This window comes from Pseudomonas fluorescens (assembly GCF_002837185.1).
GTDB classification, from domain to species: Bacteria; Pseudomonadota; Gammaproteobacteria; order Pseudomonadales; family Pseudomonadaceae; genus Aquipseudomonas; species Aquipseudomonas fluorescens_AM.
In genome coordinates, this window is sequence record NZ_KZ478018.1 from 1 (window position 1) to 54,157 (window position 54,157).

Consider the following 54,157-nt stretch of genomic DNA (forward strand, 5'->3'; position numbering starts at 1 on the left):
TTTTGGTTACTTTTGGGGCTCTTTTCCAAAAGTGACCCGCTGTAAAAGCGGAACCCATAGTGGCCGTGACCGCAGAAACGGATATGTACTCAATCTGATCCAGCATCCTGGTCGGCCCGGAAGCCGCCATCGGGGGCAAGCCCCCTCCCACATTGGGCCGACGCGTGTCAGTTGGGTAGCTGTCGGCTGGGCGGCCGCCATCGGGGGGCAAGCCCCCTCCCACATTTGGCTATGGATCTGTATCCCGATGCAACGAATTGCCCCCGCCGTCGCTCCTATGCTTACGAATCACCTTCAACGACCACAGGTATCAGGCTTATGACGGCGGCGGACAACGATCATGTGAATTGGCTGGTGCAACAGTCCATGCTGAACGCGGCGCGCCAGCGCGCCAAGCTCTATTCGGGGCAGGGACGGATGTGGCAGCAACCCTTCGCACACACCCGCCCGCGTGACGCTTCAGCCTTGTCATCGGTATGGTTCACGGCGTATCCGGCGTCGATCGTGACCCGCGAAGACGGCACGGTGCTGGAGGCGCTGGGCGACGAAAGCCTATGGCATGCATTGTCGAAAATCGGCATCCAGGGCATTCACAACGGGCCGCTGAAAAAGTCCGGCGGTTTGTCCGGCACTCAACATACGCCGACCATCGACGGCAACTTCGACCGCATCAGCTTCGACATCGACCCGCAACTGGGCACCGAGGCGCAGTTGCAGGCGCTGACACGCATGGCCGCCGCGCACAATGCGGTGATCATCGACGACGTGATCCCGTCCCACACCGGCAAGGGTGCGGATTTTCGTCTGGCGGAAATGGCCTATGAAGACTATCCGGGCCTGTACCACATGGTCGAAATCCGTGAAGAAGACTGGTCGCTGCTGCCGGACGTCGCTGAGGGCCGCGATGCGCAGAACCTCAGCCCGCCGCAGGTGGATGCACTGCGCGACAAGCACTACATCGTCGGCCAATTGCAACGGGTGATTTTCTTCGAGCCCGGCGTCAAGGAAACCGACTGGAGCGCCACGCCCGTGGTGATGGGGGTCGACGGCAAGCCGCGACGCTGGGTGTACCTGCATTACTTCAAGGAAGGGCAGCCGTCGCTGAACTGGCTCGATCCGTCATTCGCCGCCCAGCAGATGATCATCGGCGACGCGCTGCACGCCATCGATGTAATGGGCGCCAAGATCCTGCGCCTGGACGCCAATGGCTTTCTCGGCGTGGAACGCAAGCTCGACGGCAGCGCCTGGTCGGAAAGCCATCCGCTGTCGATCACCGGCAACCAGCTGCTGGGCGGCGCGATTCGCAAGGCCGGTGGTTTCAGCTTCCAGGAACTCAACCTGACCGTCGACGATATCGCCTCAATGTCCCACGGCGGCGCCGACCTGTCCTATGACTTCATCACCCGGCCGGCCTACCAGCATGCGTTGCTGATGGGCGACGCCGAATTCCTGCGCCTGATGCTGCGCCAGATGCACAGCCTCGGCATCGACCCTGGTTCGCTGATCCACGCGCTGCAAAACCACGATGAACTGACCCTGGAACTGGTGCACTTCTGGACCCTGCATGCCCATGACACCTTTCTGTTCCAGGGCCAGACCTTTCCCGGCAATATCCTGCGCGAGCATATCCGCGAGCAGATGTACGAACGCCTGACCGGCGAGCACGCGCCGTATAACCTCAAGTTCGTCACCAATGGCGTGTCCTGCACCACCGCCAGCATCATCACCGCAGCCCTCGGCATTCGCGACCTGGACGCGATCACCGCGGCCGACGTGCAGCAGATTCGCCAGATCCATTTGCTGCTGGTGATGTACAACGCCATGCAGCCAGGGGTGTTTGCGCTGTCCGGTTGGGACCTGGTGGGCGCCTTGCCATTGGCGGCCGAAGAGGTCGGGCATTTGATGGCCGATGGCGACACGCGCTGGATTCATCGCGGCGCCTACGACTTGGTCGACCTCAACCCCGACGCCGAATTGTCGGCCGGGCAGATGCCGCGCTCCAGAAGCCTGTACGGCAGCTTGAACAGCCAATTGCAGGACCCGGATTCATTCGCCTCACAGTTGCAGAAGATCCTCGGCGTGCGCCGCGCCTACGACATTGCTGCCAGTCGCCAGATCCTGATTCCGGATGTCGAGCACCCGGGCCTGCTGGTCATGGTGCACGAATTGCCGGCAGGCAAGGGCACGCAGATCACTGCGCTGAACTTCGGCGCCACGCCGATCACCGAATCCCTGCACTTGCCCAACATCGCACCGGGGCCGGTGGTGGACATCATCAATGAGCGTGTGGAAGGGGATCTGACGGAGGAGGGCACGTTCACCATTACGCTGGATGCCTATGAAGGACTGGCCTTGCGGGTGGTGAGCAGTACGCCGATGTAACGGGAGTGACAGTCTCTTACACGCCGGGTTGAAGGACCTTTCAAGGTCGTTCAACCCGGCGTGTGTGCTGTCGGGACAGCGTCAGAGGATCAGCGGTGCTTGTTCTTGTGCTTATGCTTGTTGCCTTTGTGTTTCCCGCCGTCATCCCCCAGGTTGTTGCCCACCGCGCCACCGGCGGCACCGCCCAAGCCTGCGCCGATGGCCGAACCGGTGCTGCCGCCCAGGTGATTGCCGATCACTGAACCACCCGCAGCGCCAACTCCGCCGCCCAGTGCCGCTTCCGCTCGATTGCCTTTGCGCGCGCCCACCGCGCCGCCGGTCGCACCCCCTACGCCAGCGCCGATGGCCGCACCGGTGGAGCCACCGAGCTGCCCACCCACGACATTGCCCAGTACGCCGCCGACCCCGCCGCCCAGAGCAGCGGTGCCATCTCCGGCGGCCGAGGCGCCTTGGGAGATCAGGATGCCCAATGCCAGGGCTGCTAAAGTCATTTTCATTTTTCTTGTACCTCAAGGGCTGTCTCAGGCGCTCACGGGGTAAAGCACGCCTGTGTTGAGATTAGAGCACAAGCGCGAGCCCCGCCGTTCCTGCGATAGCGATATCAGCCAAGAAAATTTTTTTTCGCCCCCTTGAAATCCCTTTGAGCGTCCATAAATTTTTGATCACGCGATGCCGAATGCGGGTCGCGTCCTAAATCACTTGGAGAAACTCAGGAGATTTTAAAATGGCTACTACCCTTTCGTTGGCCCCACTGTTCCGTCAATCGGTGGGCTTTGATCGCTTCAACGACCTGTTCGAGTCGGCGCTGCGCAGCGAGGCTCCGAATTCCTATCCACCTCACAACGTGGAAAAGCACGGTGATGACGCCTACCGGATTGTCATCGCAGTGGCTGGCCTGACCGAGGAGGATCTGGATATCCAGGTCGAAAGAGGCGTATTGACGGTTTCCGGCGGCAAACGCGAAACCGACGAGAAGGTCGCTTACCTGCACCAGGGCATCGCCCAGCGCGCTTTCCGGTTGTCGTTCCGCCTGGCGGACCACATCGAAGTGCGCGGCGCGGCCTTGAACAACGGGCTGCTGAGCATCGACCTGCTGCGCGAGGTGCCTGAAGAGGCCAAACCCAAGCGCATCATGATCGGTGGCGAGGCCAAGCCCGAGCTGCGTCAGGTCAGTGTGCAGTAAGGCAATCGGCGGTAGAAAGGCGCTCTTCGGAGCGCCTTTTTTGTGTGCGCGCAGCGTCGCAGCCACAAGGTCGCGGCCTGCGCGACCATTCATTTTGAACTGCCCGCACCGCAGCGTGCCGAAACTCTACAACCTGGAGGAATCAGCCATGACCGAAGAAAAGCGCAAGCAACCCGAAGAGCAAACGCCGGCGCACTCCACCGAAGAGGAGCGTGAGCGACTCAAGGATTTCAACAAGGACGGTATCCCGCCGGGCGCGTGCTGAAAGGCACTCGCACGTTCTGTCTGAACAGCCCACTCAGCCCTGTGCGCAACCGCGCGCTACTGCAATAGAGGTGATTTATGGTCGATGACAATAACGGTCCCGCAGCGCCCTATCCCGGACCGCAAAAGCAAGTGCCCGACCTGGGCGAAGGTCACGCGTCAGGCCTGGACCAGGCTGAGTCCGAGCCCAAGCAAGGCACAGGCGAGAAGCCGGAAGATTGGAACCCACCGCCTGGCAATCCCGGATCGGATCAGGACGCCCAGACCGACCGTAACAATGGCGGTGCGAAGTAGTTCGTCGCACAGCATGAACTGACAAAACCCGGCCAAGCGCCGGGTTTTTCGTTTGCAGGCAGCAAGGATGTCTGCTCCCTGAGTAGGAAATGGTGTTCATGAAGAATTATTTAGGTTGCGCCCGCAGGTGATTCCTACTCGATATCCCCCTCGGCTCAGCCGGTTTTCGTGACTGCAGATTAATGCCAAATAATCAGCACGTTAGAAAATATGCAGGCAGTTAACCGGACTTCAGTGCCGTGATTTTTATTAGCTTCCTATCTTTATTTTCAAGTTGGCTATTCCAAAAAGGTCTTTTGTGGAGAAATCCAAGCCATGTTTTATTGCTGACGGATGTAACAAATTGTTTCAATTTTCTGCCGTTTTTCGGTACCGACAAGGGGGCTTTCTGTCGGCGAACAGGTGAGTTCCGTTCGTTGCGACGCTGTGGGTTGAGCCTGGGACATTGATGATTTTGCGTGTGTCTGTCCGGCGCACTGCAAACAAGGGATTTGACAATTATCGAGGCTTGAACCCATGAATCATGTGATCAACTCCATACTGGAAAATGCATCAACTCGCCCCTCAATCGGCCATACCAACCCCGCGTTGCTGCACGACGTTCTATGGCGAGCACTGGAGCACGCACTCAAGGCCAACACGGATGATGCCTCCCAAACCCCGCACACCCGCGCCTGCCTGAGGATCTACGCTGAAATCGATACGCTGGCGTATCTGGACAAGGCAGATTCGAAATTGGCCGCTGCCCTGGGCAAGGCGTTCTTTGAATCGCGCTCCAGCAAAGACGTCGAGGCGTTCTGGAAGTTGTTGCTGATCAAGCAACTGCTGTTCGAAGTGTCGGTCAGGAGTGTGGCGACCCAGATTGCTTCACAAGCCAGCCTGCCTCGTCAGTTGCTCACGCTCGATCCGCAGTTGATCGCAGCGCCGTCGGGGGTAAATATCAGCCTGGGCGTGCTGTGCAAAGAGACCGACCAGCTCAAGCATTCCGTTGTGCTGGTCTTGCAGAAACTGGCACAGCACATCGAGGACCGTGGCCTCAAAAAGCCTCAAGTTACTTCGCAGATCCTGCTGGAGCTGTACAACGCCGTGTGGTCGGGCAGCAATGGCACCGATATCGAGTCACAGCTTTTTTACGCCGACAGTGTGTATGACGCGTTGCCCGACGTGCATCACGCCCTGGGCCTGGCGCCGCAGGCAAAATGGCTGACGTTGTTCACCTGGTTATACGGCGACAAGGATGGCCGCCCCTATGACACCAACCAGCACACCGAAACCCTGGTGCTGGCGCTGGAAACGGCGCTGCGCAATCGCTACATCGCTGATATCGACGGCCTGATCAAGGACGGCGGTGCACGGCATCGCCTTGAAGAGATTCGTGCACGCCTTGGCGCGGATCATCCCGAGCATTTCGAGCAACCGGCCGAACTGATCGATGCACTGAGCAGCATCCGTTTTACCCAGCCGGCCGCCATCGACCGTCTGCTGCTGCGGGTGCATGCGTTTGGCTTTCACTATCTGGATATCGAGTTTCGTGAAAACGCCGAGATGTTCAGCAGCGTGGTCGATGAGATTCTGTCCAGCCAGTGGCTGGAAACCATTGGCCTGGGTCAGGGCCGGCACTATCACGAACTGGATGAGCGTGCGCGTCAGGCCGCGCTTGAGGTCGCACTGGACGGCGGAACGGCCCAGACGCCCGCTGCCTTGTGGCAAGCGTATCTGCAACGCACCACGCCGCTTTACACCCGCAAAATCGAGCAATACGCCGGCCAGGATTACATTGCGCTGATGGAGCAGGACCCGAGCTATATCCGCATGCACGATGCGCGCAACGCGGTGGAGCGGTTTGAAATGATCGACCGTTATCGCGACCGCATGAAAATCCACGGGATCGCCGAGTACACCTCGGCCCTCAGCGCGCTGGAGGTGCTGTTCCTGATGAAAGCGGCCCAGGTGCGGGACGGGATCGACATCGCCCTGCAACCCGAAGACCTGGCAGGCGCCGAGCGCACGCTGGCCACGGTGCATGAGGTGTACGAAAACCCGGTGTACCGCCAGCACCTGGCAACGCGCGGCAACCGCCAATACATCACGTTCGGCCCCAGTGACACCGGCAAGCAGGGCGGCAAGGCCATGCACAAGCTGAACATGGCGATTGCCAACCAGCACAAGCTGATTGCGGCCCGCTACGGCATCGAGGTGGTCGTCCACGTCATCATGGGCGGGGAACACGCACGCTGTAACGGGGTGATCGCCGAGACCTTGCAGGAGTTCGGCGCGCTGGAGGGCCCGGAAACCCGGTTCATGCTGGCCGGCTGCGCGGAGATGCGCGCGCATCTGCTGAGCCGCAACCAGTCCGTCAACTTTCTCAGCCAGTTGTACCGGATGCACGCCGAGCCCCTGCCGCAACCGTCCGAGGCGGTCATTGCCGGCAGGATTCAACGGTGGGGGGAGGTGGTGCGACGCTACCAGGCGACATTCTTCGAACACCCGGCGCTGCCTTCCCTGCTGCGCGACCTGGCGCGATTCGATGTGGTCAGGGCCACCGCCAAGGGCACCCGGCCGCCTTCTCGGATCTTCAACATCAAGGTGTTCGAGTCGCGTCCCGATGCCATTCGTGCGATTCCCTGGACCCGCGCCTTGCTGGCCGGTGGGTTGCACAGCGAACTGATCGGCGTCGGGCAGTTCGCGCAGGAGCCGGCAACGCAGCTGTCGAAGGCTTTCAACGAGGATGAGAGCTTTCACACCTACGTCAAAGGCATGGCCTACGCCATTGCACGAACCGACCTCAAATGCGCCTGGCTGACCCTGACCGGCAGCATCCCGGAAAAGGCCCACATCCAGGCGCTGGCGCACGCCCTTAAGACCGAAGCCGTCGGCACCGCCGAACAGTTGCTGGCCAGCCTGCACCTGGAAGTGATTGAAGGTAAGCGCTTCGTGTACAAAGCCACCACCGGCACCGAGCCGGCGGACCCGTGGAAAATCAAGGAAGGCAGCCTGCTCAACCTGTGGCCCAGCCTCAAGGCCGAGGTCTACCGCAAGGAAAAGAACCTGCGAATCTACCGGTTGTTTCTGATCTACGCCAAAAGCAATCCCGCGTTCATCCAGTCGTCATCGCTGAATGATTTCTACAGCGGGTTCCTCGCGGCCGTGAGTACCGACGCAGGCCTGGTCGATCCTACAAGTGCCCACCATTTCACCTGGTGATCAACCCCGATGGTTAACCCCGATGCCTGGGGCAACCCGGGTATCGGCAGGCGCTACCCTCCCAAGAGGATCCACTGTATGGCATTGACCACCCTGATACTGGATGCCCCCGGGCCGCCGTTACTGTTTGAGGAAGTCGATCGCTTTCTCGAACTGGGCCTGGCCGTCACCCTCAACCTGCACTATTTCGCCGACAAAGAGCACATTCAGCAGCACTACGGCACGCGCATTGACTATGCCGAGATCAACTGCCATGACGAGCCGGCCTTTATTGCCGCCGTAAGTCGGGCAGGGGGCTACAGCGTGTTCAAGACGCGCCTGAACATCCCCTTGGGCGCCGGCCTGATCCGCGCCGCCGCCTCGTCCGCTCTGGCCACCCCACTGCGCGCCATTGCCCAGGCCGGCACGGGGGTCAATCATATTGATCGGTTGGCGTGCGAGCAGTGGGACGTGGCGATACTCAATACGCCGGGTTCCAACGCGGTCGCTGTTGCCGAATACGTCGTCGCCCAGGCGCTGTTTCTGTCGCGCGACCTGGATGACTACAACGCCGCAACGCACAACGGCCACTGGGCAAAAGGCACCTTGGCACCGGCCCCCGAATACGCCGAACTGACGCTTGGTCTGGTAGGCACCGGCAGCATCGCCCGGCAGGTGGCGCACAAGGCAGCGGCACTGGGCATCAAGGTGATCGCCACCGGGTCCGAGCGTTTTACCGAACCGGTGGCGCGCAGCCTTGGGCTTGAACGACGGGCAGGGCTTGAACAGTTACTGGCCGAGGCGGACATCGTCTCGCTCCACGTACCGCTCACCCCGCAGACCCGAGGCTTGTTCGGCACTGCCCAGTTCCGCCAGATGCGCCAGGGATCCATCCTCATCAATACCGCGCGCGGCGGGATCGTCGACGAGCAGCAGTTGGCCGCCTTCATGCGCCAGTTTCCCAGGCATATCAAAGCGGTGGCCATCGATACCTTTGCTCTGGAGAAAGACCGCTTCGACTCGCCATTGACCACAATTGCCAATGCGCAATTGACGCCGCATATCGCCGGCAATACCACCACGGCAATCCGGACAGCATCACGCCAGATCGTCGACAAGATCCACGCATTCAGTGTCGCCACCACCGCGCGTTAACCCACAGGACACAAGGAAGGCCTCATCATGCAAACCTCTATTTTTACCCGCCTCGACGCCCTGAGCTGTACCGACCTCAGCGATGCGATGGACCGCCTCGGCATCGTTTGCCAATGCACCGACATCATGCCCCTGGACCGCACGTTCAAGCTCACGGGCAAAGCCTGGACCCTGCGCTACGGCCCTATTGGCCAGGACGGCGGCTCGGTCGGCGATTACATTGATGACCTCGAAGCCGGCCAGGTGGTGGTGATCGACAACCAGGGGCGGCAGGACACCACCGTGTGGGGAGATTTGCTGACCTCTACCGCCTCGCGCAAACACCTGGCGGGCACGGTGATTGACGGCATCTGCCGCGATGTTGACCGTGCGTTGGAACTCGACTACCCGATCTTCTCCCGAGGCAACTGGATGCGCACCGGCAAGGACCGCGTGCGTGTCGAAGCCATCCAGGCGCCCGTGACGCTGGGCGGCGTCAGGGTACAACCGGATGACTGGTTGCGCGGCGATGGTGATGGCCTGGTGGTGATTCCCGCCGGTTCACTGAGCCAGGTGCTGGCCGTGGCCGAAGAAATCCACCAGGCCGAAGAGCATATTCGTGCGGCTATCGAAGCGGGCGTACCGCTACGCCAAGCCCGTGCCGATTACGGCTACCACGCCTTGCAGACGCCGCGCCGCTGATTGAGCACCAACAGAAGCCGCAGTGGGTGCGGCTTCTGTGTTCACAGAGGGGCCGCAGTACTTGGTTGACATCCAACAACCCGGTCGAGAACTTGATCCGGCCGTGAGCGCTTGGGCGGTCGAACGGGTTGTTTGCTGGGTCGCTGCGCAGCGGCAGACGGGCGGCGGCGATCATGAGCTTGATCCAGTCTGCGCGGATCAGTTGTTGTGTCTGCGCCTATCAGGCTTGGCAACTAATTCAACAGGAATTCGTTCTGTTGCGTCATTTGCAAAGCAGTCTTCTCCAAACGCAGTAAAAATTCTTTCCGTGGCTGGCCTCCGCCATATCCGGCGAGTGCACCATTTGTCGCTATGACACGGTGACAGGGCACAACAATAGATAAGCGATTGTGTCCATTTGCATTGCCCACCGCTTGGCTTGCACCTGGCTTACCGACGGCCCTGGCGATGGCACCGTAGGTTGAAACGGTTCCATAGTCGATTTTCAGAAGCTCTGCCCACACACGTCTGTCAAACGAGCTGCCTGGCATATGGAGCGGTACTGAAAACCTTTTCAGCTTTCCATCAAAATAAAGTTTTAGTTGAACTTCGATCTGCTTGATGTAGGGATGCTCGCCAGGCGCAATTGAATACCCATGACGCCCACGCAGTTCTTTTAATTCAGCGGTCAGGGCCGGGCGGTCAAGAAATTCGAGGAGTACCAAACCTCGTTCCTCTGCCATGGCAATCATTGGGCCCAACGGTGTCGTCAGATGGCGATAAAGCAGGAGCGACGTTTCAGCTGCCTTGCCGGGGGGCATTTGAAATGTTTTTTTGAAAGCATCTCTAAAACCACTCAATGACTCGTATCCTGAGTCAAATGCTGTGTTATCCAGCGTTTCGCCCGAGGAAATCCGACCTAGGGCGACACCGAGCCTTCTAGAACGCATCCATGCATGAAAAGTCATGCCAAAATTTTGTTTGAACCACCTGCGTAAGCGTAACGGATCGATACCACGCGTCGTTAGTTCGGCATCACTCCAGCGAGCGTCAGGTGATGCGGATACAGAGGCCAGTAGCCCCTTGACCCAATCTGGCGCGCAAGCCGCGAGGTCCAATGGCTTGCATCGTAAGCAAGGCCGATAACCTGCTGCCATCGCTTCGTTTGCCTGCGAAAAAAACTCTACATTCTCGGGCTTTGGCTTACGCGCACCACACGTAGGGCGGCAAAAAATACCTGTAGTTTTGACAGCAGTGAAAAAAACGCCCTCATAGGCGGTGTCGCTGCATAGCATCGCATTCACCATCTCGCTTCTGGGCGGGAGAGCGTGATTGTAAGATCTCATAGACCGTAGCCTCGTCCTCGAATGGGTGTGAAAATCGCTTTAGCGGTGCGCGCAACTGCGGCGATTTTCATGCGGATCACAGATTAATAGAGCGAAGATTACTTTTCGCTGAGGTGTTTTTTTGCGGTCATAAGGCTATTCAGGTCGCTGTAGGTATATGCGTCCAATGGATACTCGAAAAGCTTTCCCGTTCGCAAGAAGCTCTTGGCTATCGCCTTGTTGGCGCCGTATAAGAATTCAGCAATGCTGGAACCGGCGCTCAGCCGTTTGACGCCTAGACTCGTCAATTCATCCATGCCAGGTTGCCCGTTCCAGGCAAGGAGGTTGACGGGTAGCCGCGTTGCCTCGCACAGTGTAGCAATGGCGTTTTCCTCAACCATTCCAGCTGCAAAAATGCCGTCTGCACCTGCTTGCTCAAACAGTGATGCACGCAAGAGGGTCTCTGCCAATTGTCGCGCGGGTTCTACCAAACATCTCAGATAAACGTCAGTTCGTACGTTCACGAACAGGTCGACTCCATGCTTGTTGGCTACGTTCTTTGCCACTTCGATTTTTCGCAAAATCAGATCGGTGCTGCCTGTTCCGTCCTCAATGTTGATTCCAACGGCTCCAGCCCTGACGACGCAGTCAATAACTTTAGCAACCGACTCAAGGTCGTCGGAATAGCCCCCTTCGACATCGACCGTGAGGGGGACTGTGAGCACTCGAACCATTGACTCAACTGTAGTAGTCAGCAGTTTCAGGGGAAGTTGATTGCCATCCTGGTATCCATGCGCCCAAGCAACGGCGGCGCTGCTGGTCGCGACTGCCTTACTTCCTACGCTCTCGACAATACGTGCGCTGCCGGCATCGCTCACGTTGGCGAGTACCAACACATTATCTTGGTGAAGGTTGCGGAAAACCGCACTTAGTGGCGTCATTCAGTGGTACCCCGGTGAGAGAAGACAGATGCAGATCGCGCTATCGTAAGCTGACTAAATCGACGTCTCCACCGAGAAATCGACAGTGATTTAGAGCTGGCGAATAGAGTTTTTGCGGGCTAGGGAGGGCTGCTTCTCGGGGCCGCTTTCATCTACCCACTCAAACCCGTTGTCGATAGGCGTGATTGCCCGATGTGGCCAGATCGCCCGGAAGAAGGGTTGTGGGCGACGTTCTCCACGCGCGCGTTGATCGGGGCGGCGCGGTCCTTGGCCCAGTGCGTTCGCCATCCCGGCGAACCGGGTCGGCGCGGAGCAGCTCGCCTTGCAGGTGCACAATTGCAAAGCGGTCGTCGGCGCAACGTTGTAACGCGCTATCGCGCTCCTCGCTCACGGCGTTCGCCAGAGCATGTGCCAAGCAGAAGGGGGAGATCGTCGGCAAGGAGGCTGCGCTGCTTCAGGATTGCTGGGTCTTCGGCCGGCTGCACAAAGCGCTCACTCCGGCGCACTGGCGCGCGTTAGTGGCTAAGTACTCCACTCATGAAGAGCGCAAGCACGGCGCCATTATGGAACTTCTGAATTCGGTGAAGACACCAGCGCCGAAGCGCTTTAGGGAATGCGCCGTGCTGACCTGGGCCATTCCTCAGGTTGCCGGCGCCGATGGCAAGCGTTCCGCCGCGGTGCTGCCAGCGGCATGGTACGACATCACCAATTGGGACAATGACGGCAAGCCAGAATCGACCCGGTACCGGTGGCGCTCAACTATCCGCAAGGCGCTCGACGACCGGGTGAACGAGGCGCTAACTGCCGCTCAGGAACTACTTGATGCGCAAGGTTTAATCGAAAGTTGTGCCGCTTAGCGAAAAGCCTTTGCAACGAATGAGAAAATGAGAGATTATTTATTCATCCTGTCGATCTTGCGCGTTAGGAATCTATACTTAAAGCCCGGCACACACGCTGGGCTTTTTTGTGGGTGCCAAGTTGATGTATAGATGAGACTCAGTTTCCAGCCGGATGGAGTCTCTAATGCAAGAATCTCAAGATCAGACCAAAACTGTCGTAGAGGAATTGGATTTACTCAACGATAAAGCTTTCACAAAAACACAATGGGAAGGGCGCCAGACTGATTGGCTATTGCAGTGGCTCGTAAGAAGCTCTAATCAAGCATCATTAAGCATTGGCGTCACTTTATCAGTTGGTGGATCAGTAATATCGGGCAAACTGATCCCCCACGCAGTGTATTTTGAGAGGCTTGCCGAAAGCTTTTCGGCTCCCTTCCGGGAAAAAGGTGATCACAATGCAGATGCCATCCAAGACATAATTCTTGGTTTCAATGTGACCCCCGAATCTGAGTCTTCAGAGGAGGACGCACCCTTCCAGTTCCTTCATCTTGAAAATGCTAGAACTTACTTGGGTACATCGTCACCAATTCCTGGCGAGCCAGGTGCGCTTTGGCGCGGGAAAATTTCGTCAGTAGACGGATTTACGCTTGGAACGATTAGTAATAACGATTAAGCCGTACTGATATGAGTGACGGTACTTAAGTATTTTTGCTTAATTTCGCGCAGCTTAACTGCGCAATATTAAAGGCCCCGTCATCGTGCGGGCCTTTTCGTTTTCGGCTCCACCACACCCATTGCTCCGAGCTGGGAGTGCTGTATGAGCCGATTCAATTCCCAAACATGCCCCACGGAGTCGAGCGCATGGAGTATCTAGAACGCCTGCTCGACAAGATCGACAGGTTCGAATTGTTGATTGCGGGCCTGATTGGGGCTGTTGTTGCCAATGGGTGGCACAAGGATGACTTGTCCGACTGGTGCGCCTGGATGGTGTTCTTGATCACGGGGGTGGCCTGCTCGCTGTACCTGACGAGCATGGTCAGCGCCTACCTGAATGTCACTGAGACCAAGATCGTCGCGGGGATTGGTTTCCTCCTGGGCACGTTCGGCGGTTCTCTCCTGGCAGCAATCAACCGAGCCATCAAAGCCGCTGACCTCTGGGCGCTCATCCGCCAGCGGTTCGGGGGAGGCAACCCATGAATCTTGAACTGATCAACTCCATCACCTGCGGCCTTATCGCGCTGTGGGCCACCTGGTGCGTACTGAGCGGTAAGGTGAGGGACGGCATTCTTGGGAAGCTGATCTACACCACGATCGCCATCACTGGTTTCGTTGTGTCGGTGCGCAGTCAGAATATCTTCTTCGGCCCGACCACTGCGGGTCTGACGTTGTATGTCTCCCTGGCCCTGGCCGGCGCCCGCCACATCTTCATGGTCACGTACTGGCAGCGTGTGGAGGTCTGGCTGTGCCGGACGCTGAACTCCGAGCAGTGTATGAGGTGCCCGAAGGCGCCTGAAGGTATCGACCGGCGGAAGCAGTAATTCGCGCCACGTTTTCGAATGCGCCAAATCGTGGCGCGAGGTTCTCAGATGAGCAACGTAACCCGCTCGCGACAAGCGCTGTCGTTGAGCCGGGACATCAACAACATCCTGGCCGAACTGGATAGCTCCATCGCCAAGACAATCGACGCGGCCAGGTCTGCCGTGCTGCCTCAAGGGCTGATCGTTGCCGAATTGCACGGGCACGCCCACACACACAAACCCACATCATTTTGAGTTGAATACATCAGGGGATCAGAGTTTTCCTTGAGCCTTGGACTGTTGAGCATCTGATAAAGCTTATTGAATCGACCTCTCAGGGCCTTTTCGTGATCACTCAAGAATTTGTCGAACTGGTCTTTGTCTTGATCTGCAACTGGTTCCTCCTCTATCCGAAATCCTTCGGGCTGATTGGTGAAAAGGCTTCGCTCAATTTCGACACTTTGCTCATCACGATCGAGGAGAACCTTAGCCAGAAATATTGACGAGTCGATTACCCTGTGCAGCGGTAGCTCTTCGGACTGGCGGGACCATTGATCCTTGTAGCGCATGATCTTTAGTGAAACCTCATTAGCGCACCACTGTGAAATCCCTATTGAAAGGTACCTAGTGTCGGTCTCGCCGTTGCGCCAGCCATCGAACTGCTTGTACGGCATGGCATATATGGGTTGGTGGTCGAGATGCTTAGGTAGGGATGGCGAAACGGCGTAGTTTTGTTTTGCGGCAAACTCTTCAATTGGCATAAGGAACGAACCTTGTTGTGTCGAGGGGGGGGGCTTGCCGCAGATTAGCGCGGCACTTGTCCTATAGGTCTTCGATGCCTGTCAGCTCTCTCTTGTGCTTACGGTCCAAGTCAATGAAGTAATCCGAGGGTTCTTGCGTTGTAAGTGTGACGTATTGCTCCGACTCTTCACGGCTCAAGCCCTTAAAGACTTCATTGCCGTCAGCATCAGTGTCTAGAGCGTTTTGCAGGCTCAGTATTTTCCTGTTCCACCCATCAAGATTTAGCATTCGCTTGCCCTGTTTAGTTTGTCGCAGGCCGCCATGGCTTCGTCCTTAGTGAGATAAGGACCGCCAATGTAGTCGCCGTCTGCGAGCGAATCTTCAACTCGAAAACAGGACTGTTGGATTGGCTTGCTTGGAGGGGATTGGCCAAGCTCAAGCGCGAACATTTCAGAGTGCGGCACGTTTACGACGCTGTATCGGCTCGACATGGAGCATTCCTTGCTGATGAGTTGATCCTTACCAATACCGGCAACCAGCCACCATTTCAAGCTGAAGGTGCTTCATGGACAGGCCATTCCCTCCATCGTCACTGGTTGAGCTGTCCGACCTCTCCGAGTTCGGCATCCGCCTGACACCAGCGCCTGAGGTTTGGAACTGGCTCCAGTCCGAGATCCTCATCGGCATCGGCAGCATCCACAACGAAGACCAAGCCCATCTACTGGATGCAGACATCCGGGTCATGTGGGCATCGTCGAGCTTCGCCAAGCAGGGCCGCACAGTCCTGGGCCAGGCCGAGCAGGTAGCGTTCCGCGCTGGCGGATGAGTGCGCCGTGAAGCGCAACGAGCGCAACCTGCCCAAACCGAGCGGCATGGTTGAGGCTGAAAAGCTCGACGGCGCCGGCAACAAGTACCTGTACGAGAACTACACGAACCGGGCTCAGTACGAGCATTGGGTGCGTGACTCGTTGCGTTCAATGATGGGCCTGGTCTCGCGGCTTATACCTGAGATCGAACTACCTGCCGGCCTGAAAGGGCTGGAAGACAACGCCACTGCCGACGGCTTCGGCCTGAAGCAGTTGTTCTTCCGCATGGTGCGCCAAGCAATTTCCCACGGCCGGGTGCCGCTGGTGGTGAATATTGACGAGAGGCGCGTAAAACACGCCAGAACGACCAGCACGCCACGTTGCACAGCATCGTCATCACGGTGGCTGAGGCGGTCGAGCAGGGCTTGCGGTACGCAGCCGAGTGGAAGGGCTACGACCCCAAGCAGGTCAAGTTCAAGGTGAATCCTGAGTTTGTGACCCCTGTAGTTGACGCCCAGGTTCTCGCCGAGCTGCTTAAGGGCGTGATGGCCGGCACGATCAGCGCCGACACCTACTGGCAATACCTCACGCTGTCCGAGACGTTCGTGCCCTTTGAGCTTGAGTGGGGCCAGGTACGGCTGGCGGTGGAGCTTTACGCCGCAGAGCAGGGCTTCCAGATTCAGGAGCCGACACATTGCAATGAGCCGAATGGCCGGCGCACGCGGTTCAACCGGGATACGCCAGGCCTGCGAATGCGCCCGCCGCCATACGCGCCAAGCAGGACGCAGTTCGCCGATCACCTGGTGATGCGCGGGCTTCAACTCGTTCGATAAGTCATCGTTGAGCTCCCTACCATCTGCTGATATAAGGCTCCCTTTTTAAAGGGAGCGGAACAATGAATTGGATGCTTGGAGTGATTCTGCTGGTTGCGTGCGTCACGAGTGCAAGTCTCGGACTTACAGCTGGGATCAATTTGAATCCGGCGTCTACTGTCACGTACGTTTGGGATTGGAGTGCTGCAGGTGGATGGGTTTCAGGTATTGGAACCCTATTGGCTGTTATTGTCACGCTGTGGCAAGTTCGACGCCAGCAGGAGCGGGAGAAGCCCAGCGTAAAAGCGCAGCAAGACTTTGAGCTTGAGGCTAACTCTCTTTCAGTAGCACTTGTATCTACCGGCCTGGTGCCGTCAACCATCCTGAGCGCGCATCTCTCCTATAACGGAGGGGGAGCGCGGATAGATTTGTCTCATCATTGCCCCCATAGCACTGTCTACCCGCAACGTCTTGATCGAGGCGAGGTGATGAGCCTTTTATCGCTGAAAGATGTCAATTTCTACATGTTGGGTAGAAGCATCGTTGACCCGATCGTGGGCGCCTTAGAGGCTAAGGGCGAGCGGCCGGCAGTTCATGGCGTGGGGCTAAACCAAAAGTTTTTCGATGAGCTGAACTCAATATCCTCACGTGGCGCCACTCTGATTGTAAAAACGGCTTACGGGGTAGAGGAGTTCCCTTTTTCTCAGGATGCACTACGTGCGCTTCTCAAATATGCGATTGACGACGAGCTCATTCTGGCGAAACAACAACTTGAAAGTTGGAGCAGAGAGGACCGCAAGCTCTCCAAGATGCTTGCGGAAGAGCTGCAAAGGTGTCAAAGAAACGAAGACAAATCTGAATGAACCTTTAGGGGGGGTTAATAGACCAACTATAGAACCTTTGAGCACTGGTCGGGTGGTGCGGTTGAAATGATAGATGTACCAGGCAAGTGAGCAATTGCCCGGCCTCGCACTGGGCTTTTGCATCTGTGAATATTGAAATCAGATACCATTGGAGCGGAAACGCATGGAAGTGAGCACCATTCAAAATGAGTACCGAAAGCCAGACAACCTAGCCGGACTGGGGCGTCGGCTTGGAGGGCAGTGGATTGACTCGTTAATTAGTGTCTTTATGCTATTTTTCGTCGGGCGCGCGGCTGAGTTTCTTGGTTTTTCTCCAGATGTGGTCGCGATCTTAGCGTTCGGCTCTGCTGCGGCGTATTACCTGTTCTCCGACGCAATGCCCAACGGTCAAAGCGTGGGTAAAAAACTGTTGGGGATGTCAGTAATTGACGAGCGCAGCCACCTTAATTGCAATCTATATCAATCCTTCATGCGAAACATCACTACGCCTATTCTGAGCATTTTTGACTGGATATTTATCTTCTTTGGTTCACGGAAGCGCTTAGGAGACATGCTCGCATCCACCATAGTAGTCCGATTTAAGCAGCTGTAACTGTTGTAGGTCTGCCAAACCAAAGAGGGAACGACATGCGCGTGGTGTTGCATTTGATCCCAGACGGGTGGACACATGTATAGACTTGATCGCTTGAACGGCCTGCTGCGAGAGCAGGACTGTGTGATGTCAATTGACATCAAATTCAACGAATTCAAATACGATTTGGAGTTGGTGCTGTCTGCCAATGAGTCAGGTTCGGACGCGGTATCGCTAATTTTTCATGATGTCAGCGCTCTTGAGTTGAACGGATTCGGTGGCGGCCTGACCCAGTTCATGCATCTTGAGGCCTCCCGTGTATATGATGGCCTCGACAGAATTCGGTATGAAATCAGAGATCTGAGTGGCGGGAAGATCTCGTTCAGTTTTTTCAATTTTAGCGGGTCAAATATTCAGGGGTGATCATTCGGATTTTGATAGCGGCGGTAGCGGTGGCGATGCTGGCTGGGTGTATGGCACCAACGATGAACGAGGCCCGCCAAGAGGGGCCATACAAAGTGTTGACCTCAAAAAAATCCGACGCTGCACTGGCTAAGTGCGTTCATTACGAGTGGCAGAACCAGCCAATATTCGGGGGTACGCCTGGCGCAACGCTTCAGCCGGGGCGCGATAATGGATATACGGTCTTTACAGAAGGCTCCCAATATTTCGTGGACATTCAGCCGCAGGGTGCTGAGTTCGAAGGCACGCCAACCGCGCGCGACATCTACCTCGACAACACCCCCCTGCAAGACCCTCAGGGCAACATGAACTTCCCAAACGTGAAGTGGGAGTGGCGTACCGGGGCCGTGGACCAAAGCTATATCCAGGGCACCCCTTCGATTGAGAACGAAACCACGATCAGTACCGAGCTGCGCAGTGGGACGCCATGGGTGCGTGCCATCAGCAACACACCCAGCTTTGCGCTGTGCGCGTCCGTTTTGCGTGGCCTGCGCTTCAGTCAGTGGACTCTGGCGGAAACGTCAACGGCAAGGGGAACGCTTCGTTCTGCTAGCGTGCCCACCAATCCCGACGGGGGTATGCGTCGGGAGATGATGAGCCAGAGCTACACCACCAAGCTGGACCAGCTTTGGGCTGTAGCCTGCAAGTAGCTGTTATTCAGGACTCATCAATACCGCCAGAGTCAGTTTGATGAAATCCTCGTTATCGTCGATGGCTTGAAGGGCGCCACGAACATTATCCGCTATCTCGGCAGAGCCACGCTGCTCCACCCAGTTGGATAATTCCATGATGGACGCCTCAAGGGCGAGTTGGTTTTCTTAGAGTTTGGAAAGCAGGGAAGGGATCAAATCGGAATTGGGCATGGCGAGTTCTCCGTGAGGTGAACAGCGTAGCAGGGAGTGCTGGCAGCGCAATAACCGCAATGAGGTTCAGGAAACAGCCCCGCTAGAACGCGGGGCGTTACCACTCTTCACTTACCGAGTTTCTTGCGTACGTCGTCAACCATTGGACCAACAGCTTTCACTGCATCTTTGAGCTGTTGCTCAGTTACACCAAACTCTTTGGTCCAATGCTTCACCTCCCAAGCTTCCGAGGTGTTTACTCGAGCACGATCCTGCGGGCCGCGGTTTTTCAAATCGTCAGACATAATTAGCTCCTTACGGGATAGCTTGGAAGCGCCCAAGCCTATCTCGATAGAACGTTAGTACAGGACGGTAGTTCGGTCTGATAAAGAGGTGGGGAATTCGTTCGGCAGGACGCCAGGGGAGGGGGAATTGCGGAGCAGATCTCAGAATTGCGGAGCAAAAACGATAAGGGCCTGCCCAGGTTTCCCCGGCAAGCCCTTGATATCTATGGTGCCCGAACCCGGAATCGAACCGGGACGCCCTTACGAGCGGGGGATTTTAAGTCCCATGCGTCTACCAGTTTCGCCATTCGGGCGGTAGCGCGGTGCAGCAGGGTTGCGAATATATAGATCCAGACGCTTCGGTGCAACCTCGATGCATCCTTTCCTGCACAAACACAGGTCTGAAAAAACCTGCCAGATCAGTGATCTACGCTGCGGGGCAGGCTCCGCTCAGTCAATCAGCGCGAGCAGGTCGGTATCACCCACGTCCACGCCGGCCTGACTCAATAATGTGGTGACCTGGCCGCGATGATGGGTCTGATGGTTGAAGAAATGCATCAGCAGGCCGAAAAACGGTTTTTCAGACGCTACACCGCCCATGGTGTGATAACTCAATCGCAGGTCCAGGTGAGCGTCGCGCAAGCTGTGGGCCCAATCGAGGATGAGTTGATCCAGCCAGGCCAGATGGGTCGAGAGTTCACGGATGTCTGCGAACGCCAATTGCCTGAGGTCGCCGGGTGTGGCGATGGCGTTCAAGGGCGCCAACGCGCTGAACCCGGCCGGGTGCTGGGCAAATCGTTTGAGCCAGACGGTGTCGCCCAGTGCCAGGTGATTGAGGGTGCCCAGGATCGAGCCAAAAAATGCCTGCCGGTCCGCAGTCAACGCCGCGTCTGTGAGCGTGCCGGCAGCCTTATAGACCTTGCGATTCATCCATTGATTGTAGTTGGCCATCAACCCGATGTGCTCGATTCGGTTCACCTGGGTTCTCCCTTGAGGTGGTGGTGGCACCATCATAGAGCTTGCCCGCCCGGCGGTCATGGTGTTCCATCGGCGGCGAACTATGGTTGATTAATGCCACTACGCGCCTGGGAGGGCGACACCATGAATACCGGCGATCTATTGGAACAACTGTTGCGCGGCGCAGGGCAGGGCGGCGCTTCTTCGGGCGGCGGTTTGGGCGGGGTGCTTGGAGGACTGCTCAAGGGCAACCGCGCCGGTAATGCTTCGGGCGGCGGCCTCGGCGATTTATTGGGTGGGCTCGGCGGCATGCTGGGCGGTGGCGCGGCTACGCGTCCAACACAAGGGCGCGCCGGGGGGATGAACTACGCCGCGTTGGCTTCTCTCGGGATGATGGCCTACAAGGCGTATCAGGCCTGGCAGAGCCAGCAGGCGAGCCAGGCGCAACCCGCTTTCCAGACAGCCGACCAGCTCTCGGGCGCGCAAGTCGAAGCGCACAGCCATGCAGTGCTGCGCGCGCTGATCGCTGCCGCCAAAGCCGATGGCCACATTGATGAAAAAGAGCAGCAGCTGATTTCCAATGAGCTGGGCAAGCATACTGACGACCCGCAATTGCAGGAGTGGCTCGACGCTGAAGTCGCCAAGCCGCTGGATGCTGCGGATTTCGCCGAGTTTGCCGCAGACCCGGCGGTGGCGGCCGAGGTGTATCTGGCCAGTGTCCTGTTGGTCGATGACCAACAGGATGCAGAGCGCAATTACCTGGACGACCTGGCGGGGCAACTGCACATCGATCCGCAGTTGCAATTGCACCTTGAGCAGCAGGCCAAGGCCTAAAACCTCAGCGTTGCCGCCGTGGTCAGCCACTGGTCACGCTCGCCGATCAGGCTGCGCCCGAGCACCAGGTCCACGTCGACAGACTCGCCGACGTGGAATCGCGGTCCGGCCTGCCAGGCCTGATCTCCGCCTTCCTGGCCGTAGCGCTCGGCGAGCAGCGTGAGGACCTCCGCCACGCGATATTCAAACCCCGCGCCCCAGGTCAGGCGCTGCTGCTGGTCCCCGTCGTTGTAGGCATGATTCCAGCCGGCATTCAGATTCAGGCGTAAAGCGTCCAGGGCTTGCCACGTCAACGGCAGGTTGAAGTCAGCGCCATCGAATGTGTGCTGTCTGTCCAGGGCAAAGTGCGCCCCGGCGGCAATCGCCAGTTCGAGCCCCCAATCGTCCCGCGACAGCACCTGTACCTTTATTTGCGGGCTGACTTGAGTTTCGCCTTTGCCCTCGGCAGTAGCGCGCGACAATGCCGTTCCCCACTGCACCGAGGGCATCTCGTTGAACGTACAGGCCGGCGACACGGTTTGGTTATGTGTAGCGCCGGCGTGCCGGTTGGCGGTGTGCCAGGCGTCGACATTACATTCGCCAGGGGCATTGATGGCGCCATCGTCCACCACATAGGCGCCGCCTGCCGCATGAGCCTTCGCAAAAAACACCATGAGCAGGACGACACCCAGGCTCACCCCGATGAATATCAGATTGCGCTGCAACGCACGGCGCTTGGCCGGCGGCAACAGCAGCAGGGTAGGACGCACACTGCGCGAGTGACGCGCGCGGTATTTGGCAAACCCGTCCGCCTGCTTTGGCTTGTGAGGGTTGTGCATGATGCACCTCGCTTGAATTTCAGCTTTCTACGCTCAGCACCGAAATGCCGCTGGCTTTGGCCTGGCAGACCAGCTCCGAGGTGTCGTCACCACCCGGCAGGGCGATGATCACGTCGGGGCGGCTGTCGGCCAGCATGAAGTGGTTGCGCTGGCGTTCCGCCTGCTTGCCGTGGCGTTGCCAATTCGGCGGATAGCGCACCACGTCAATCGCGTTTTCGCGGGCCCATTCCTCGATGTCGCTGCCCAGGAACTGGTTGCCGCCATGGATCAGCACCTGCACCGGGCGCAGGCGGTGGTAAGCGTCCAGCACCTGGCGGGACTTTTTGCTGTCGGCGTAATGCCGACCTGCACAGATCAACACGCGCATGAGTAAATCCTTGTGTTGCACGGTGAGGGTCGGGCGACCTTCACCGTTTGAACGGAGGGGGTCAGTACCACTGCTTGAAGCGGCGGATGTAAATCGTCTTCATCAGTTGGGCGACACAGCAGTAGGCGAGCAGGGTGCCCACCAGCCATGGGAAGTACGCCAGCGGCAGCGGTTGCAGGCCCACCAGGGTGCCCAGGGGCGAGAACGGTACGTAGATGCCCAGGGCGATGACGATGCCGGTCATCATCAACACCGGCCAGGCGGCCGTGCTCTGGAAGAACGGGATCTTGCGGGTGCGCAGCATATGCACCACCAGGGTTTGCGAGAGCAGGCCCTCGATAAACCAGCCGGACTGGAACAGGGTCTGCATTTCCACGCTGTTGGCCGAGAACACGTACCACATCAGGGCAAAGGTGGTGATGTCGAAGATCGACGAGGTCGGCCCGATCCAGATCATGAAGCGACCGATGTTTTTCGCGTCCCACTTGCGCGGCTTGGCCAGGTATTCCTTGTCCATCTTGTCCCACGGCAGGGCCAGTTGGGAGATGTCGTACATCAGGTTTTGCAGCAACAGGTGAATCGCCAGCATCGGCATGAACGGAATGAACGCACTGGCCACCAGCACCGAGAACACGTTGCCAAAGTTGGAACTGGCGGTCATGTTCAGGTACTTCATGATATTGCCGAAGGTCTCGCGGCCTTTGAGCACGCCTTCTTCGAGCACCATCAAGCTCTTTTCCAGCAGGATGATATCGGCCGACTCCTTGGCGATATCGGTGCCGCTGTCCACCGAAATACCCACGTCGGCATCGCGCAGGGCCGGCGCATCGTTGATCCCGTCGCCGAGGAAACCGACGGTGTGGCCGTTGGCTTGCAGCGCCTTGAGCACCCGTGATTTCTGCAGCGGGGTGAGCTTGGCAAACACCGTGCGTTCTTCCACGCAGCGCAGCAGCGTCGCGTCGTCCATCGCTTCGATTTGCGGCCCCAGCAGCGGTTGGCCGGGCTCGAGGCCGACCTGGCGGCAGATCTTGCTGGTCACGACCGCGTTGTCGCCGGTCAGCACTTTGACCGCCACACCGATCTGTTGCAGCGCGGTAATCGCCGGGCCGGCCGTTTCCTTTGGTGGATCAAGGAACGTCAGGAAACCATGGATCACCAGATTGCGTTCATCGGCGGTGGTGTACTGCTGGCGCGCCAGCGCTGCAGGGATGGTGCGGGTGGCGACGACCAGCACGCGAAAGCCGTCTTCGTTGTAGTCATTGGCGATCGCCAGCAACTGCTCGCGGCGGCGCTCATCCAGCGGTACGGCGGCGCCGTTTTCCAGGGCGTGGGTGGAAATGCTCAGCATTTCTTCCACGGCGCCCTTGCACACCAGCAGATGATCGCCGACGGCGTCCTTGACCATGATCGACAGGCGCCGGCGGACGAAATCGAACGGCAATTCATCGACTTTGCTGTAGGCAAACGGCACTTCGAACTTGGGATTCTGCGCAGCGAACTGCACCACGGCCTGGTCCATCAGGTTCTTCATGCCGCTCTGGTGAAAGCTGTTGAGCCAGGCCAGGGACAGCACCGCATCATCGCGCTGGCCAAAGGCGTTGACGTGATGCTCCAGGATGATCTTGTCCTGGGTCAGGGTGCCGGTCTTGTCGGTGCACAGCACATCCATCGAGCCGAAGTTCTGGATCGCATTGAGGCGCTTGACCACCACTTTGCGCCTGGCCATGGCCGTGGCGCCTTTGGCCAGGTTGGCGCTGACGATCATCGGCAGCATTTCCGGGGTGAGGCCTACCGCAACGGCGAGGGCGAACAGGAAGGCATCGCCCCAATCACCTTTGGAGAAACCGTTGAGGAAGAACACAATCGGCACCATCACCAGCATGAAGCGGATCAGCAACCAACTGACGCTGTTCACGCCACGGTCGAACGCGGTCTGTACCCTTGAGCCGACAATCGCCTTGGCCAGCGAGCCGAAGTAGGTGCGCGGCCCGGTGGCGACCACTACGGCCTTGGCCCTGCCGCTGACCACATTGGTGCCCATGAAGCAGATGTTCGGCAGGTCGAGCAGGTTGCCCTGGTCGGCAGGCAGTGGGGACGCGGACTTTTGCGTGACATCGCCGAGGGTGTCGTATTTTTCCACCGGCAAGGCTTCACCGGTGAGCACCGCCTGGCTGATAAACAGGTCGCGGGATTCGATCAGGCGGATGTCGGCGGGGATCATGTCGCCGGCCGACAGGTGCACGATGTCGCCGGCGACCAGCTCGCGCATCGGCACTTCGCGCAGGGTCGGCCGGGCGCCCACCTGTTCGCGACGCAGCACCGTGGCGGTGGTGCGCACCATCGCCTTGAGCGCCTCGGCGGACTTGGCCGAGCGGTGTTCCTGCCAGAAACGCAGCAGGCTGCTGAGCAGCACCATGGTCATGATAATGATGACCTTGGTAGGGTCGGCTTCTTCGCCGTCCTGCATCGGCAGCCAGCAATCGGTGATAAAACTGATGCCGCCCAGGGTCAGCAATACGTAGATGAAAGGATTGTTCAGTGCCTGCAGGAACTGGACGAGGGCGTGAGGCGGCTTGTCATGGGCCACTTCGTTGTAGCCTTCGCGGTGCAGGCGCGCCGAGGCGTCCAGTTCGGTCAGGCCATCCTGGGTGGCGCGTACGTTGGCCAGGGTGGCCGACAGGCCGTTGCGGGCTTCGCGGGCGGCGCGCATCGACAATCTGGTGTTGTCGTCGATGCTTTTTTTCTGCGGCAGTGGCGTGTTTTTTACGGCGCTCATGGTGTGTACTCCTGTCGCCAACTCTCGACAAAACATACCCGTTACTTGCCTGTTTACAGGCGAGCGAAAGCATGCCGAGCCGCGAACTTCGCGATCGGTTTAAATAAGATCTGGATAATCACTTACCGTAAATGCTGAGCACGCGTTTATTAACGTGCGCGCAGCAATTCACGACTGGATAAGTTCACAAGGAACTCCAGTGCATCAATAAGAAAGTTACTGTTTCCAGTCAGGTCAGGCGGCGCGAGCGCTCACGTGAGAACCGAGCATCACGCCCGTGCGGGCCAGGCTGGAAACGCTGGGTCTTTGCGGGTCCTGAGGGTCGGCGTGATCCGGGTGCTGCACCCACTGGCCGCTTTGCGGGCAGGCACGCCAATGGGCCAGCGGGCGGGCCGGGCGCACTTGCAGGGAGGATGAAACAAACGCTGCGGGGGCAGGGGGCAAGCCTGCGGGCGCACGGCACTGCTTGGTGCGCAGGGCGGCGGCCAGGGTGCGTACATCAAGTAAAACATGGGTTTGGAAGGTCATAACACACCTCGGGACCGGACACGCGACCGGCGAGGCAGTTACGGTGGAGCATCAAGCTCTAGCGCAGCTTACCGGGCCTGGAAGGCGAGTCCCGTCATGTTCTGGGTTTGGCGCCCGACGCCCGCTGAGGCGGTGCTCGGACAGCGACTCGATACTGTGTCCATTGGCTTCTTTTGTGAGGTTTAAAAAAGGCCCCTGTGGCGGGCAGGGGCAATTTACTCAGGCAGTTACAGAATGTCAACGCATGGTTAATTAAATGATCGGGTATTCAGAGTTGGTTCAGATAAGTGTGCGCTCATTTAACTTCAAATATCGCGTGCTGTAATAGGACGCTCTGAGCGAGTACCGGCACTGTGTGGCAGGGGGCTTGCTCCCGATAGAGGCATATCAGTCAAATAGGTGTACCTGACGCACCGCTATCGGGAGCAAGCCCCCTCCCACAGTTCTGATCGTCTTCGACATGGACACCGGTCGGTTAGGAAGCGATGCGGTCCAGTTCGATCTTCAATTGGGCGGGACTGATAGTTGCAAACGGCAAATGGAAAAAAGCCTGGCAACGGCTGATGATGATCGCCAGCGTTTTCTGGAACGCGGCCTCCACGCTGGCCTCATCCCCCTTAACATCTGACGGGTCCTCCAGGCCCCAGTGGGTTTTCACGCAAGGTCCGAAATACACTGGGCAGGCTTCACCCGCAGCCTTGTCGCACACGGTGATTACCACGTCCGGCGGGCTGCCTTCGAACGCCTCATTGCCCTTGCTGTACAAGCCTTCGGTGCTGATGCCTGCCGCTTGCAGCGTACTCAGGCTGCGCGGCAGTACCTGGCCCTTGGGAAAACTGCCTGAGCTGATCGCCTCGAAACCCGGCGGTGCCAGATGGTTGAACACCGCCTCGGACAAAATGCTGCGACAGCTGTTGGCGGTACACATGAACAGAACTTTCATCACGGCATTCCTTAGAAACTCAGGCGCAAGGCCAGGGCGGCGAGGGTGATCAACAGCACCGGCACAGTCAGCACAATCCCGACCTTGAAGTAGTAGCCCCAAGTAATGGTGATGCCCTTGCGCGCCAGGATGTGCAGCCACAGCAGAGTGGCGAGGCTGCCGATAGGGGTGATTTTCGGGCCCAGGTCGCTGCCGATCACGTTGGCGTAGATCATCGCGTCCTTGACCACGCCCACGGCATGGCTGGACTCGATGGACAGCGCGCCGATCAACACCGTTGGCAGGTTGTTCATCGCCGAGGACAACAACGCGGTCAGCACGCCGGTGCCCATGGCCGCGCCCCACACGCCATAGCTGGCGAAGGTGTCGAGCCAGGTGGCGAGGTAATCGGTCAGGCCGGCGTTACGCAAGCCGTACACCACCAGGTACATGCCCAGGGAAAAGATCACGATCTGCCATGGCGCGTCTTTCAAGACTTTGCGCGTGGAGATTTTGTGGCCCTTGGCGGCGATCACCAGCAACAGCACGGCGCACACCGCGGAAATCGCGCTGATGGGAATGCCCAGCGGTTCCAGCGCGAAGCAGCCTACCAGCAGAATACCCAGCACCCACCAGCCGGCACGAAAAGTCGCACGGTCGTGGATGGCACTGTCGGGTTGTTCCAGGTCGGCCGGGTCGTAGGTCTGCGGAATATCACGGCGGAAAAACCACAGCAGCACCGCCAGGGTCGCGGCGACGCTGACCAGGTTCACCGGCACCATCACCGCGGCATATTCGTTGAAGCCGATCTTGAAATAATCCGCCGAGACGATATTCACCAGATTCGACACCACCAGCGGCAGGCTCGCCGTGTCGGCGATAAAGCCTGCGCCCATGACGAATGCCAGCGTCGCCGCCGGAGAAAAGCGCAGGGCCAGCAGCATCGACATCACAATCGGGGTGAGGATCAACGCCGCGCCGTCATTGGCGAACAGTGCCGACACCAGTGCGCCGAGCAGCACCATGTAGGCAAACAGGCGCCGGCCCCGGCCACGCCCCCAGCGCGCCACATGCAGCGCGGTCCAGGCAAAGAAGCCGGCTTCATCCAGCAACAGGCTGATGATGATCAGGGCGACAAAGGTACCGGTGGCGTTCCAGATGATGTGCCACACCACCGGAATATCCGCCAGGCTGATTACCCCGCATGCCAGGGCCAGGATCGCGCCCAGGCTGGCGCTCCAGCCGACGCCCAGGCCCTTGGGTTGCCAGATGACCAGCACGATGGTGACAAGGAAAATCGCAATTGCGACAAGCATGAATTAACGCTCCGATGGCGCAGCAGCAGGTGCTGGCCCGTTGTGGTCTGTCGCCCATTGCCTGCAGACGCAACGCGTCGTTCTGCAGGCAGGGCCGGCTGTCATCCAAGGCATGGATCAGTTCGCCTACGTAAAGTTCGCGCTCGCGCAGGATTAATAGCGTCAGCCGTGCTCGGCCGGCATCGGCCAGGCATTTGAACAGCATTGCGGATAAACGGCCATGTAAGTCAAATCCTGATTTCGGTTGACGTGGATCAACTGCCCGATGATCGACCACAAGTGATTGAAATTAAACTGAAACACGAATGTCCTAAAGTGCCCGCCCATTGCTGATGAAGGAAGCTCCCGCGTGACCCGAGCCACTCGTAACCTGCGCAAAACCCTGGATTCCATCGCGGAAAATAACGAAACCGCGGCGTTCGATCTCATGCGTGCCGTCGAAAAACTCGGCGATGAAGTGCTGCGCCAGCGCCTGCTCAACAGCATTCACCGGTTGAATCAGGACGCCTGCGAACTGCGCGAAGCGCGCGATTCGGTGGAGATGGTTTCGGTAAAACTGGCCTGAGCAAGATCGTTCAAGACAAGCGCCCGAGTGCGCTGCATGCTTGCCGACTGTTTGTCGATGAGCCCAGTCCATGCCTGCTGCCCTCCCTCGTGACGCGTTCACACGTGGCGCCATTGCTGTCATTCCGTTATCCCTGGCCTGTGCCCCCTGGGGGTTGCTCGCCGGCTCCATGGCCATCGATGCGCAGTTCACGCCGCTGCAAGCCCAGGGCCTGTCCGCCATCGTGTTTGCCGGTGCGGCTCAACTGGTGGCGATCGGCATGGTCAAAAGCGGCGCCAGCCTGCTCTCCATCGTGCTGACCACCTTGCTGCTGACCTCCCAGCATTTGCTCTACGGCATGCACATGCGCCCGACACTGTCCTCGCTCAACACCCGCTGGCGCATGAGCCTGGGTTTTCTGTTGACCGACGAGTTCTTTGCGCTGGTCAATCACTATGACCGCCAGACCTTCAATCGCTGGTATGCCCTGGGTGTCGGCCTGACGTTTTATATCATCTGGAACCTGTTCACCCTGGCCGGCATTGTCCTGGGCAAAAGTATTCCCGGCCTGGACCAGCTGGGGCTGGAGTTTTCGATTGCCGCGACCTTTATCGCCCTGATCACGCCGGTGGTGCGCGACGTGCCGACGGTGGTCTGCGTCGCCGTCTCCCTGTTGTGTTCGGTATGGCTGAGTTACCTGCACTGGGAATCGGCGGTGGTGGTCTCGGGCGTATTGGGGATGAGCGCAGGGTTCGCCTGCAAGCGCCTGGGAGTAGGGCAGCGATGATCTACCTGATGATTGTGGCGATGGCGCTGGTGGTGTTTTTCAATCGCTACCTGTTTATCGAGCCGCGCCTGCCGGTACGGCTCAATCGGGGCACGCGTGAGTTCCTCGGGTTTGCCGTACCGGGCATGCTCACCGCGATTTGCGGGCCGATTATTTTCATCAAAGACCACCAGCTCGACCTGAGCCTTAGCAATCCCTACTTGCTGGCCGGAGTGTGCGCCGTGGGGTTGATGCTGTGCACGCGCAGTGTGCTGGTCACCGTGCTGTCGAGCATGGCGCTGTTCTATCTGCTGCGCTGGTGGTTGTGAACCGCAGGCGAAAAAAAGCCCGCGGGAGGGCGGGCAGAAGGGAGACTTCTAAAAATGAGCGTGGCCACTATAAGACGCCGGCTTTGCCTTTACAGTGAAACAAAGTTCATGGGCGCGTCAGTTGGCGGCGGCGCAATGGTAGAGTCACGGTTTTCCCAAGGAAGCACAGGCATGCACAAAGTGGTGATAGGCGCATTGGTACTGGCGACGCTGGCCGGCTGCGCGGGTTCGAAGATGAAGGAGGCGCGTGCGGGCAGCCCGTACAAGACCATGGCGTCGGACAAGGCCACCCTGGTGGTCGCCCAATGCATCCAGTACGGCTGGCAGGACGAAAGCGTGTTCGGCATCGATGCCGGCGGCTTCAAGGAAGCCACCGAGGCGGGAGGCTTTACGGTATACACCACGGGCGGTGACTACTTTGCGGATGTACAGAGCACGGGGGCGGGTTCTAGCGTCAAGTATTACGCCGCGGAGGACACGATGCCCGCCAAACGCCGTCTGGCTGCGCTTGCCACTTGTCTGTAATACCTTGCCTTAGTCATATTCGGAAACGCCCGGCGGGACAGCCGTCGGGCATTGGCCTATTATTCACCGGCTCGCCCGACGTGATGGCTCTTTACCGGTACACGGATGTCGAGGCCGAAACGTCGGGCGGGCACCTCTTTTCCAAACCCTGGTGTTCAGCGTGGCATGAAGCCCAGCTGCCAGCGCCGGGGAATCGCCAGGGTCGCCAGGCCCAGTGACCCCGCCAATGCGCCACTGACCCAGAGTGCGCGCAGCCCGATCTGCTGTTCCAGCAGCGCCCCGATCACCGCGCCGACAAACATCCCTGCCCACGGGATCAACTGCATGCGCCAGCCATTGCGGCGTTCGCCCATCAGCCAGCGGCCCAGCCCGCGACCAAAGCGTGAGAGCGCCCCGGTGACATAGGTGAGCCCCACCGGCACGCCATTGACTTGCTCGACGGCCGCGTTAAGCATGCCCATGGCGATAATCGCCGCCAACAGAGCGGGCAGCGTATCGGACCAGGGCAGCAGTGCCGCACCGCAGAGCAGGGCGCCGATGCTGAGCAGCAAGGGCAGCGCGTGGCGCTTGCTCAAGCGGCTGACGATAACCCCCAGCGCGTTGCCGATGATGAAGGTGGCAACCAGCAATACCAGGCGCGCGGTAAGCCCCCCGTCGCCTGCACTGATCGCGACCGCCAGGCGCGTGGTGTTGCCGCTCATGAACGAGACAAAATCGCCGCTGGCCATGAAACCAATGGCATCGGTCATGCCAGCGAGTACCGACAAACCGGCCACCAGCAGCAAGCCCACGCGTCCACGCCAGCGTTGTCGATGGGCGAGGGCAGCATTGGCGGAGGGCTTGAGGGGCGAAGGCAGCATCGGCCGGTTTCCAGTGAGATTATCCGGCCACTACCCTAGGACGCTTTGCGACTGCGTGCAATCAGATCACACAGGCTCCAGGCGCCACCCGCTGCTGTACCAGCTCAGGTAATGGCTGGGTTGGATCGCCTGCAGGAACGCTTCATCGTGGGACACCGCCACCAGCGCGCCGGTAAAGCCCTTCAAGGCCTGTTCAAAGGCCATCACCGTCTCCAGGTCCAGGTGATTGGTCGGCTCGTCGAGCAGCAACAGTTGCGCCGGTGTTGCGCGCCACAAAGCGACCGCCATCGCCGCTTTCAACCGCTCGCCACCGCTGAGTTGCCCCGCGGGTCGGGTCACGCGCAAGGCATCCAGTTGCAGCAAGGCCAGGCGCGTACGCAGTTCGCCTTCGACCAGCGGCGTGTCGAGCAGGTTGAGCTGATCGACGATACTGCGCTGGTCGTCCAGCAGCGTCAGGTGCTGGTCGATATAGGCGCAGGGCACCGAGACCGCGCACGTGCCACTGACGGCGTGCCATTGCCCGGCAAGCAACTTGAGCAAGCTCGATTTACCGCAACCGTTCGGCCCGCGCACCGCCACGCGCACAGGCCCGGTCAGGTCCAGGCTCAGATAGGTTGACGGTGCACGCGGATCCAGCCAGGGCAACTGCGCCTGTTGCAGGCTGACCACCTGGCGACCGTTGGCCAGCGCCGAACCGGGTAAGGTCAGCAAGGTCGGCGTCTCGTCCACCACACGCTCGTAGGCCTGGCGCACCTGCGCGTCGAGTGCGTCTTTGTGATCGCGATGGGCGCTGCCCCGGGCGCTGACGATTTGCGTGGCCGCGCTTTTCCAGCGCGCCCTGGTAAACCGGTCGACGTTGGCGGTCTCGGCCTGTTTGCGTGAGTGCGCCGCGTGGCGCTGCAGGCTGTCATGGGCCTTTTGCAAGCGTTGACGTTCGCGGCTGCGCTGCTCGCGGGCGCATTCCCACGCTGCGTTAGCCGCCTGCTGTTGGGCGTCGCGTTGCTCAAGATAGGCGGCGTAGTTGCCGCCGTAAGCCTGCACACCGAGGGGCGACAGTTCGATGATCCGGCCCATGGTGTTGAGCAGCTGCCGATCATGGCTGACCACCACCAGGCCACCGCGCCAGGCAGCCAATTGCTGCAGCAGCCAGGCACGCCCGCAACTGTCGAGGTGGTTGCTGGGCTCGTCGAGGATCAACAACTGCGGCGCCGCCAGCCATGCGCCGATCAGTGCGACCCGGGCCAATTGGCCACCGCTGAGACGATCAACCTGCGAAGCGGCGCTGAGCGATGGCAAACCTGCCGTATCCAAGGCCGTACGCAGGCGTTCGGCAAGGTCCCAGCGCTCATCGATCAGCTCCAGGTCACCGGCCAGACCCACGCCCTGAATCATGCGTTCAAGGGCGGCCAGGCACTGGGCGGTACCGGTCAGATCGGCGACGGTCGCACCGGGCCACACCACCACGGTCTGGGGCACGTACACCACATGGGCCGGTGCTTTCAGCGTACCGGAGGAAGGCTGCAGGATGCCGGCCATCAATTGCGCCAGGATACTTTTGCCGCGCCCGTTGCGCCCGACGATCCCGGTGGGCGTCTGGTCGATGGACAAGGTGAGGTCTTCCAGCACGGTGTCGCCATTGGCGAACTGGAAACACAGGTGTTGCAGGGAAATCAATGCGGGCAGCCGGTTGACGTGAGTCATCAGCACCTCCAGGAAAATGTCGAACAGGCCAACAAGCGCGCCAGGCGGCTCGTTGCAGAGGCATTTTTGGAAGGCTTAGTTGTTCACGTCGGCAATCGTCCCGAGAGTCAGAAGGGATTTGGAGGCTAACCCACCTTGGCTGGCTTGGGCAAGTCGGCGACCAGTTGCTCAAGGAACATCGCCAAGGCGACTTCTTCGGCTTTGAGGCCCTTGCGCACCCGAGGCTTGGGCAGCTTGGACAGCTCACCCAGGCTGAAATGTTCGAGCACCGCCGGGTGGATATAGCACTTGCGACACACCGCCGGCGTATTGCCCAGTTGCCTCGCGACGTCCTTGACCATCGCCACCACATGGCGCTTGGCGTCGGACTCCGGTTGCCACGCCAATTCGCGCAACACCGCCAGTGCCATGGCCGTGCCGGCCCAGGTGCGGTAGTCCTTGGCGGTGAAATCCTCGCCGGTCAGGCTATGCAGGTACGCGTTGACGTCCTGGGAGCTGACGGTATGGCGCTCGCCGTTTTCGTCCAGGTACTGGAACAGGTTTTGCCCGGGCAGTTCCATGCAGCGTTTGACCACGCTGGCCAGACGCCGGTCCTTGACGCTGATTTGATGCTCCACGCCGCTCTTGCCGCGAAACTGGAATTTTATCTCGCTGCCCTTGATGTCCACGTGACGGTTGCGCAGGGTGGTCAGGCCGTAGGATTTGTTGTCGCGGGCGTACTGGGTATTGCCGACGCGGATCAGCGTGGCATCAAGCAACATCACCACCGTGGCCAGCACCTTTTCGCGGGTGAACCCGGGCTGGGCGATCTGTGCTTCCAATTGTTTGCGCAACTTGGGCAAGGCAGCGCCGAACGCCTGCAGCCGCGCGTACTTGTCGCTGTCGCGCACCTCACGCCAGCGCGCATGGTAGCGGTACTGCTTGCGACCACGGGCGTCGCGGCCGGTGGCTTGCAGGTGGCCACGCGGGTCGGCGCAGATCCACACATCGGTGTAGGCGGGCGGCACCGCCAGCGCATTCAGGCGCTTGATCTCATCGGCATCGGTGATGCGCTCGCCGTCGGGAGCGAAATACTGGAACTTGCCGCGCAGCTTTTTGCGGCGGATTCCGGGTTGGCTGTCGTCAACGTAATGCAGGTCGCGGGGCAGATCGGCGGGCAGCGAAGAGTCGTGCATGGTGCGGGTTCCTTGGCAATGGATCAGGCCGGTATGTCTGATTGACCGCGTCTTCCTGCGGTCGTGCCAAATGGTTTAGGCGAGCACCGCCACCGCCTTGATGTGCGCCCACAGCACTTGCCCCGGCTGCACATTCAGTTGGTCGCGGGAGAACCGCGTGATGCGCGCCAGCAACGGCGTGCCGGCGGCATCCAGGCGCACCAGTGCATGGGCGCTGTTATCCGCCGCGACGTCCTGGATGACGGTCACCGGCAGGCGGTTGAGGATGCTGCTGTGCGCTTGCGCCTGGTGGCTGAGGCTTACGTCACGTGCCTGAATCTTCACCCGCAGCTGTGTGCCCAAAGCCATCGGCGTGTGGGCCACACGTATCTGCAAGAGGCAATCGGGCAGTTGCAGGGTGAGCAATTGATAGTGGTCGTCATAGGCAATCACGCGGCCAGTGACGACCACACCGGCATCGTCGCCCAGTGCCAGGGGCAGATCGAGCCGCGCCAGGGTTTCGCCGATAGGTCCGCTGGCCAGGGCCTTGCCGTCGGCGAGCAAGACGAGGTGGTCGGCCAGGCGCGCCACTTCGTCCTGGGCATGGCTGACGTACAGCACCGGAATATCCAGTTCGTCGTGCAGGCGTTCGAGGTAAGGCAGGATTTCGTTTTTGCGCTGGCTGTCGAGGGCCGCCAGGGGTTCATCCATCAGCAGCAAGCGGGGACTGGTGAGCAGGGCGCGAGCGATGCCGACGCGCTGGCGCTCACCACCGGACAGGTGCTGCGGGTCGCGCGCAAGCAGGTGAGCGATACCCAGCAGCTCAGTGGCCTGGGCCATGTCCACGCGCCGCTGCGCACGTGGGATGCGCTTGAGGCCGAACGCCAGATTGGCCTGCACCGACAGATGGGGAAACAGGCTCGCCTCCTGGAAAACGTAGCCCAGGGCGCGTTTGTGCGGCGGCACGAACAGCCCGTTACGGCTGTCTTGCCAGACCTCGTCGTTGATCTGCACAAATCCGTCATCGGCGCGCTCCAGGCCGGCGATACAGCGCAGGCAGGTGGTCTTGCCGGAGCCGGAAGGGCCGTAAAGAGCGGTTACGCCACGGCCCGGCAATTGCAGTTCCACGTCCAGCGCGAAGCCTGTGTACTTCAGGTGCAGGCGTACCTCGATCATCGCGATGAACTCCAGCCCATGTGGGTTTTACGGCTGGAGTAGAGCGCCAGCAATACGAGGAACGCGAACACCACCATCGCGCCGGCCAGCCAGTGGGCCTGGGCATACTCCATGGCTTCGACGTGGTCGTAGATCTGCACCGAGACCACCCGGGTCTTGTCCGGGATATTGCCGCCGATCATCAGCACCACGCCGAACTCGCCGACGGTATGGGCGAAGCCCAGAATCGACGCGGTAATGAAACCTGGGCGAGCCAACGGCAGGATCACCGTGAAAAACGTGTCCCAGGGACTCGCACGCAAGGTCGCGGCCACTTCCAGAGGGCGCGTGCCGATGGCCGCGAACGCGTTTTGCAACGGTTGCACCACGAAGGGCATGGAGTAGATCACCGAGCCAATCACCAGCCCGGCGAAGCTGAAGGTCAGGGTGCCCAGGCCCAGCCACTGGGTGAACTGGCCGACGTAGCCATTGGGCCCCATGGTCAACAGTAAATAGAAGCCGATGACCGTGGGCGGCAGCACCAACGGCAACGCAACGATTGCACCGACGGGACCGCGCCACCAGGAACGGGTGCGCGACAGCCACAGGGCGATTGGCGTACCGATCAGCAGCAGGATCACCGTGGTCAGCGAGGCCAGTTTGATCGTCAGCCAGATCGCGGAAAAATCGGCGCTCGTCAGCGGCATTTACAGCGCATAACCGTAGGACTTGATCACCGCAGCGGCCTTCGGCCCTTTCAGGTAGTCGACCAGGGCCTTGGCGGCGGCGCTGTCCTTGCCTTTGGCGAGGATCACCGCGTCTTGCTTGATCGGGTCGTGCAGGGACGACGGCACGATCCACGCCGAACCGCTGGAGACTTTACCGTCCTTGTAAATCTGCGACAGTGCCACGAAGCCCAACTCGGCGTTGCCGGTGGACACGAACTGATAGGCCTGGGTGATGTTCTGGCCTTCGACGATCTTGTCCCTGACCTGGTCGGTCAAGCCCTCCCTGGCCAGCACTTGAGTGGCGGCCAGGCCATACGGCGCGGTTTTCGGGTTGGCGATGGACAGGTGCTTGAACGCATTGCGCTTGAGCACTTCACCTTGGGCATCCACGTAGCCGTCTTTCGCCGACCACAGGGCCAGGGTGCCCACCGCGTAGGTAAAGCGCGAGCCCTTGACGGTCTCGCCTTCGGCCTCGAGTTTTTGCGGGGTCGTGTCGTCGGCACTGAGGAATACCTGGAACGGCGCGCCATTCTTGATCTGGGTATAGAACTGCCCGGTGGCGCCGTAGGCCGCGACCAGCGTGTGACCGGTGTCTTTCTTGAAGTCGGCGGCAATCGCCTGGATGGGCGCGGTAAAGTTGGCGGCGACGGCCACTTGTACCTCATCGGCCTGCGCCGAACCCAGGGCGAAGACGGCAAGCAGGGGGGCCAGGCGCGCGGCGCGGATCATCATGAAGCAACTCCTTGAGGGTGTACGGCTTGTTACCGCTATGTACGGGAATATATAGCGGTTACCCGGTGCCGGTACAGTGCGAAGTTGCGCCGTGTGCCGACAGGCCTAGCGCAGCTTGGCCAATGTCTGCTCAGCCAGGTCGCGGGTCAGGTCATACGTTGAGCGGTCGTTACCCAGACGCAAGGACTGGCCGGCCCACAGGTTGCTGAAGCCCGCTTCGTCCTTGGCCTTCAGAGGCAGCAATGCGCCACCGGCCCGTGGAAACGCTGGCGCGGCTGCGTTGATCGCGCCCAGCTCGCGCATCACGCGATTGACAATGCCCCGCGCCGGGCGACCGGTGAACAGGTTGGTGAGGGCCGTTTCGCTGGCCTGGGCATGCCGCAAGGCATGGTAGTGGGAAGCGCTGACACTGGCTTCGGGGGTGAACAGGTACGCCGTGCCGATCTGCACCGCCGAGGCGCCCAGGGCAAACGCGGCGAGCATCCCGCGCGAATCCGCGATACCACCAGCGGCAATCACCGGCACGCCGACGGCATCGACGACTTGCGGCAGCAGCGCCATCAAGCCGATCTGACTGTTGAGGTCGGCACTGAGGAACATACCGCGGTGCCCGCCGGCCTCGATGCCCATTGCGATAATCGCATCACAGCCGTGTTGTTCCAGCCAGACCGCTTCCTCGACCGTCGTGGCCGACGACACCACCTTGGCGCCGGTGGCTTTTACCCGGTCCAGCAAGGCTTTTTCCGGCAGGCCAAAGTGAAAGCTGACGACTTCAGGGCGCAAGGTTTCGATCACTTCACACGCCGCTTCATTGAAGGGGGCACGATTGGAGACCGGGGTCGGCGCATCAAAATCGGCGCCCAGCTCGCGATAGTAGGGTTCGAGCAACGCTTTCCAGCGGCGCTCGTGTTCCTCGTTCGCGTCCGGCGCCTGGTGGCAGAAAAAGTTGACATTGACGGGGCGGGTGCCAGCTTGGCGGATGGTGGTCAACGCTTCACGCAGTTGCTCGATGCTCAGCGCAGCCGCAGGCATGGACCCCAGTGCGCCGGCCTGGCTGGCGGCAATCACCATGGCGGTGGTGGTCGCGCCCGCCATGGGGGCCTGGATGATGGGCAGGTCGATGCCCAGCAGGTCGAGAATGCGCGTGTCTGGCCAGGTGCTCATGGGATGCGTCTCCAGCGTCAGTGAGGCTTTTCGCTGTTTTAGCAGGGCCCTTGGCGCCCGGCCAGTCTGTTTTATTCACTGGACGAGGGCAGTGCTTTATGCAGCGGGGTCAGTCCGATGTTTCCCGCGCCAGCAGCGTGCGCTTGCGCTCTACGCCCCAGCGGTAGCCGGACAGGGCGCCGTCACTGCGCACCACGCGGTGGCAGGGGATTGCCACCGCCAAGTGGTTGGCGCCACAGGCCTGGGCCACTGCGCGAAATGCCGTGGGCGCGCCGATACGCTGGGCAATCTGCGCATAGCTGGCCGTGCTGCCCACCGGAATATCCCGCAGCGCCTGCCACACCCGTTCCTGGAAGGCCGTGCCGCGTAGATCCAGCGGCAGGTCCAGGCCCAGGGCGGGCGCTTCGATAAAGCCCACGACCTGGGCGATCAATTGTTCGAAATCCCGATCCGCGCCGAGCAGTTCGGCGTTGGGAAATTGGTCCTGCAGGTCGCGTACCAGCGTATCCGGCTCGTCGCCCAGCAAGATCGCACACACGCCGCGTTGACTCTGCGCCACCAGAATCGCCCCCAGTGAGCATTGGCCCACGGCAAAGCGAATCCGGTTGTTGGCACCGCCGGCCTTGTACTCCTGCGGCTTCATGCCAAGCAAGTGGTCAGCCGCTGCATAAAAGCGGCTGTTGGAATTGAAGCCGGCGTCGTACAGCGTATCAGTGACCGACTGCTGCGCCTTGAGCCCATCACGCACCTTGCGCGAGCGCAGAGCGCCGGCGTACCCCTTGGGGGTGAGGCCGGTGATGGCTTTGAACACACGATGGAAGTGGAACGAACTCAAGCCGGCATGGCGTGCGAGCGCGTCCAGGCTGGGTGGCGTCTGGGCCTGTTCTATCTGACGACACGCCTCGGCGACCAGCTTTGCATGGTGGGCGGCCAGTTGCGTCTGGTCGCCGGCGGCGCGTCGGCTGGGACGATAACCGGCGGCTTCGGCGTGTTCCGGAGTGTCGAAGAATTCGACATTTTCCGGACGCGGCAAACGTGAGGCGCTGCTGGGCCGGCAGTACACGCCGGTGGTTTTCACAGCGTACACAAACAGTCCATCGGCGTTGGCATCGCGGGCCACGATGGCGGCCCAGCGTGGGTCTAGTGAGTGGTTCATGGCCTGCACTCTTGAGTGGTGATCGGCAGATTAACCCTGCTGTTCGCGCGCGACACTCCGAAGCTTGCGCTCAAATCAGCCGGCGGTGCGAAACGTCAGGTTGATGCGTTGCGGTCCCATGATCGGGTGCTCGCCTTCCTTGACCGGCATCACGCCATGGAAGCGCAGGCGATCCACGCCACCCCAGACCACCACATCACCGTGGAACAGCGAGACTTTTTGCGTCTTGTCACTGCGCTGATGGCCGCCGAACAGGAAAATCGCCGGCAGGCCGAGGGACACCGACACCACTGGCGCGTCATAGCGCTGCTCGTTCTTGTCCTGATGCAGCGACATTTTTGCACCGGGCACATAGCGGTTGATCAGGCAGGCATCCGGCGAGAAATCGCTGAAACCTGCAGCGTTGGCCGCCGAGATGGCCAATTCGCGCAGTGCGTCGGGCATTGCCGGCCAAGGTTGCTGGCTGCGTGGATCGAGAGCGCTGTAGCGGTAGCCGCGCGTGTCGGTGGTCCAGCCCAGCGCGCCGCAACTGCTCAGCGCGGCCGACATGGTAAAACCGCCAGGCGTGACCATTTGCCGAAACGGCGACTGGGCCAGGACACGCCGCAACTCAGGCAATAAACGATCAATCCAGGGCAGGCCGTAGCCTCCCAGGACGTAAGACTCTTCGCCAATCTGTTCGCGCCTTGCAGGTTGCTGCAGGGCATCATCGGCGAACAGGTCAGCGGTAGGCCCCGGCATGGCTTACAGCGCCTTGCTCACGTTGATGTCAGTAATTTCGTCGCTTGCATCGTGGATTTTCGCCAGGGCTTGCCGGGCCTCCTCGACACTGTTGCTGGTCAGTTGGGCGAATTCGAAGCGACGTTCGCCGTTGAGCTTGTACTTGATAACGTATTTAGTGGTGTTCACAGCTTTTTTCCTTGCGGCGTTCGGGTCAGCTCAGCTTGGTGCTGGTGCGACGAACAATGCGAATCTTGTGGGACAGCGCCGGTTTGCGGGTAACACTGATGGCGCGGCGCGTGACCACATCCAGGGTAATGTTCCAGAAACCGGTGCTGGGCGCGGTGATTTTCGCCGGAAATTTATCGAAGGCGCCACCGTGGTAGGTGTGGCGCCCACCGTTCTTGAAGCTGCGAAAATTCGCATCGCTCATCAGACGAATATTACAGGTCTGTGAGCATTCGATGACAACAATGTCTCCCTCGTTAAGGTGCTCACGCTGATGGATGAATTTCATGGGGTGTCTCCAGAAGGGCTTTTTCTGAAAAATCAGAACGATACGTAGGTTAAGATGGAGTTTATCAGCCCCAGCGCGTTTATTATCGGGCTGTCGTCGACGACTTCGACAATTTAAAACAGTTATTTACCGAGTTTTCAGAGATAAATCCTACATTGGCGGGAGAAAATTCCTGTGTCCGCTGTCGTAGGGTCTTTATCGGAGGTTTTAGTATGAAGTGGAGTGTGTTGGTGCTGGCCTTGGCAATAGCTGGGTGTGCTTCGGTTGCAGATATCAAGCAGACCCCACCTACGTTGGTGGTCATTTCCGGGAAAAAGCCGCAGGAATATGCGGCATGCGTGGTACGCAAGTTGGAGGCGACACGTCGTCCGCCACAGATCGAACCGCATAAGGAAGGTATTCAAGTGATCGTGCCGCAGAAGTTTTCGGCCGATCCGTCAGCGATCTTCGAAATCGAGGACCGCTCCAGTGGCAGCAGCATCAAGCTCTATGAAAGCATGTCCAACGTGCCGATTCGGCCGGGCGATGTGAAAAAAGCCGGGGAGGATTGCATTTCCGGCTAACACAGGGCGTATTTCCACGAACTGAATCCGATAAGAGCCCCATTGGGCAGGACGAGCATCTTCGTTCCTGTCCGGTGGGGTTTTTTCTGTGTTATCCGGTACTCAACCCATAAAGCCGAGCGGGCTGATGGGCGCGCCCAATGGCGTGTCGATCGGCAAGGCATCCGTTAAACTGTCGGTCACTGCCTACAAGAATGCCGTTCAAACCCTGGGTCTGAGCGGCCTTGCCCCGCCTGGAACGTCCCATTATGAAGCGAGAACACGTCAAAGCCCGCCATGCTGAAGGTCAGATCACGGCGACCCACGTCATCCAGAACCCTGCCGACCTGGGCGAGTGGATCGTATTTTTCAAGAAGAGTGACGGCCGCAGTTACTTCCTGGTGGACGATCAGGATGAGGTCGAGTCATTCCCGCGCCTGGATGACTTGATCGAAACCCTGCGCAGCCTCGGGATCAAGTTCGCCGAAGTTCACCTGTAGCACCAAGGCCTACTTGCACACCACCACGACGCTGCGGCTTTTGAAATTGCCCACGTCCTTGCCCAGCGTTTGTTCGCTTCCCTTGAGTGACGGGGTCCCGTCGGTGCCGACGATGCGGTAACCGGTGCCCGCGCAGGAAGCGTCGGCTTTCTCGTAGCAGCTGGCCCAGGAGTTGGCTTCGCCCGAGCAGTCGATGGTCAAACCTTGCTCACCATTTTTCAGGTAAGTGTCGGATGTGGTGGTGCAACCGGCCAGCGCCAATACCGCAGTGAGTGCCAGGATCTTGTTCATAGAGAGTCGTCTTCGAAGGTGTTGAGGGGGGCGCTGACACTGTCGTGGGGCGTTGGCGGAAGATTATAGCGAACTGCCATCTAGGTACAGCCAAACACAAAAAAGCCCCGCTTTGCGGGGCTTTTGCTGCAAGGCCGCGTGGCTTACTTGCCCTTTGGCCGCTTGCTCGATGCATGACCTGCTTCATCCACGAACACCTCGGCCACCGCAATCGCCATGCTTTCGGTCTCGAAAACGCCCGCGACGCTGTCGCCATGGAAGTTGATCAAGTGCCAACCGTCCGCACGTTTGGTGATCAGGTAGCCGTTTACGCCTTTGGGTTCTGACATCTAATTAGCAATCTCGTAAGCTGATTCAAGGGTGCAATGATAGCCGCAAATACCCCGCAGTTGCCCAAGTAATTCCAGCCCGGTGCCGGGCTTCGAAAAGCGTGCTACAAAGGATCAGGCCCTTTGAAAACGCAACACTCGAGCGCCGGCCAGCCTGCCGGTTGAAAGATCAGCGGAACTTACGCCGACATTTTTTCTCTATGATGACATCGCGGCGCCAGCAGGACCCATTGTAAGGTGACTGCGGCCTGATTAGACTGCGCCGAATTCCGTACGCACAGCCCTTTGTAAGGACTCATATGATCAAGAAATGCTTGTTCCCGGCAGCCGGTTACGGCACTCGCTTCCTGCCAGCGACCAAAGCCATGCCCAAAGAGATGCTGCCGGTGGTGAACAAGCCACTGATTCAGTACGGCGTCGAAGAGGCACTGGATGCCGGCTTGAATGAAATCTCCATCGTGACCGGCCGTGGTAAGCGCGCACTGGAAGACCACTTCGACATCAGCTATGAGTTGGAAAACCAGATCAAGGGCACCGACAAGGAAAAATACCTGGTCGGTATTCGCAAGCTGCTCGACGAGTGCTCGTTCTCCTACACCCGTCAGACCCAGATGAAAGGCCTCGGCCACGCCATCCTCACCGGTCGCCCGCTGATCGGTGACGAACCGTTCGCCGTGGTACTGGCCGATGACCTGTGCGTGAACCTGGAAGGCGACGGCGTGCTGACCCAGATGGTCAAGCTCTACCAGAAATACCGCTGCACCATCGTCGCGGTAATGGAAGTCAACCCGACGGAAACCAACAAGTACGGCGTGATCGCCGGCGACGACATTGGTGATGGCCTGATCCGCGTGCGTGACATGGTCGAGAAGCCAGCGCCGGAAGATGCACCGTCGAACCTGGCGATCATCGGCCGCTACATCCTCACCCCGGACATCTTCAAGCTGATCGAAGAAACCGAGCCAGGCAAGGGCGGCGAGATCCAGATCACCGACGCCCTGCTCAAGCAGGCCAAAGATGGTTGCGTGATTGCCTACAAATTCAAGGGCCAGCGTTTCGACTGCGGCGGCGCTGAAGGCTACATCGAGGCGACCAACTTCTGCTACGAGCACTTCTACAAGACTGGCAAGGCCTACTGATTTCACCCTTGCTGATCTGTTTCAAGTGAAAGCCACCTTCGGGTGGCTTTTTCGTTTTTCAGCCCCATGTAAGTCGGTATGCTGGTGTCCTGCCGAGGAGAATGAAATGGCCTACGATTTTGACCTGTATGTAATTGGCGCCGGTTCCGGCGGTGTTCGCGCGGCGCGCTTTGCCGCAGGCTTTGGCGCCAGGGTGGCCGTGGCGGAAAGCCGCTACCTGGGCGGTACCTGTGTAAATGTCGGTTGCGTGCCGAAAAAACTGTTGGTGTACGGCGCGCATTTTGCCGAAGACTTCGAACAGGCCAGCGGTTTCGGCTGGTCGTTGGGCGAGGCGAACTTTGACTGGGCGACCCTGATCGCCAACAAAGACCGCGAGATCAACCGTCTCAACGGCATCTATCGCAACCTGCTGGTCAACAGCGGCGTGACCCTGCACGAAGGGCATGCGCGCCTGGTTGATCCCCATCAAGTGGAAATCAATGGCGAGCGCTTCACTGCCAAACATGTCCTTATCGCCACGGGCGGCTGGCCGCAGATCCCGGACATTCCGGGTCGCGAACACGCCATCGGCTCCAACGAAGCGTTCTTTCTCAAAGAGCTGCCAAAGCGCGTGCTGGTGGTAGGCGGTGGCTATATCGCGGTGGAATTCGCGGGCATTTTCCACGGCTTGGGCGCGCAGACTTCGTTGCTGTATCGCGGCGACCTGTTCCTGCGCGGCTTCGATGGCGCGGTGCGCAAGCACTTGCAGGAAGAGTTGACCAAGCGCGGCCTGGACCTGCAATTCAATGCCGACATCGAGCGCATCGACAAGCAAGCCGATGGCAGCCTCAAGGCCACCTTGAAAGACGGCCGGGTGTTGGAAGCCGACTGCGTGTTCTACGCTACCGGCCGACGTCCGATGCTGGACAACCTGGGGTTGGAAAATACCGGCGTCACCCTCGATGAGCGTGGCTTCGTCAACGTGGACGAGTTGTATCAAACCACCGAGCCGTCAATCCTGGCCATTGGCGATGTGATCGGCCGCGTACAATTGACCCCGGTCGCCCTGGCCGAAGGCATGGCTGTGGCACGTCGCCTGTTCAAACCCGAGCACTACCGTCCGGTGGATTACGCGATGATCCCGACGGCGGTGTTCAGCCTGCCGAATATCGGTACGGTGGGCCTTACGGAAGAGGAGGCGAAGAAGAACGGCCATAAGGTGCAGATCTTCGAGAGCCGTTTCCGGCCCATGAAGCTGACCCTGACGGACTGCCAGGAAAAGACCCTGATGAAGCTGGTGGTCGACGCCGACACCGACAAAGTGCTGGGCTGCCACATGGTCGGGCCCGATGCCGGCGAAATCGTGCAGGGCCTGGCGATCGCGCTCAAGGCAGGCGCGACCAAACAGCATTTCGACGAAACCATTGGCGTGCACCCGACGGCGGCGGAAGAGTTCGTCACCATGCGCACGCCTGTGGCGGACTGATCAGGTTTCGCTGGTTGCCTCTGGCGTCGTTGCAACGACGGCGGCCAGACGCAACGCTTCAATGTTGGCCTGGGCCTTGAGCAGGTCCAGCTCCAGCGCCTTGTTGACCTGCTGATGTTCAGTCAGCGCTGCCTGGCGTGACTGGCTTTCCTGCAGTGCAACCCGCAAGCGCTCCTGGAGCAGCGTGCGCTCGCTGTCGACCTGGCTGATTTTCTCGTTCAACTCCAGTTGCACGGCCTGGTCCTTGCGCAGTTGCTCCTGCAGTGCGTTCAGCTCCCGCGCGGTCACCCGGTGCTCGATCAACACGCGTTCGTTGTCTCGATGCAATTGGGTGATTTCGTCCTGACGCACCAGTGCACTCTGCTGCGCCTGGCGCAGCTCGGCTTGTACCTGCTGCAACTGACCCTCATGACGACGCTGCTCCTGCTCACGCTGCTCCTTGACCGCATTGCGGTAATGCTCAAGGGCATCGCGGGCGTGCAGGTGCTTGTCCTCCAGTGAGCGAATCTGCTCGTCCTTGTCCTTGATCCTCAGTTCGTAATCGCTGCACGCCTGGCTAAGCCCGGCGTTGCGCGTCTGCTCGGTCTGCAGGCTGGTGCTGGCAGTTTGCAGGGCGGCGCTTTCCTCGGCGAGGGCGGCGGCCTGGATATCGAACTGCTGTTGCAACTGGTCATGGGCCTCCTGCAGCGCTTGAAGCTGAGTGAGCAGGGCGCTTTTGTGCTGTTCAAACTGCGCCAGGGCGAGGTCGATGGGCTCTTGGGCCTTCTCTTTCAGGCGCTGGGCGAGCCGTGCCACCAATTCCCCAAGCTCGTCATCAATCGGGGCTTGGGTGATGGTCTGGCGGGTCTCGCTTTCGTCGAGTTCCTTCAGATAGCGATGAATGGTGGTTTTCGAGCCGGTATTGCCCATCTCGATGCGCACGGCGTCGATGCTGGGGTTTTCGCCACGGGCGAGGATTGCCAGGCGTGCCGTCTGAACTACTGCTTTATTTATGCCGCCGCGAGCCATGGGGTCTCCGTCGATTTCGTACTGTGGTACAGGGTATGTATTTACGTACCTTATCACATTTAAAAAACACTTTAAATTCATGAATTAACAGATGGGATATTGGCGTATTATCCCGTGTCACCAGCATTTTTAACGCCGAACCATGCGTTAGCAGTACGAATAGGCCCTGCCATGAGTGATCTTGATCGTTACCTCAACGCCGCGACCCGTGACAACACGCGCCGTAGCTACCGCGCAGCCATCGAACATTTCGAGGTCAGTTGGGGTGGATTCCTGCCCGCCACCAGCGACAGCGTGGCGCGCTATCTGGTCGCGTATGCGGGCGTGCTGGCCGTCAACACCCTGAAGTTGCGCCTCTCGGCACTGGCGCAGTGGCATACCAGCCAGGGGTTTGCCGACCCGACCAAGGCGCCAGTGGTGCGCAAGGTGCTCAAGGGCATCCGCGCCGTGCACCCTGCGCGCGAGCGCCAGGCCGAGCCGTTGCAGCTCAAGCATCTGGAGCAGGTGGTGGCGTCGCTTGAGCTTGAAGCGAGGGAGGCCAGCGACAATCAGGACCGGCCCGCGTGGCTACGCGCCAAACGCGACACGGCGCTGATCCTGCTGGGGTTCTGGCGTGGCTTTCGCAGCGATGAGCTGTGTCGCTTGAGCATAGAGCATGTCCAGGCGGTGCCTGGGGCAGGCATCAGCCTCTACTTGCCGCGCAGCAAAAGTGACCGCGACAACCTCGGCAAGACTTACCAAACCCCCGCATTACTGCGCTTGTGCCCGGTACAGGCTTACAGCGAATGGCTCAGCGCCTCGGCACTGGTGCGCGGCCCGGTGTTTCGCGGGATCGATCGCTGGGGCAACCTGGGGGAGGAGGGGCTGCACCCCAACAGCGTGATTCCGTTACTGCGCCAGGCGCTTGCGCGCGCGGGCATCCCGGCCGAGCAATACACCAGCCACTCCCTGCGACGCGGCTTCGCTACCTGGGCCCATCGCAGCGGCTGGGATCTGAAGTCGTTGATGAGTTATGTCGGTTGGAGCGACATGAAATCGGCCATACGCTATGTTGAAGCGACGCCCTTTCTCGGCATGACGCTGGCGACCCAACCGCTGTTATGAGATTTCTTCTATTAATACAGTCATCTGATAGAGAAACCCAATCGTCAGCATCAGGTTTGCCAATGAGCCATCGTCACCAAGAGTGGGTAGGATTCACCCCATCAACTTGTTAACCCTTTCTACAAACCCTGACGGAGAGTCAACGATGCCTATCATCAACAGCCACGTAAAACCGTTTAAAGCCACCGCTTTCAAAAACGGCAGCTTCCTCGATGTGACCGACGCTGACCTGAAAGGCAAGTGGTCTGTGGTGTTCTTCTACCCAGCCGACTTCACCTTCGTTTGCCCAACCGAACTGGAAGACCTGGCTGACAACTACGCCGAATTCCAGAAACTGGGCGTAGAAATCTACAGCGTGTCCACCGATACCCACTTTGCCCACGCTGCCTGGCACAACACTTCGCCAGCCATCGGCAAGATCCAGTACACCATGATTGGCGACCCGACCCTGACCATCTCGCGCAACTTCGACGTGCTGATCGAAGAAGCCGGCCTGGCGGACCGCGGTACTTTCGTGATCAACCCGGAAGGCCAGATCAAGATCGTTGAGCTGAACGACGGCGGTGTTGGCCGTGACGCTTCGGAGCTGCTGCGCAAGATCAAGGCTGCCCAGTACGTTGCCGCTCACCCGGGCGAAGTGTGCCCAGCCAAGTGGAAAGAAGGCGAGGCCACCCTGGCTCCGTCCCTGGACCTGGTCGGCAAGATCTAAGTCTGTGAAGTTCCAAGGGCGGGCATCCGCACCTACCCAGTAAGCTGCAACCGCCCTCAAAAACGCCCGGGCGAGATTCGCTCGGGCGTTTTTTTTACCCAGAATTAAAGGAAATCGCCCGTATGTTGGACGCCAATCTTAAAGCTCAGTTGAAGTCATACCTGGAGCGGGTTACCCAGCCGATCGAGATCGTCGCTTCCCTCGATGACGGCGCGAAATCCGAGGAAATGCTCGCTCTTTTGCAGGACGTAGCCAGCCTCTCCACGCTGATTACCCTGTACACCGATGGCAATGATGCGCGCAAGCCGTCGTTCTCCATCAACCGCCCGGGTGCCGAGATCAGCCTGCGTTTTGCCGGCATCCCCATGGGCCATGAATTCACGTCCTTGGTACTGGCCCTGCTGCAAGTCGGTGGCCACCCATCCAAGGCCAGTGTCGAAGTGATTGAACAGATCCGTGCCTTGAAAGGCGAGTTCAGCTTTGAGACGTACTTTTCGCTGTCGTGCCAGAACTGCCCGGACGTGGTCCAGGCGCTGAACCTGATGGCCGTGCTCAACCCCAATATCCGCCACGTGGCCATCGACGGCGCGCTGTTCCAGGCTGAAGTCGATGAGCGTCAGATCATGGCGGTGCCCAGTGTCTACCTTAACGGTGTGAACTTCGGCCAGGGCCGCATGGGCCTGGAGGAAATCCTCGCCAAGCTCGACACCAGTGGTATCGAAAAAGCCGCCGAGAAAATCAGTGCCAAGGAGGCCTTTGATGTATTGGTTGTCGGCGGTGGCCCAGCGGGTTCATCGGCGGCGATCTATGCGGCACGTAAAGGCATTCGTACCGGTGTGGCCGCCGAGCGTTTTGGTGGCCAGGTACTGGACACCATGTCCATCGAGAACTTTATCTCGGTACAGGAAACCGAAGGCCCCAAACTGGCCAGCGCCCTGGAAGCCCATGTGCGTCAGTACGATGTGGACATCATGAACCTGCAGCGTGCCAGCAGCCTGGTGCCGGCGAAAAACGCCGGCGAGTTGCACGAAATCCGCTTCGAAAGCGGTGCGACGCTCAAGTCCAGAACCGTGATCCTGGCCACCGGTGCACGCTGGCGTGAAATGGGCGTGCCGGGCGAGCAGCAATACAAGGCCAAGGGCGTGTGCTTCTGCCCGCATTGCGATGGTCCGTTGTTCAAGGGCAAGCGCGTGGCGGTGATTGGTGGCGGTAACTCAGGCGTCGAAGCCGCCATCGACCTGGCCGGTATTGTCAGCCACGTCACGTTGCTGGAGTTCGACAGCAAGCTGCGCGCTGACGCTGTGTTGCAGCGCAAGCTGTACAGCCTGCCGAACGTTGACGTGATTACCAGCGCATTGACCAGTGAAGTCAAAGGCGATGGCCAGAAAGTCACCGGTCTTGCCTACAAGGATCGCGACAGCGGCGAGTTCAAGACCCTCGACCTGGAAGGCATCTTTGTGCAAATCGGTTTGCTGCCCAACACCGACTGGCTCAAAGGCACGGTGGAGCTGACGCCACGCGGCGAGATCATCGTCGATGCGCGTGGCGAGACCTCATTGCCAGGTGTATTCGCCGCCGGTGACGTGACGACTGTGCCGTACAAGCAGATCGTGATTGCCGTGGGCGAGGGCGCCAAGGCGTCCCTGAGTGCTTTCGACCACCTGATCCGCACGTCCGCGCCTGCATAAAATCCGCCGCGCAAATGAAAAACCCCATGAGTGATCATGGGGTTTTTTGGTTTACATCGGTGCTGGCTGAATGATTTCAACCCAGTACGCGTCCGGGTCCTTGATGAAAGCCAGGCTTTTCATGCGGCCATCGCTCAGGCGCTTCTGGAAATCGCAGCCCAGGGCTTCGAAGCGTTCGCACGCCGCGACGATGTCCGGTACCGAGATGCAAATGTGGCCAAAGCCACGGGGGTCGGTGTTGCCGTTGTGGTAGGCGAAGTCGGCATCGTTTTCGGTACCGTGGTTGTGGGTCAGTTCCAGAATGCCAGGGATCGACTTCATCCACTGCGTACGCTCAGCCGCGTCAGCCGGGATCTGTGCCTTGTCCACCAGGGCGAGGAAATACAGGCTGAATTCGGCTTCCGGGAAATCGCGTTTTTCAACTAGGGAAAAACCCAGTACGCGGGTGTAGAAATCCAGCGACTTGGTGATGTCCTTGACCCGCAGCATGGTGTGGTTGAACACGAAGTTCGCGGTGGCGGTATCAGGTTGGGCAGTGACGCCGGGGAAAGTGTTCAGTTCGTGCAGGCTCATGGGCCCTCCAGAAAAAAATGGGGCAAAGCGGTCCCTTGGCTTGCGGCAAGCATCCGTGCAGCCGGGCCATGATACGCAAGGCCTGCCGGTCACGCCAAATGAAAAAGCTGACGCAGCCCTTGCGAGCTGTGGGTCTGGGGCCGCAAACTTTGGTGCTGGAACCCTGGATGCTTTTTGCAATGATCGAGTTTCGTAAACCGCTGTTGAGTACCTTGTGTCTATTGCTGGCGAGCCCGCTCGCAGGGGCGGCCGACCCCGAGATCCATTGGCCCAGCGGCTGGCAGGTGGAGGAAGTGGAACCCGACGCCGCCGTCGGGAAGCGCCAGGCCGTGACTCGACAGCGTGCGATAAAGAATGACGAAAATGGCCAGACCTTGATGGTGATGGAGTTGACCGGTACGCCACTTGAGGCCGGGCATCAGGTTAATCTTCAAGGCGTCTTGCTGGAGATGCGTAAGTCCATTCAAAAGGATTTTGCCCAGGGCGGTTATCAAAGCGTGTGCACCAAACTGCACGCCGCTACATTGAGCCGCCTTGATGCGCTGGAAACTACCTGTGTGATTACCGAGAACGGTCGCCATGTGCTATCGCAGACACTAGTGGGCGCGGTGGATACGGAAAAAGCCTACGTGTTTTCATATGCGGGCCAGGCGCAAGCGTACGAGACCAGTGAGGATGAAGTCCGTTCAGTGCGTGACAGCCTCAAACTTTGAATGGCTGTATGTGAAAGAATGTGAACTTTAATTTAAGTTCGCTTGCGAACCTGGAAACGAAAAAGCCCCGCCTGAGCGGGGCTTTCCATTAATGCCTGTCAATCAACCGCGAAGCCAGGAATCTACAGTGGCTGCGCCGTGCTCTTCCTTCCAGGCTTTCAGGCCACGATGGTTGCCGCCTTTGGTCTCGATCAGCTCACCGGTGTGCGGGTTCTGGTAGACCTTGACCACGCGGGCGCGGCGCTGTTTCGGCGCGGCGGCAGGTGTGGCGCCGCGTTTGGCCGGGTTTGGATCAAGGATGGAGATCACGTCGCGCAGGCTCTTGTCGTAGCTGCCCATCAATTTTTTAAGCTTTTCTTCAAATTCGATTTCTTTCTTCAGCCCGGCGTCGTTCTTCAGGGATTCCAGCTGGGCAAGCTGCTCTTGAAGGGCTCTTTCTGCTGCGCGAAATTCGGCGAGTCTGGACAAAATCTGTACTCCAATAGTGTAGTTAGCTGATATCTACTGCGAAGAAAGCCTTAAGCCAAGAGGGTTAAGCTAACTCAAACGAAAACACCTGACTGTGAGTGTATCGCCGGCAAGAAAAATTGTAGTAGTTAATCCACGTCGAGTAAATCATGTCTTTTGTCTAAATAATATGCTGGCCGGGAAGGTAGTCGGTGACTGTTCACTGACGGGTTACCGACTTAATGAATTCATCGCCGGGTAATGGACGGCCAAACAGGTAGCCTTGCAGAAAGTCTACGCCTTTGGCGACAAGGTAATCACACTGTTGCGCTGTTTCCACGCCCTCGGCCACGATGCCCAGGTCGAGCTTGGCGGACAGTTCTATAATGCTGTCCAGAATATGCCGTGAGAGGGCATCCGCCCCGATCATGGCGACAAAGCTTTGATCGATCTTCAAGTAATCCACATTGAAGTGGCGCAAATAGCCCAGGCTGGAATGCCCGGTGCCGAAGTCGTCTATGGCGATCATCACGCCCAGCTGGTGCAGCGCGTCGAACAAGCGCCGTGTGATGTCAGTGGGCTCGATCAACTCACGCTCGGTCAATTCCAGTACCAGGGTTATCTGGCCGGGCGGGAAGGCCGCAAGGAACGCTCGGCAGTCGTCCACCAGCTCCAGGTCCTGGCAATGACGCGCGGTGATGTTCACGCCAATATGAAACCCCGGGCTGAAGCGCTCGGCATGCGGTGCCAATTGCGCGGCAGTCTGGCGCAGCAGGGCGCGCGTCATGGGCACAATCAGTCCGGAGTGCTCGGCCAGGGGAATGAACAGGTCCGGTCGCACCAGGCCCTCTTTAGGGTGTTGCCAGCGCATCAGCACTTCGCAGCCGGCCCATTGGCGCGTGTCGCCGCGCACCACCGGCTGGAAATACGGAATGAATTCGTTGGCGAGCAGGGCTCGTTGCAACTCGTGGGTGGGCGCTGAGGAGCGCTTTTGCAGCCAGTGGGCAAGGAGGCCGGCCAGCACACCAAAAAACACCACCAGGCTGAACACGGCCGGATAGCGCGCCTGCATGTAACGCCAGACCTCACCCTCGGGCATGCCTACATCGACGCTGTACTGATAGCGGCTGGAGGCCAGGAAATGAGGGGCTATGGCAAATTCCGGCGACGCGTCGGTATGGACCTTGCCGTCGGCATCCAGCCAGTTGGGGCCCACCTTTAACACCAGGGAAGCGTAGCGGCTGATCAGGCGCAGGGCATTGGTGAGGTGGTAACCGTCAATCGAGGCAAACGCGCCTTGATCGCCGTCGACCAAGCGGTACACCAGCAGTGCGGTATCCGGCGTGACCGGGTTGCCGTTCATCAACCACAAACGCCCACCAACGTAGTCGTCCGGATTGACCGGCGACTCATACCTGCTGCCGAACAATGAACTGCAATAGATGTTTTTCTGCCAGGACAAGGTGGTGGCGCGCACGAACGGTCGGCGCGTGACTTGCTCACGCAGTGCCAGCTTCGCGGCGTTGTCACACGGCAAGCCGGCCAGTGGCAACAAGGTCTGGGCCGCGAGTGCGGTGTTGTCGAGCATCAAGTCGAGCTGACGCACCGCTTCCCGGGCCGTTTGCGCGGTGCTTTGCTCAAGCGTGCGTTCGGCTTGCCAATAAAGAATCACGACCCCCAATAAAACGGGGAGCAGGCCGCAGACGGTGCTCAGCACATAACGCGCAACTCGGCTTCGTGGGCCTTGGGAGGTAAGGGGCATAGAGGAGCGGCCGTGCAGAAAAGAAGAGGACTATGCCGATGATAGATGGCATTCCCATCAGGCGCTCAGTAAAACATTGCGCGCCTGCCTGGGTGACAAACCCCTTGCACGCGGCAGGGCGATGGGGATTTGATACGAGCACGGGCAAATAGAGCTCGGACAAATAGAGCTCGGACAAATAGTGTTACGCTGTGTAGAATCGATTTACGCATACAACAATATGGACTTGCGCTCACGCAAGCCTCGCCGTCAGAGACTGATGACACCATGAAGCAACTCGGTTCTCCCCTCATCTTTGGTGACTTCCTCGCCCGCAGTGTGCGAGGACTCTCCTGTGCGCCACCCGCTGACCTCATCCTTGCCCGCCAATAACGATTCGTTACCCCAAGCATGATGAGGCACCCGACATGACCGACCAATATGAAAACCCGATGGGCCTGATGGGCTTTGAATTCATTGAGTTCGCATCGCCGACCCCGGGCATCCTGGAGCCGATCTTCGAGATCATGGGCTTCACCAAGGTGGCGACCCACCGCTCCAAAGACGTGCACCTGTATCGCCAGGGCGAGATCAACCTGATCCTCAATAACGAGCCGAACAGTCTGGCCTCGTACTTCGCCGCCGAACACGGCCCGTCCGTGTGCGGCATGGCGTTTCGGGTGAAGAACTCGCAGCAGGCCTACAAGCGCGCCCTGGAACTGGGGGCGCAGCCGATTCATATCGAAACCGGTCCGATGGAACTGAACCTGCCGGCGATCAAAGGCATTGGCGGCGCGCCGCTGTACCTGATCGACCGGTTTGGCGAGGGCAGCTCGCTCTATGACATCGACTTCGTCTACCTCGAAGGCGTAGACCGCAACCCGCAAGGCGCCGGCCTCAAGGTCATCGATCACCTGACCCACAACGTCTACCGTGGCCGCATGGTCTACTGGGCCAATTTCTACGAGAAACTGTTCAACTTCCGTGAAGCGCGCTATTTCGACATCAAGGGCGAGTACACCGGCCTGACTTCCAAGGCCATGAGCGCGCCGGACGGCATGATCCGCATCCCGTTGAACGAAGAATCGTCCAAGGGCGCGGGCCAGATCGAAGAGTTCCTGATGCAGTTCAACGGCGAGGGCATCCAGCATGTGGCATTCCTCACCGATGACCTGGTCACGACCTGGGACGCGTTGAAGAAGATCGGCATGCGCTTCATGACCGCGCCGCCGGACACTTACTACGAAATGCTCGAAGGCCGCCTGCCCAACCACGGCGAGCCGGTGGACCAGCTGCAGGCCCGCGGCATTTTGCTCGACGGCTCGTCGATCGAAGGTGACAAGCGCTTGTTGCTGCAGATTTTCTCGGAAACCCTGATGGGGCCGGTGTTCTTCGAGTTCATTCAACGCAAAGGCGATGATGGTTTCGGCGAAGGCAACTTCAAGGCGTTGTTCGAGTCGATCGAGCGCGATCAGGTACGTCGCGGTGTATTGACCGCCGACTAGGCAAAACAAAGCCCGGCTTCGGCCGGGCTTCCTTTTGCCTGGGATTCAGGCTCTGCGCTGACGCACCAGATGCTTGAACCCTTCATACACCAGCACCATCACCGCCAGCCAGATCGGGATATAGGTCAGCCATTGCCCGCCCTTGATGCCTTCACCCAACAGTAGCGCCACTGCGAGCAACAACACCGGCTCCACATAACTGAGCAGGCCGAACAGGCTGAATGCCAGCAACCGGCTGGCGATGATATAGCTCACCAGCGCCGACGCACTGATCAAGCCCAGCATGGGAATCAACGCGTACAACTTCGGCTGCGCATCCAGTACCGCGAAGCCCTGCTCGCCGCTTTGCACAAACCACCAGGCCACCGGCAACATCAGCGCCATGTCCAGCCACAGGCCTCCCAGATGGTCGGTGCCCAGGTATTTGCGCACCACGAAGTACACCGGGTAACCGATGATCACCACCAGCGTCGCCCAGGAAAAACCACCGGCCTGATACAACTCGTTGAGCACGCCCAGCGTGGCAAACACCACGGCGATCTGCTGCAAGCGCGACAATTGCTCGCCGTAGACCAGGCGTCCGGTCAGCACCATGGTCAGCGGCAACAGGAAATAACCCACCGACACGTCCAGGCTGCGCCCATTCAGCGGCGCCCACATGAACAGCCATAACTGCACGCCGAGCAGCGCGGACGACACCAGCACGCCGC

At 59.4% G+C, this 54,157-nt stretch carries 61 protein-coding genes, 1 tRNA gene and 4 pseudogenes (1 of these 66 cut by a window edge); 32 read left to right on the plus strand and 34 right to left on the minus strand.

Going from position 1 to position 54,157, the window contains the following annotated elements:
* The first annotated feature begins 318 nt into the window (after positions 1 to 318).
* On the plus strand, positions 319 to 2,382 hold the full coding sequence (treS, locus tag CIB54_RS22705; protein ID WP_101221031.1) for a maltose alpha-D-glucosyltransferase: 2,064 nt from the start codon (positions 319 to 321) through the stop codon (positions 2,380 to 2,382).
* An 89-nt stretch (positions 2,383 to 2,471) separates the two neighbouring features.
* Here the strand turns inward: treS and CIB54_RS22710 are convergent, their stop codons facing one another.
* The gene (locus tag CIB54_RS22710; RefSeq protein ID WP_101221032.1) at positions 2,472 to 2,879 is read right to left on the minus strand and encodes a hypothetical protein; all 408 of its coding nucleotides are present in this window, start codon (positions 2,877 to 2,879) and stop codon (positions 2,472 to 2,474) included.
* 227 nt (positions 2,880 to 3,106) lie between these two features.
* Between CIB54_RS22710 and CIB54_RS22715 the strand changes: the two genes are divergently transcribed.
* The 5 genes from CIB54_RS22715 to CIB54_RS22735 all read left to right on the plus strand — a co-directional run bounded on the left by CIB54_RS22715 (position 3,107) and on the right by CIB54_RS22735 (position 9,142).
* Positions 3,107 to 3,565 (plus strand): Hsp20 family protein, encoded by a 459-nt coding sequence (locus tag CIB54_RS22715; protein WP_065952650.1) that lies wholly within the window; start codon positions 3,107 to 3,109, stop codon positions 3,563 to 3,565.
* A gap of 342 nt (positions 3,566 to 3,907) precedes the next feature.
* A complete protein-coding gene (locus CIB54_RS22720; RefSeq protein WP_065952651.1) occupies positions 3,908 to 4,123 on the plus strand; it encodes a hypothetical protein in 216 nt (71 codons plus the stop codon).
* 516 nt (positions 4,124 to 4,639) lie between these two features.
* Positions 4,640 to 7,327, plus strand: coding sequence for a phosphoenolpyruvate carboxylase (locus tag CIB54_RS22725; protein ID WP_101221033.1), 2,688 nt, complete (start codon positions 4,640 to 4,642; stop codon positions 7,325 to 7,327).
* A 78-nt stretch (positions 7,328 to 7,405) separates the two neighbouring features.
* Positions 7,406 to 8,461 carry an NAD(P)-dependent oxidoreductase gene (locus CIB54_RS22730; RefSeq protein WP_101221034.1) on the plus strand — a complete coding sequence of 352 codons (1,056 nt, stop codon included), beginning with the start codon at positions 7,406 to 7,408 and terminating at the stop codon, positions 8,459 to 8,461.
* Positions 8,462 to 8,488: 27 nt separating this feature from the next.
* Positions 8,489 to 9,142 carry an RraA family protein gene (locus tag CIB54_RS22735; RefSeq protein WP_065952654.1) on the plus strand — a complete coding sequence of 218 codons (654 nt, stop codon included), beginning with the start codon at positions 8,489 to 8,491 and terminating at the stop codon, positions 9,140 to 9,142.
* Positions 9,143 to 9,375: 233 nt separating this feature from the next.
* Here CIB54_RS22735 and CIB54_RS22740 read toward each other — a convergent pair whose 3' ends face one another.
* Positions 9,376 to 10,467: a bifunctional transcriptional activator/DNA repair enzyme AdaA gene (locus CIB54_RS22740; protein WP_101221035.1), complete on the minus strand. Its 1,092-nt coding sequence runs from the start codon at positions 10,465 to 10,467 to the stop codon at positions 9,376 to 9,378.
* A gap of 98 nt (positions 10,468 to 10,565) precedes the next feature.
* Positions 10,566 to 11,387, minus strand: coding sequence for an isocitrate lyase/PEP mutase family protein (locus CIB54_RS22745; protein WP_065952656.1), 822 nt, complete (start codon positions 11,385 to 11,387; stop codon positions 10,566 to 10,568).
* 335 nt (positions 11,388 to 11,722) lie between these two features.
* Here CIB54_RS22745 and CIB54_RS22755 point away from each other — a divergent pair, with 335 nt between their 5' ends.
* The 4 genes from CIB54_RS22755 (at position 11,723) to CIB54_RS22770 (ending at position 13,764) form a co-directional block, all read left to right on the plus strand.
* A complete protein-coding gene (locus CIB54_RS22755; protein WP_420094168.1) occupies positions 11,723 to 12,244 on the plus strand; it encodes a hypothetical protein in 522 nt (173 codons plus the stop codon).
* A gap of 166 nt (positions 12,245 to 12,410) precedes the next feature.
* Entirely contained in the window at positions 12,411 to 12,899 is a 489-nt protein-coding gene (gene gvpU, locus CIB54_RS22760) for a gas vesicle accessory protein GvpU (RefSeq protein ID WP_083218036.1), read from the plus strand.
* Between the two features lie 188 nt (positions 12,900 to 13,087).
* Positions 13,088 to 13,423: an MFS transporter gene (locus CIB54_RS22765; RefSeq protein WP_101221036.1), complete on the plus strand. Its 336-nt coding sequence runs from the start codon at positions 13,088 to 13,090 to the stop codon at positions 13,421 to 13,423.
* Entirely contained in the window at positions 13,420 to 13,764 is a 345-nt protein-coding gene (locus tag CIB54_RS22770) for a hypothetical protein (RefSeq protein WP_065952658.1), read from the plus strand. Before CIB54_RS22765 ends, CIB54_RS22770 begins: the two co-directional genes overlap by 4 nt.
* 170 nt (positions 13,765 to 13,934) lie before the next feature.
* On the opposite strand, the gene CIB54_RS27410 is transcribed toward CIB54_RS22770, so the two are convergent.
* The gene (locus tag CIB54_RS27410; RefSeq protein WP_157829750.1) at positions 13,935 to 14,504 is read right to left on the minus strand and encodes a DUF6530 family protein; all 570 of its coding nucleotides are present in this window, start codon (positions 14,502 to 14,504) and stop codon (positions 13,935 to 13,937) included.
* A 261-nt stretch (positions 14,505 to 14,765) separates the two neighbouring features.
* Complete coding sequence (locus CIB54_RS27740) at positions 14,766 to 15,035, minus strand: hypothetical protein (RefSeq protein WP_232790597.1); 270 nt, start codon at positions 15,033 to 15,035, stop codon at positions 14,766 to 14,768.
* A gap of 14 nt (positions 15,036 to 15,049) precedes the next feature.
* Here CIB54_RS27740 and CIB54_RS22785 point away from each other — a divergent pair.
* The 8 genes and pseudogenes from CIB54_RS22785 to CIB54_RS27865 form a co-directional block, all read left to right on the plus strand.
* A pseudogene (locus CIB54_RS22785) lies at positions 15,050 to 15,307 on the plus strand (hypothetical protein); the annotation flags it as partial.
* 10 nt (positions 15,308 to 15,317) lie between these two features.
* Positions 15,318 to 15,773 carry a hypothetical protein gene (locus CIB54_RS27495; RefSeq protein ID WP_232790598.1) on the plus strand — a complete coding sequence of 152 codons (456 nt, stop codon included), beginning with the start codon at positions 15,318 to 15,320 and terminating at the stop codon, positions 15,771 to 15,773.
* Between the two features lie 11 nt (positions 15,774 to 15,784).
* Positions 15,785 to 16,123, plus strand: a complete 339-nt coding sequence (locus tag CIB54_RS27500; RefSeq protein WP_232790599.1) for a hypothetical protein — start codon at positions 15,785 to 15,787, stop codon at positions 16,121 to 16,123.
* Positions 16,124 to 16,185: 62 nt separating this feature from the next.
* A complete protein-coding gene (locus tag CIB54_RS22795) occupies positions 16,186 to 16,965 on the plus strand; it encodes a hypothetical protein (protein ID WP_101221038.1) in 780 nt (259 codons plus the stop codon).
* A gap of 163 nt (positions 16,966 to 17,128) precedes the next feature.
* The gene (locus CIB54_RS22800) at positions 17,129 to 17,557 is read left to right on the plus strand and encodes an RDD family protein (protein WP_065952664.1); all 429 of its coding nucleotides are present in this window, start codon (positions 17,129 to 17,131) and stop codon (positions 17,555 to 17,557) included.
* Positions 17,558 to 17,683: 126 nt separating this feature from the next.
* A complete protein-coding gene (locus CIB54_RS22805; RefSeq protein ID WP_232790600.1) occupies positions 17,684 to 17,959 on the plus strand; it encodes a hypothetical protein in 276 nt (91 codons plus the stop codon).
* Between the two features lie 272 nt (positions 17,960 to 18,231).
* Positions 18,232 to 18,527 (plus strand): annotated as a pseudogene (gene gpJ, locus CIB54_RS22815) (TipJ family phage tail tip protein); the annotation flags it as partial.
* Positions 18,478 to 18,648 (plus strand): DUF4113 domain-containing protein, encoded by a 171-nt coding sequence (locus CIB54_RS27865; RefSeq protein ID WP_256544607.1) that lies wholly within the window; start codon positions 18,478 to 18,480, stop codon positions 18,646 to 18,648. The pseudogene gpJ and the gene CIB54_RS27865, both read left to right, overlap by 50 nt.
* Before the next feature lie 3 nt (positions 18,649 to 18,651).
* Here CIB54_RS27865 and CIB54_RS22820 read toward each other — a convergent pair.
* The 4 genes and pseudogenes from CIB54_RS22820 to CIB54_RS22835 all read right to left on the minus strand — a co-directional run bounded on the left by CIB54_RS22820 (position 18,652) and on the right by CIB54_RS22835 (position 20,102).
* A pseudogene (locus CIB54_RS22820) lies at positions 18,652 to 18,861 on the minus strand (hypothetical protein).
* A 107-nt stretch (positions 18,862 to 18,968) separates the two neighbouring features.
* A complete protein-coding gene (locus tag CIB54_RS22825; protein ID WP_065952667.1) occupies positions 18,969 to 19,145 on the minus strand; it encodes a DUF3606 domain-containing protein in 177 nt (58 codons plus the stop codon).
* A gap of 206 nt (positions 19,146 to 19,351) precedes the next feature.
* Positions 19,352 to 19,438: transfer RNA gene (locus CIB54_RS22830), tRNA-Leu, on the minus strand.
* A gap of 136 nt (positions 19,439 to 19,574) precedes the next feature.
* Positions 19,575 to 20,102, minus strand: coding sequence for a DinB family protein (locus CIB54_RS22835; protein ID WP_101221039.1), 528 nt, complete (start codon positions 20,100 to 20,102; stop codon positions 19,575 to 19,577).
* A 123-nt stretch (positions 20,103 to 20,225) separates the two neighbouring features.
* Between CIB54_RS22835 and CIB54_RS22840 the strand changes: the two genes are divergently transcribed.
* Entirely contained in the window at positions 20,226 to 20,915 is a 690-nt protein-coding gene (locus CIB54_RS22840; protein ID WP_065952669.1) for a tellurite resistance TerB family protein, read from the plus strand.
* Here CIB54_RS22840 and CIB54_RS22845 read toward each other — a convergent pair.
* The 7 genes and pseudogenes from CIB54_RS22845 to CIB54_RS27745 all read right to left on the minus strand — a co-directional run.
* Complete coding sequence (locus CIB54_RS22845; RefSeq protein ID WP_101221040.1) at positions 20,912 to 21,733, minus strand: hypothetical protein; 822 nt, start codon at positions 21,731 to 21,733, stop codon at positions 20,912 to 20,914. The genes CIB54_RS22840 and CIB54_RS22845 overlap by 4 nt on opposite strands.
* 19 nt (positions 21,734 to 21,752) lie before the next feature.
* Positions 21,753 to 22,100: a DUF2493 domain-containing protein gene (locus CIB54_RS22850; RefSeq protein WP_065952671.1), complete on the minus strand. Its 348-nt coding sequence runs from the start codon at positions 22,098 to 22,100 to the stop codon at positions 21,753 to 21,755.
* 61 nt (positions 22,101 to 22,161) lie between these two features.
* Positions 22,162 to 24,876 carry a magnesium-translocating P-type ATPase gene (gene mgtA / locus CIB54_RS22855; RefSeq protein WP_101221041.1) on the minus strand — a complete coding sequence of 905 codons (2,715 nt, stop codon included), beginning with the start codon at positions 24,874 to 24,876 and terminating at the stop codon, positions 22,162 to 22,164.
* A 234-nt stretch (positions 24,877 to 25,110) separates the two neighbouring features.
* Positions 25,111 to 25,404 (minus strand): hypothetical protein, encoded by a 294-nt coding sequence (locus tag CIB54_RS22860; RefSeq protein ID WP_101221042.1) that lies wholly within the window; start codon positions 25,402 to 25,404, stop codon positions 25,111 to 25,113.
* Positions 25,405 to 25,879: 475 nt separating this feature from the next.
* The gene (locus CIB54_RS22865) at positions 25,880 to 26,347 is read right to left on the minus strand and encodes an arsenate reductase ArsC (protein ID WP_101221043.1); all 468 of its coding nucleotides are present in this window, start codon (positions 26,345 to 26,347) and stop codon (positions 25,880 to 25,882) included.
* Between the two features lie 11 nt (positions 26,348 to 26,358).
* Positions 26,359 to 27,642 carry an arsenic transporter gene (locus tag CIB54_RS22870; RefSeq protein ID WP_101221044.1) on the minus strand — a complete coding sequence of 428 codons (1,284 nt, stop codon included), beginning with the start codon at positions 27,640 to 27,642 and terminating at the stop codon, positions 26,359 to 26,361.
* Positions 27,643 to 27,664: 22 nt separating this feature from the next.
* Positions 27,665 to 27,847 (minus strand): annotated as a pseudogene (locus CIB54_RS27745) (transcriptional regulator); the annotation flags it as partial.
* Between the two features lie 144 nt (positions 27,848 to 27,991).
* Here CIB54_RS27745 and CIB54_RS22880 point away from each other — a divergent pair.
* The 4 genes from CIB54_RS22880 (at position 27,992) to CIB54_RS22895 (ending at position 29,806) form a co-directional block, all read left to right on the plus strand.
* Positions 27,992 to 28,207, plus strand: a complete 216-nt coding sequence (locus CIB54_RS22880; protein ID WP_065952677.1) for a hypothetical protein — start codon at positions 27,992 to 27,994, stop codon at positions 28,205 to 28,207.
* 70 nt (positions 28,208 to 28,277) lie between these two features.
* Positions 28,278 to 28,973 carry an AzlC family ABC transporter permease gene (locus tag CIB54_RS22885; protein WP_065952678.1) on the plus strand — a complete coding sequence of 232 codons (696 nt, stop codon included), beginning with the start codon at positions 28,278 to 28,280 and terminating at the stop codon, positions 28,971 to 28,973.
* Positions 28,970 to 29,281, plus strand: a complete 312-nt coding sequence (locus tag CIB54_RS22890) for an AzlD domain-containing protein (protein WP_065952679.1) — start codon at positions 28,970 to 28,972, stop codon at positions 29,279 to 29,281. Before CIB54_RS22885 ends, CIB54_RS22890 begins: the two co-directional genes overlap by 4 nt.
* 171 nt (positions 29,282 to 29,452) lie before the next feature.
* Positions 29,453 to 29,806, plus strand: coding sequence for a hypothetical protein (locus CIB54_RS22895; protein WP_101221045.1), 354 nt, complete (start codon positions 29,453 to 29,455; stop codon positions 29,804 to 29,806).
* Positions 29,807 to 29,961: 155 nt separating this feature from the next.
* Here CIB54_RS22895 and CIB54_RS22900 read toward each other — a convergent pair whose 3' ends face one another.
* From CIB54_RS22900 to CIB54_RS22945, 11 genes are all read right to left on the minus strand, one after another.
* Positions 29,962 to 30,666, minus strand: a complete 705-nt coding sequence (locus CIB54_RS22900; protein ID WP_065952681.1) for a YoaK family protein — start codon at positions 30,664 to 30,666, stop codon at positions 29,962 to 29,964.
* A gap of 66 nt (positions 30,667 to 30,732) precedes the next feature.
* Positions 30,733 to 32,367, minus strand: coding sequence for an ATP-binding cassette domain-containing protein (locus CIB54_RS22905; protein ID WP_101221046.1), 1,635 nt, complete (start codon positions 32,365 to 32,367; stop codon positions 30,733 to 30,735).
* Between the two features lie 125 nt (positions 32,368 to 32,492).
* A complete protein-coding gene (locus tag CIB54_RS22910) occupies positions 32,493 to 33,542 on the minus strand; it encodes a DNA topoisomerase IB (protein WP_065952683.1) in 1,050 nt (349 codons plus the stop codon).
* A gap of 75 nt (positions 33,543 to 33,617) precedes the next feature.
* Positions 33,618 to 34,697: a molybdenum ABC transporter ATP-binding protein gene (gene modC, locus CIB54_RS22915; RefSeq protein WP_101221047.1), complete on the minus strand. Its 1,080-nt coding sequence runs from the start codon at positions 34,695 to 34,697 to the stop codon at positions 33,618 to 33,620.
* Positions 34,694 to 35,383: a molybdate ABC transporter permease subunit gene (gene modB, locus CIB54_RS22920; protein WP_101221048.1), complete on the minus strand. Its 690-nt coding sequence runs from the start codon at positions 35,381 to 35,383 to the stop codon at positions 34,694 to 34,696. The genes modC and modB overlap by 4 nt, the downstream gene beginning before the upstream one ends.
* Positions 35,384 to 36,136: a molybdate ABC transporter substrate-binding protein gene (modA, locus tag CIB54_RS22925; protein ID WP_065952686.1), complete on the minus strand. Its 753-nt coding sequence runs from the start codon at positions 36,134 to 36,136 to the stop codon at positions 35,384 to 35,386.
* Positions 36,137 to 36,241: 105 nt separating this feature from the next.
* Positions 36,242 to 37,300: an NAD(P)H-dependent flavin oxidoreductase gene (locus tag CIB54_RS22930; RefSeq protein WP_101221049.1), complete on the minus strand. Its 1,059-nt coding sequence runs from the start codon at positions 37,298 to 37,300 to the stop codon at positions 36,242 to 36,244.
* A 109-nt stretch (positions 37,301 to 37,409) separates the two neighbouring features.
* On the minus strand, positions 37,410 to 38,456 hold the full coding sequence (ada, locus tag CIB54_RS22935; protein ID WP_101221050.1) for a bifunctional DNA-binding transcriptional regulator/O6-methylguanine-DNA methyltransferase Ada: 1,047 nt from the start codon (positions 38,454 to 38,456) through the stop codon (positions 37,410 to 37,412).
* Between the two features lie 75 nt (positions 38,457 to 38,531).
* The gene (gene alkB / locus CIB54_RS22940; protein ID WP_101221051.1) at positions 38,532 to 39,197 is read right to left on the minus strand and encodes a DNA oxidative demethylase AlkB; all 666 of its coding nucleotides are present in this window, start codon (positions 39,195 to 39,197) and stop codon (positions 38,532 to 38,534) included.
* 3 nt (positions 39,198 to 39,200) lie between these two features.
* Complete coding sequence (locus tag CIB54_RS27510) at positions 39,201 to 39,365, minus strand: hypothetical protein (RefSeq protein ID WP_163001619.1); 165 nt, start codon at positions 39,363 to 39,365, stop codon at positions 39,201 to 39,203.
* Between the two features lie 25 nt (positions 39,366 to 39,390).
* Positions 39,391 to 39,693, minus strand: a complete 303-nt coding sequence (locus CIB54_RS22945; protein ID WP_003173824.1) for a DUF1883 domain-containing protein — start codon at positions 39,691 to 39,693, stop codon at positions 39,391 to 39,393.
* Between the two features lie 212 nt (positions 39,694 to 39,905).
* Between CIB54_RS22945 and CIB54_RS22950 the strand changes: the two genes are divergently transcribed.
* Complete coding sequence (locus CIB54_RS22950; protein WP_065952690.1) at positions 39,906 to 40,256, plus strand: hypothetical protein; 351 nt, start codon at positions 39,906 to 39,908, stop codon at positions 40,254 to 40,256.
* A gap of 248 nt (positions 40,257 to 40,504) precedes the next feature.
* Entirely contained in the window at positions 40,505 to 40,735 is a 231-nt protein-coding gene (locus tag CIB54_RS22955) for a hypothetical protein (protein WP_065952691.1), read from the plus strand.
* Positions 40,736 to 40,744: 9 nt separating this feature from the next.
* Here the strand turns inward: CIB54_RS22955 and CIB54_RS22960 are convergent, their stop codons facing one another.
* Positions 40,745 to 41,026 (minus strand): hypothetical protein, encoded by a 282-nt coding sequence (locus CIB54_RS22960; RefSeq protein WP_101221052.1) that lies wholly within the window; start codon positions 41,024 to 41,026, stop codon positions 40,745 to 40,747.
* A gap of 143 nt (positions 41,027 to 41,169) precedes the next feature.
* A complete protein-coding gene (locus tag CIB54_RS22965) occupies positions 41,170 to 41,355 on the minus strand; it encodes a hypothetical protein (RefSeq protein WP_017528082.1) in 186 nt (61 codons plus the stop codon).
* Positions 41,356 to 41,654: 299 nt separating this feature from the next.
* Here CIB54_RS22965 and galU point away from each other — a divergent pair, with 299 nt between their 5' ends.
* Both galU and gorA read left to right on the plus strand, forming a co-directional pair.
* Entirely contained in the window at positions 41,655 to 42,494 is an 840-nt protein-coding gene (galU, locus tag CIB54_RS22970) for a UTP--glucose-1-phosphate uridylyltransferase GalU (protein WP_003173830.1), read from the plus strand.
* 106 nt (positions 42,495 to 42,600) lie between these two features.
* Positions 42,601 to 43,959, plus strand: coding sequence for a glutathione-disulfide reductase (gorA, locus tag CIB54_RS22975; RefSeq protein WP_065952693.1), 1,359 nt, complete (start codon positions 42,601 to 42,603; stop codon positions 43,957 to 43,959).
* On the opposite strand, the gene CIB54_RS22980 is transcribed toward gorA, so the two are convergent.
* On the minus strand, positions 43,960 to 44,967 hold the full coding sequence (locus CIB54_RS22980) for a DNA-binding protein (protein ID WP_065952694.1): 1,008 nt from the start codon (positions 44,965 to 44,967) through the stop codon (positions 43,960 to 43,962). It lies immediately after the preceding gene.
* 171 nt (positions 44,968 to 45,138) lie between these two features.
* Here CIB54_RS22980 and CIB54_RS22985 point away from each other — a divergent pair, with 171 nt between their 5' ends.
* The 3 genes from CIB54_RS22985 to ahpF all read left to right on the plus strand — a co-directional run bounded on the left by CIB54_RS22985 (position 45,139) and on the right by ahpF (position 48,468).
* Entirely contained in the window at positions 45,139 to 46,071 is a 933-nt protein-coding gene (locus CIB54_RS22985) for a site-specific integrase (protein WP_101221053.1), read from the plus strand.
* A 145-nt stretch (positions 46,072 to 46,216) separates the two neighbouring features.
* Positions 46,217 to 46,780 (plus strand): alkyl hydroperoxide reductase subunit C, encoded by a 564-nt coding sequence (gene ahpC, locus CIB54_RS22990; protein ID WP_065952696.1) that lies wholly within the window; start codon positions 46,217 to 46,219, stop codon positions 46,778 to 46,780.
* 122 nt (positions 46,781 to 46,902) lie between these two features.
* Positions 46,903 to 48,468, plus strand: coding sequence for an alkyl hydroperoxide reductase subunit F (gene ahpF, locus CIB54_RS22995; RefSeq protein ID WP_065952697.1), 1,566 nt, complete (start codon positions 46,903 to 46,905; stop codon positions 48,466 to 48,468).
* 51 nt (positions 48,469 to 48,519) lie between these two features.
* On the opposite strand, the gene gloA is transcribed toward ahpF, so the two are convergent.
* Complete coding sequence (gene gloA / locus CIB54_RS23000) at positions 48,520 to 49,041, minus strand: lactoylglutathione lyase (protein ID WP_065892185.1); 522 nt, start codon at positions 49,039 to 49,041, stop codon at positions 48,520 to 48,522.
* Between the two features lie 179 nt (positions 49,042 to 49,220).
* Between gloA and CIB54_RS23005 the strand changes: the two genes are divergently transcribed.
* A complete protein-coding gene (locus CIB54_RS23005; RefSeq protein WP_101221058.1) occupies positions 49,221 to 49,754 on the plus strand; it encodes a DUF4946 domain-containing protein in 534 nt (177 codons plus the stop codon).
* 102 nt (positions 49,755 to 49,856) lie between these two features.
* Here CIB54_RS23005 and CIB54_RS23010 read toward each other — a convergent pair whose 3' ends face one another.
* Entirely contained in the window at positions 49,857 to 50,222 is a 366-nt protein-coding gene (locus CIB54_RS23010) for a histone-like nucleoid-structuring protein, MvaT/MvaU family (RefSeq protein ID WP_065952698.1), read from the minus strand.
* Positions 50,223 to 50,421: 199 nt separating this feature from the next.
* Entirely contained in the window at positions 50,422 to 51,963 is a 1,542-nt protein-coding gene (locus CIB54_RS23015) for an EAL domain-containing protein (protein WP_101221054.1), read from the minus strand.
* Positions 51,964 to 52,370: 407 nt separating this feature from the next.
* Here CIB54_RS23015 and hppD point away from each other — a divergent pair, with 407 nt between their 5' ends.
* Positions 52,371 to 53,447: a 4-hydroxyphenylpyruvate dioxygenase gene (gene hppD, locus CIB54_RS23020; RefSeq protein ID WP_065952700.1), complete on the plus strand. Its 1,077-nt coding sequence runs from the start codon at positions 52,371 to 52,373 to the stop codon at positions 53,445 to 53,447.
* A gap of 45 nt (positions 53,448 to 53,492) precedes the next feature.
* Here hppD and rarD read toward each other — a convergent pair whose 3' ends face one another.
* A protein-coding gene (gene rarD / locus CIB54_RS23025; protein ID WP_065952701.1) for an EamA family transporter RarD crosses the window boundary here: on the minus strand, positions 53,493 to 54,157 show its 3' portion. Its footprint extends 217 nt past the window's final position; the window shows 665 of its 882 coding nt (coding positions 218-882); its start codon lies beyond the right edge, outside the window; the stop codon is at positions 53,493 to 53,495.

Excerpts from the sequence above, each read along its gene's own strand:
- treS (WP_101221031.1), top strand. The coding sequence starts at position 319 with ATGACGGCGGCGGACAACGATCATGTGAATTGGCTGGTGCAACAGTCC.
- CIB54_RS22710 (WP_101221032.1), bottom strand. The coding sequence starts at position 2,879 with ATGAAAATGACTTTAGCAGCCCTGGCATTGGGCATCCTGATCTCCCAA.
- CIB54_RS22715 (WP_065952650.1), top strand. The coding sequence starts at position 3,107 with ATGGCTACTACCCTTTCGTTGGCCCCACTGTTCCGTCAATCGGTGGGC.
- CIB54_RS22720 (WP_065952651.1), top strand. The coding sequence starts at position 3,908 with ATGGTCGATGACAATAACGGTCCCGCAGCGCCCTATCCCGGACCGCAA.
- CIB54_RS22725 (WP_101221033.1), top strand. The coding sequence starts at position 4,640 with ATGAATCATGTGATCAACTCCATACTGGAAAATGCATCAACTCGCCCC.
- CIB54_RS22730 (WP_101221034.1), top strand. The coding sequence starts at position 7,406 with ATGGCATTGACCACCCTGATACTGGATGCCCCCGGGCCGCCGTTACTG.
- CIB54_RS22735 (WP_065952654.1), top strand. The coding sequence starts at position 8,489 with ATGCAAACCTCTATTTTTACCCGCCTCGACGCCCTGAGCTGTACCGAC.
- CIB54_RS22740 (WP_101221035.1), bottom strand. The coding sequence starts at position 10,467 with ATGAGATCTTACAATCACGCTCTCCCGCCCAGAAGCGAGATGGTGAAT.
- CIB54_RS22745 (WP_065952656.1), bottom strand. The coding sequence starts at position 11,387 with ATGACGCCACTAAGTGCGGTTTTCCGCAACCTTCACCAAGATAATGTG.
- gvpU (WP_083218036.1), top strand. The coding sequence starts at position 12,411 with ATGCAAGAATCTCAAGATCAGACCAAAACTGTCGTAGAGGAATTGGAT.
- CIB54_RS22765 (WP_101221036.1), top strand. The coding sequence starts at position 13,088 with ATGGAGTATCTAGAACGCCTGCTCGACAAGATCGACAGGTTCGAATTG.
- CIB54_RS22770 (WP_065952658.1), top strand. The coding sequence starts at position 13,420 with ATGAATCTTGAACTGATCAACTCCATCACCTGCGGCCTTATCGCGCTG.
- CIB54_RS27410 (WP_157829750.1), bottom strand. The coding sequence starts at position 14,504 with ATGCCAATTGAAGAGTTTGCCGCAAAACAAAACTACGCCGTTTCGCCA.
- CIB54_RS22795 (WP_101221038.1), top strand. The coding sequence starts at position 16,186 with ATGAATTGGATGCTTGGAGTGATTCTGCTGGTTGCGTGCGTCACGAGT.
- CIB54_RS22800 (WP_065952664.1), top strand. The coding sequence starts at position 17,129 with ATGGAAGTGAGCACCATTCAAAATGAGTACCGAAAGCCAGACAACCTA.
- CIB54_RS22805 (WP_232790600.1), top strand. The coding sequence starts at position 17,684 with ATGTCAATTGACATCAAATTCAACGAATTCAAATACGATTTGGAGTTG.
- CIB54_RS22825 (WP_065952667.1), bottom strand. The coding sequence starts at position 19,145 with ATGTCTGACGATTTGAAAAACCGCGGCCCGCAGGATCGTGCTCGAGTA.
- CIB54_RS22840 (WP_065952669.1), top strand. The coding sequence starts at position 20,226 with ATGAATACCGGCGATCTATTGGAACAACTGTTGCGCGGCGCAGGGCAG.
- CIB54_RS22845 (WP_101221040.1), bottom strand. The coding sequence starts at position 21,733 with ATGCACAACCCTCACAAGCCAAAGCAGGCGGACGGGTTTGCCAAATAC.
- CIB54_RS22850 (WP_065952671.1), bottom strand. The coding sequence starts at position 22,100 with ATGCGCGTGTTGATCTGTGCAGGTCGGCATTACGCCGACAGCAAAAAG.
- mgtA (WP_101221041.1), bottom strand. The coding sequence starts at position 24,876 with ATGAGCGCCGTAAAAAACACGCCACTGCCGCAGAAAAAAAGCATCGAC.
- CIB54_RS22860 (WP_101221042.1), bottom strand. The coding sequence starts at position 25,404 with ATGACCTTCCAAACCCATGTTTTACTTGATGTACGCACCCTGGCCGCC.
- CIB54_RS22865 (WP_101221043.1), bottom strand. The coding sequence starts at position 26,347 with ATGAAAGTTCTGTTCATGTGTACCGCCAACAGCTGTCGCAGCATTTTG.
- CIB54_RS22870 (WP_101221044.1), bottom strand. The coding sequence starts at position 27,642 with ATGCTTGTCGCAATTGCGATTTTCCTTGTCACCATCGTGCTGGTCATC.
- CIB54_RS22885 (WP_065952678.1), top strand. The coding sequence starts at position 28,278 with ATGCCTGCTGCCCTCCCTCGTGACGCGTTCACACGTGGCGCCATTGCT.
- CIB54_RS22890 (WP_065952679.1), top strand. The coding sequence starts at position 28,970 with ATGATCTACCTGATGATTGTGGCGATGGCGCTGGTGGTGTTTTTCAAT.
- CIB54_RS22895 (WP_101221045.1), top strand. The coding sequence starts at position 29,453 with ATGCACAAAGTGGTGATAGGCGCATTGGTACTGGCGACGCTGGCCGGC.
- CIB54_RS22900 (WP_065952681.1), bottom strand. The coding sequence starts at position 30,666 with ATGCTGCCTTCGCCCCTCAAGCCCTCCGCCAATGCTGCCCTCGCCCAT.
- CIB54_RS22905 (WP_101221046.1), bottom strand. The coding sequence starts at position 32,367 with ATGACTCACGTCAACCGGCTGCCCGCATTGATTTCCCTGCAACACCTG.
- CIB54_RS22910 (WP_065952683.1), bottom strand. The coding sequence starts at position 33,542 with ATGCACGACTCTTCGCTGCCCGCCGATCTGCCCCGCGACCTGCATTAC.
- modC (WP_101221047.1), bottom strand. The coding sequence starts at position 34,697 with ATGATCGAGGTACGCCTGCACCTGAAGTACACAGGCTTCGCGCTGGAC.
- modB (WP_101221048.1), bottom strand. The coding sequence starts at position 35,383 with ATGCCGCTGACGAGCGCCGATTTTTCCGCGATCTGGCTGACGATCAAA.
- modA (WP_065952686.1), bottom strand. The coding sequence starts at position 36,136 with ATGATGATCCGCGCCGCGCGCCTGGCCCCCCTGCTTGCCGTCTTCGCC.
- CIB54_RS22930 (WP_101221049.1), bottom strand. The coding sequence starts at position 37,300 with ATGAGCACCTGGCCAGACACGCGCATTCTCGACCTGCTGGGCATCGAC.
- ada (WP_101221050.1), bottom strand. The coding sequence starts at position 38,456 with ATGAACCACTCACTAGACCCACGCTGGGCCGCCATCGTGGCCCGCGAT.
- alkB (WP_101221051.1), bottom strand. The coding sequence starts at position 39,197 with ATGCCGGGGCCTACCGCTGACCTGTTCGCCGATGATGCCCTGCAGCAA.
- CIB54_RS22945 (WP_003173824.1), bottom strand. The coding sequence starts at position 39,693 with ATGAAATTCATCCATCAGCGTGAGCACCTTAACGAGGGAGACATTGTT.
- CIB54_RS22950 (WP_065952690.1), top strand. The coding sequence starts at position 39,906 with ATGAAGTGGAGTGTGTTGGTGCTGGCCTTGGCAATAGCTGGGTGTGCT.
- CIB54_RS22955 (WP_065952691.1), top strand. The coding sequence starts at position 40,505 with ATGAAGCGAGAACACGTCAAAGCCCGCCATGCTGAAGGTCAGATCACG.
- CIB54_RS22960 (WP_101221052.1), bottom strand. The coding sequence starts at position 41,026 with ATGAACAAGATCCTGGCACTCACTGCGGTATTGGCGCTGGCCGGTTGC.
- CIB54_RS22965 (WP_017528082.1), bottom strand. The coding sequence starts at position 41,355 with ATGTCAGAACCCAAAGGCGTAAACGGCTACCTGATCACCAAACGTGCG.
- galU (WP_003173830.1), top strand. The coding sequence starts at position 41,655 with ATGATCAAGAAATGCTTGTTCCCGGCAGCCGGTTACGGCACTCGCTTC.
- gorA (WP_065952693.1), top strand. The coding sequence starts at position 42,601 with ATGGCCTACGATTTTGACCTGTATGTAATTGGCGCCGGTTCCGGCGGT.
- CIB54_RS22980 (WP_065952694.1), bottom strand. The coding sequence starts at position 44,967 with ATGGCTCGCGGCGGCATAAATAAAGCAGTAGTTCAGACGGCACGCCTG.
- CIB54_RS22985 (WP_101221053.1), top strand. The coding sequence starts at position 45,139 with ATGAGTGATCTTGATCGTTACCTCAACGCCGCGACCCGTGACAACACG.
- ahpC (WP_065952696.1), top strand. The coding sequence starts at position 46,217 with ATGCCTATCATCAACAGCCACGTAAAACCGTTTAAAGCCACCGCTTTC.
- ahpF (WP_065952697.1), top strand. The coding sequence starts at position 46,903 with ATGTTGGACGCCAATCTTAAAGCTCAGTTGAAGTCATACCTGGAGCGG.
- gloA (WP_065892185.1), bottom strand. The coding sequence starts at position 49,041 with ATGAGCCTGCACGAACTGAACACTTTCCCCGGCGTCACTGCCCAACCT.
- CIB54_RS23005 (WP_101221058.1), top strand. The coding sequence starts at position 49,221 with ATGATCGAGTTTCGTAAACCGCTGTTGAGTACCTTGTGTCTATTGCTG.
- CIB54_RS23015 (WP_101221054.1), bottom strand. The coding sequence starts at position 51,963 with ATGCCCCTTACCTCCCAAGGCCCACGAAGCCGAGTTGCGCGTTATGTG.
- hppD (WP_065952700.1), top strand. The coding sequence starts at position 52,371 with ATGACCGACCAATATGAAAACCCGATGGGCCTGATGGGCTTTGAATTC.